Raw genomic sequence first — 48,758 nt, 5'->3', positions numbered from 1 at the left:
TCTTCGCCCAGTCCATCTTGTGATTGGTGGCGTTCAATAATACGTTTGCTTGCGCGTTCTAGTTTTGCTTTTTTGCGGCTTAACTCATCGAATGTGCCGCTCCACTCTTTACTCGCATTGGACTTTAATTTACACCCATCAATGGCAAACATATTGCGGCCTATCAAGTCTTCCTCATCACATATCATCAGCACTTGCGTGAAAAGTGGCTCAATCTGTTCATGCATTTTAGCCACAAAACCCGCTATAGATGTGTAATGTGGCTGGATATCACCCGACACACTCATAAATAAAATGTTCGTCTCACACGCTTTAGCAATTCGACGGCTACTGATCAAACCATGTGCATAGCCCAGTAAAATAATCTTTAGCATTACCGAAGGTGGATACGCCGCCGCGCCCGTTTTGTCATTGTTGTACCACGCGTCAAATCCCGATAAATCGAGTTTATTTTCGACAATATAACAAAGGGCATACTCAAAAGTGCCAGGCAGAATTTGCTCAGCGAAATTGATAGGAATGAATTTATTTTGACAGGATAAGTCAGGCTTGTAGTTAGCCATAACAGTTTACCGTGGGTGAATAATATCTATTAGATCACAGCAAACAGATGGATTCAAGGTTAAAAAGCAACCAACCAAGAATAGTTGGATACGTTCCTAAAAAGAGTAATTCTACAGCCTCAACGCCCCTCTAAAGAGTCTTTTGCATGATATAACGCTATGCTCGCAGCTTTTAAAAGCGCAGAGCCTTGCTGTGCATCATCTGGTGATATAGACACACCAATACTTAAATTAACGTTTACAACTTGGCCATTAATCGTAATATTTTGATTCACACAATCCATCAACTTAGTGCATATAATGAGTACTTGTTCGATTTGCTGAATATCTTCCACCAGTACTACAAATTCATCGCCACCAAATCGAGCAACACTATCCGATGGACGCAAGGAGCATTTTAAACGCTCAGCAACCTCTTTAATTAGCTCATCAGCAACTGCATGCCCCAAAGAGTCATTAAAGTATTTAAAACGCTTAATATTTATATGTAATAAAGCAACTTTACATTCGTGCAATTTTGCTTGCTCAAGGGCGTGTTCAACGCGGTCATTAAATAATGTACGATTTGGCAACCCTGTTAAGGCATCGTAGTTGGCCAATAAGTGCAGCTCATTTTCGGCTGATTTTTGTGCATTTATATCGGTTAAAATAATGACATAGCTATTAAGGCGCTGTTCGTTATCGGCCACTGCACTTATTTTCACAAGTACATGGCGTGGCTCACCACTTGCTAAAACTACACTGTCTTCACACGAAAAGTGCTCTCCAATGGATAGCTTTTGCATTATGCGTAAATAATCAAAACGATTGCTGCGCGATATACCTAAATTTAATGCTCGACTAGATAACGACTCAGCAGAGAAATTAAAGGCGGTTTGCAGTGATTTATTAGAAGCCCGAATATTTAAATTTTTATCGAGGATAAACACCCAATCACGTGTTTGCTCAAATGCTGCCGTAAATAGTAAAGCGTGTTCTTCAAACACCATCTCACGGGTCATATTTGTGTAGGTACCCGCTACTTTTTGTGGCGTTTTATCATCCCACTCAACGACTTTTCCAAAATCCTTATACCAGCGCCAATAGCCTTTTGCATGGCGCAGGCGGTAGGTGCAATTAAAGTAACCTTTATCGGTAGATAAAAACTCAAGCCACTCTAAGCGAAATAGCTGTTTGTCTTGCGGATGAATTTTAGATAAATATTCATCAAGGCTCACGGTTTCATTTTCGTAACCTAACTCACTCGCTAAGCGAGGTTGGTAAATACTTGGATTGCTTGATTCCCAATCCCAAACACCCGATTCGCTGCCTTCAAGCGCTAGCTTTAAACGCGCTTCGCTTTCTTTACTTTCTTTATTTGCTGCCAATAAAATACGCTGAATTTTATTACGGCGCATAACCCACATAGCAACAAAGCCAATAAACAGCATGCCATAAAGCACCATAAAATAAGGTGCACGCCAAAGTGGATACTTTACTTTTATTTTTAAAATAGCAGGCGAGGTATATTCGCCAGTCAGGGGGTCTTTAGCCCAAACTTTTAATTGATAATTACCTGGATTCAATTTTGGAAACAATACACGGTTGTTATTTCGGGTATAACTTTTTTGTCCGTTATCGAGTTGATACTCATAAATGATGCGTTCTTGATTACTAAATGCCATGGCCGAAAATGCAACTTCAAGCCCTATATCATCATGGTTTAACACAACCTCGTTGAGCGGTTGTTTTAAATCAAGCGATAAATCTCGTGACATTAAATCAACTCGCGTAATATTTACGTGATCAATAAGCGACTGATAGTTTTGGTTTTCCATTGGATGAAAATAAGTAAAACCTTTTAAGCTACCATACGCAATATGGCCATCTTTAAGCTGTGCCATGGCGTTGCTATTGAACTCAGCAGAGAGTAGCCCTTCTGATGTAGAAAATTGCTGAAAATGAAGTGTTTCTGGGTTTAATCGCCAAATGCCTTTATGGCTACTCATCCAGATCATGCCATCATCATCTAGCACCATATCGTATAGCAGAGTGCCTAATTTATTCCTCTCTAAATCGATTGTATGGACTAATTGATAAGTAGATGCGTCAAGGCCTATTAAGCCGAAATTAGAAAGTGATATCCACAATATATTGTTGTTATCAATTAAGTAAGAAAGCACACTAATGGCTACGTTTTCATGCTGTTTTGGCACTTTATAAATCATTTTAAGTGCTAAATCACTTGGGTTTACTTGGTATAAAATACCGGCATTAAAAAATAATGGTGAATCTGGTTTATTGCTCAGCGCAGGTAAAAAGCCATGGGCTAAAAAGGGTTCAAATTGATCAAACTGACCACCCAAACGCGTTATTACTTGAGAATCTATATTGTATATAAATACCCCATGATCTGAGTGCACAAAGTATAGATCGCCATTTGGCATTAATGTAACGCCATGTACCCTACCGGTAATTAACTCCTGATTAGCAGGGTTATGTACTTTAGGTTCGCTAACTTGATGCGTTACAGGGTCAAAAATAAACAAACCACGATTTGTATAAAGCCATAAATTATTTTTATAAGGCGTTATTTCATATACGGTAAACTCAGTGGTGAGTAAGTCGACTTTGTAATCTTTTAAATAAGCTTTACCAATATTTGTTTTTAAATCAACCTCGGTAATACCGTTATGCGTTGCAAGCCAAAGCTTGTCTTTATATTCGGTAATCCCCCAGATAGAGTGATGCGATAAACCATCCCCCCCGAGCAAAGTGCCATCGACATTATTAAAATGATAGCTGTCATGAGATAAATAAAACGCACCATCAGTCTTAGTCGCAACCCATGTACCACCCGATTTATCTTTAGCCATATCAATAATACTGGTATCGGCAAGTGTGTACTTACTTTGGGCTATTCGAGTATTTTTAATCATCTCCCCGGTGTTTAAATCAAATTTAAACAAGCCTTTATCGGTAGCTAAATCTATTTTTCCGTGTTCGTTTACTATGCTCCAAACATTTAGGTCACTTAGTAATACCTTACTTTCAAAAGGTAAATCGGGGCGTTCAAACATTTTTGATAAGTTACTAATATCAACTTCGTATAAACCTTGGACCGCCCCTACTAACAACTGTTTATTTTCACCTAATGCGAACGACTTAACATTATTTTGGTAAATATGCTCAGCTTCACCTTTTAAGTGCTGTAGGGGTCTAACTTGCTCTGTTGCAATATCAAATACATATGCGCCATGGCTTGTACCTATAAATATATAACCATTGTAGGCAAAGAGCTTTCTCACAAGGGTGTTTTTATATTTAGCCGGAAGCTCAAAAATAGTTGTGATTTTTCCGGTTGCTATATCAAGCTTTGCAAAGTCGCGGCCTCGGCCAATCCAAAGTGTTTTTTTATCAACGGCCACCATACTAAAAACAGACTGATTGATAATTTCTTCTTCACTGGTAGGTTTTTCTAGAAATTGCTGATATGAATCTGTTACGGGGTCGTATCTAAATAGGCCTGCAAGTAAAGAGGCTATCCAAATGTGCCCTTGAGGGTCTTGGTAAATACGATCAATGATCGCTTCTTCTAATTCACCATTAGGGCCGTTTATTGGAATAACTTGATAGCCATCATAACGATTAAGCCCAGCCTCAGTAGAAAGCCAAAGGTAACCATTAGTGTCGATAAGCATTGTATTAACGTAGCTTTGCGATAAGCCTTCGCTTGGAGATAAACGTTTTACTTGTGCGCCTACTTGGCAACTTAGGATAGTTATTAAAACTACAAAGCAACTAATGATCCCATTAACGCATTTACTCATGCTTATTCCATATTATTATTTATTATTATGGGTACTCTAGAGCGACTATATTTCGATGTTTGTAAGTATCAAAAAGTACTTGTAAAGCAAGAGTATATGTTAACACCTGGTTAAAACCAATAGCACAATATAAATCAACTACGTTTTTATATGCGAAGGTATTAATCATCTTATCTTGCGACTTTAAGAGTGTTGATAATAGCTGTTTAGCAACACCTTTACCGCGATGTTCCAGCACAACAAACATGGTAGATAAAAATAAGAACTCTGTTTTATCTTGCAGCCTACATGCTGCAACTATTTCATTATTATAGTAAGTAACCCATACCTTATCTTGTTTATTAGCCCGCCCTCTTACATTATGTTTTTTATAAAATTTATTAACGAGTGGAACTTTTAGCCCATCCAGCAACTTAACTATATACATTTTTATATCAACACTTAGCTAAGCATTAGCGCTAAATATTGCTCAAACTTTTGCTTCAAAACCATTTGTTCAGCCATTGGACGGCTATGGATTGTATTATAAACTTGCTCTCTCGTTTTTTTATTTCGCTTAATTTGATACGCCCAAAAAGACGCTTCATAATCTAACTGAATTTGGTATTTTTCTTCACGTGGCAATAGGCATAAATTAAAACTCACAATACTTCCTCATTCGCTTTTAAAATTATTTGATTAACCCCGAAACTGGGCAAGAGGTAATCTCCTTGTTATTATACGCGTCTTATTTTATTTATTTCTGTAGTAATTGGAACTGATAATGAATAGACATTTTAGTATCTTGTTATTATTGGTAAATTTATTTTTTAGTGCCTCTTGTTTTAGTCATCAATACAACCTCACTTTTAATCGTCCGCAAAGTACACCACAAGCTGATTATGCCTTAGAGTTATTAAAGTTAGCATACGCAGATATCGGTTTTAAAATACATATAATCGATTTTAGCCACCAAAATGCTTTGCTAGCTGCAAATAATGGCGTACTTGATGGGCAGTTAGGAAGAGATGCAAGCGTTGAAGAAAATTACGAAAACTTAATTAGGGTCGATTATGAGCTCTTTAAGTTTGACTTAGTATTGTATAAAAACTGTTTACCTAGCAGTTTAGAACAGCTCGATAGCGTCGCAATTGTTGATGGCTACCCTGTCCAAGAACATTATTTAGCAAGCACACAGTTTGCAGGGAATATTATTAAAGTTAAAAGCATGAATACCCAACTTAATTTGCTTGCTCAGAAAAAAGTACAGGGAGCTTTAATGATTAACTTTATAATGCAAAACAATGAGCTACCTTCACCTCAAGGTTGCTTTGAAAAAGAAGTGTTGAATACTTATCCGCTTTATCATTATTTAAATAAGCGTAATGAAAACTTGGTAGAAAAGCTTAAAATGTCATTAATTAACTTAACTAACAATGGCACTGTATACGCACTAAGAGCCAAGTATGGATTAAGCTTTTAAAAGTCGAACCCTTGCTGCTGCGCCTGTGTGCTTGGCACTGCATTTTGCTGCTTTTTTTGAAGATAACGTTTGTAGCGCTGCTGGCACAAACTAAGCACCTTCTTTTTTTGGTCGTTGGTTAAGGTATTCCACGAAAAGCGTTCATCCCGACTACGATAACACCCTTTGCAATACCCTCTGTTATTAACTAAGCAAATACTCTTGCAAGGACTTGGAATATCAAATATTTCAATTTGTTGCATGCATAAGTACCGCCCAGTTGAAGAGGAGGTATTAGTATAGCGTTATTTTTGAGCAAAAAAAAAGCAGCAATTTAATTGCTGCTTAGTTTCATTGAGCTGTGAGTATTAATGTTCACAGCTATTAGTATTTATCTCTGTTTTACGGTGAAATGGCTTAGCGTACATAGCTAGCACTAATGGTTTTAACTCTTCAGGTACACAGGCTAAACGTTGTTCAAATGTCGCTGTATCAGGAGAGTCTATTACCGCATCTTTACAACCACCAGCGATGTAATTGCCTGGGTGTAAATAAAACGAATCAACAATTTGCCTATCAATTGTTTTAGCAAGCTCTTCAGCACTATCACATTTAGATTCAATTGGTTGCCCAAATGCTAAATGCACGTGCCCTTTAGCAGTACTAAAGCCTTCAACAATGCTCGCAATATCTTCACCAGCCGATTTAACGTACTCACCATGATGTTGCTTGTGGTAAAGCTCTTTGGCTTTAGCAATTGCACACGGCTCATATTGATAAGAAATAGAAACAGGCACTATTTTTAACTCTTTAATATAATCGCCAAACTCTTTCTTTTGTTTACGCCCATTTAATTGCAGCATTTTTAAAAGCGCAGGATCAGTTTGATCAAAACCGTCTTTTGCACGCCCTTCTTTTTGCGCAATCCAAATAGAATTTCCACCGACCACAGAATCGTAAATGTATAACGATAGTTGAGTCAGTGCTTTTAACATCTCTTTTGGTGCTTTAGCAGAGCGCTTAACTATAAAGCTTTTATTTAGACGCATAAGCTCAGTAATGTAAGGTATTTGCAATAAATTATCGCCAATAGCAATACGCACTGTTTTCATTTTATGTTGGTATAAACCCCAGTTAACTAATGCAGGATCAAGCACTATGTCTCTGTGGTTTGAAATAAATAAATAGGCCTGGTTAGCATCTAACTGTTCTAACCCAGAAAAGGTAACTTTTGATGTGGTGCGCTTCACTAGTTTATCTAAGTATTGTGCCACTTCATTTTGCACATCTTCAACGGTGCTTACTTTGCCCCATTTTTTACGTAACTGACTTCTTACCATTGGACGCGCAATAAAAGGCACTGCCGATAAAAAGCGCGGTAAATTATACTTTGCTATTACATCAATAAACGCATCATCGTTAATTAAACGTGTAAGCGACGCCGCAACTTCGTCGTCGTTGTATGGGCGTATATCTGCGTATTTATCTTCTAATTCACTCATTACTACATCTACAGTGTTAAAAAACGGTACGCCAAAGCGCACCGTTTATGTCTATACCCGATTATAACTCAGCCAATCTAAAATGCGAAATAACCAAAAAAACGATTTTTATTTTTAGCAACTTGTTTTAAAGCCGAGTTTAATTACCTTCTATGACCATGAGCTTGCTTAAAAGTGCAAAAATCTGATCAGTCTAGCAAAATACCATGTTCTCAATCTGCTAGTGGGCAGACCACTAATACAAAGCCCTCTAATCATTTGGTAGTAATACCATTAACAAAGCCTTTCTTTCGTAGTACCTTAAGCTCGTATTTTAGATTTTTGATGGATCGTAGGCATCTTTTTACGATTTTAACTCTTTCAGATCCACTTATTTTAGGGCTCATAATGAACATTACTATTCTTGATAACGCAACGTTAGCTAAAACGTCTCTTACTGGTATTGAACAACTTGGTAAATTAACGACTTATGAACTTACTAGCCCAGAGCAAGTTATTGAACATTGCCAAGGTGCTGATGTATTAATCACTAATAAAGCAGTTTTAAATCGCGACACGATTAGCAAACTTACACAGCTTAAATTAATTTGTGTAAGTGCAACTGGTACTAATAATGTTGATCTAGAAGCCGCTAAAGAATTTGGTATTGCCGTAACTAATGTAGCTGGCTATTCAACACCTTCTGTTGTTCAACATACGTTTTCTTTAATTACTAACTTACTGGGTAACACACACCGCTATCAGGCGGATTGCCAGCAAGGCGCGTGGCAAAAAAGTGAAATGTTTTGCATACTCGATTACAGCTTTAACGACTTACAAGGTAAAACATTTGCCATTATAGGCGGTGGTACGCTAGGTAAAGGCGTTGCTAAAGTGGCTGAGGCATTTGGCGCAAATGTTATTGTTGCAGAGCGCAAAGGTGTTGCATGTCGTGATGGTCGTACGCCTTTTGAAGACGTCATTAAAACAGCCGATATAATCAGCGTACACTGCCCTCTAACAGATGAAACACGTGATTTAATTGCACTTAATGAGCTTAAAATGATGAAGCCAAGCGCTATAATTATTAATACAGCACGTGGTGGAATTATTAACGAATCCGACTTAGCTACAGCGCTTGAGCAAAACCTAATTGCTGGAGCCGGTGTTGATGTACTAACTAAAGAACCTGCTGAGCTTTCAAACCCACTTGCTAATTACAAAGGTAATAACCTTTTACTTACTCCACATATAGCATGGGCAAGTACTGAATCTATTGTGCGTTTAATTAATGAAGTAAGTTTAAATATTGCTGCATTTAATAAAGGCGAATCACGTAACCGCTTGGTGTAGTGATTTTATTGTAGTAATCAAATAAGCTAAAAAATGGCTGTTTTTACTAATACATTTAATATTTTATTAGATAAAAACAGCTTAACCCACTTAACAAACTGATTAATAACAACTTATAAATATGGTCTACTCTTTGCTTTAATACAGCTAATAACCAATTAAAAATCTTATTAAGGTAAATAAAAATGAAAAAATCACTTTTAGCAGCCGCTTTAATCGCTCCATTTTTAACAGGCTGTGTTATTGCCGTATCAGATGGTGAAGCTGAGACTCATTGGGCTGGTAAGAATTCATCTAGCTGGCAAGCACAACATAAAAATAATCGTGAAGCTATATCAGAGCTAAAAATGGATAGCAGTTATCAATCTGTTTTAACGCAATTAAAAACGCCTAATTTCACAGAGCTATTAAAAAAAGATGACGATGTATACCAAGTACTTTTTTATGTAACTCATAGTAAGCATTCAGATTCTAAAACAACGAAAGATGAATGTACGCCACTTGTATTTAAAAATGATAAGTTAGTGGGCATTGGTGAAACCGCTTTAGGTATGATCACGCAGTAACCTATAATACCAATCCGCAATAATACTTAATCATTTTGCGGGGCTAAACGTGTCGCTACCTGTGTTAAAAAACTCTCATTTACGACTGCATGGATGCAGAAGGTAGAGCAATGCAGGAGCAATTGCCGAGAACAACTAAATAGCGAATTTTTTGCCTAGCTATCAACACGTTTTTCCATCCTCAAAATAGATCACTTAATTAAGCGAATTGGTATAAAAAGTAGTTTGATACAAAAACGCCAATATATGAATATTGGCGTTTTTTGTATATTAAGTTTTTAGCGTGCGACTATTCTATCTCGCCCTGCATCTTTAGCGGCATATAAGCCTAAATCGGCCTCTTCTAATAACGCTTGCTCAGCATATACTTTACCACTTTGAGTGGTGGCGATACCTATACTAATAGTGATGTGGTCTGCATTTAATGAGGCTTTATGTTCTATATTCAAAGCATTTACAGCATTGCGTAATTTATTAGCAAACTCCACAGCTTCATGCCTATTCATTCCAGGTAATACAGCTGCAAATTCTTCACCACCATAACGAGCTATAAAGTCACTACCACGTTCACATTGAGCTGCGAGTGCTTGTGCAACATCCTTTAAACATTCATCGCCAGCACGATGTCCGTAGCAATCGTTGTAACGCTTAAAGTGGTCTATATCCATAAGTAACACTGATAGCGGGGTTCCACTGCGTTTACTTCGGCGCCATTCACGAGCTAAGTTTTCGTCTAGGTAGCGTCTATTTGGGATTTCAGTTAAGCCGTCGATTGAGGCTAGCATCTCTAGCAGATCATTTTTTTGCTTTATAAGTAATTGGTTACGTACTCTAACGCGCACAATAGAAGGGCTAAATGGCTTAGTGATATAATCCATAGCACCGAGTTCTAGGCCCTTAGCTTCGTCGTCATGGCTACGATTAGCTGATATAAATATAACGGGGATCGATTGAGTTATCGGATTTTCTTTAAGTTGCACAAGCACTTCATAGCCGTCAATTCCTGGCATAATCACATCAAGGATAATTAAATCAACTTGCGCAGTTTTTACAAAGGTCAGTGCTTTTTCACCACTTTCAACTAAGAATACGTCGTGTTCTACTTTAAGTGTTTTTTCAAGTACTAATCTGTTGATTGGATCATCATCTACAATAAGTACTTTAGCTCTTTTCGACATCCCTAGCCCCTACCCCTTTTATAAAAACAATTACCTGTTCTAACTGCATAATAAGCTCTTTCAGTGTTATTTCAACAGGCTTGTTAGTTGTTTTAAGTGTTCTTTCACACAATAAAGCGCAGTGAGACAATCGTCTAAAACCTAAATTACCTGCTACACCTTTTATACTATGCACTAAGCGTACCAAATCATCCTTATTGGTTGTTTCTTCTATTTGCAATAGCTGGGTTTCGCATAAATTAGCAAATTTACCAATCATTGTATTGAGGAGCTTTTCATCCATACTAAACTGCGTTAATGCGAATGATTTTTCAAAAAAGCTTGGTTTAACTAAGTTTAAATCGGCAATTGCATCAATAAGTACCTTAGCAACAACTGGTTTAGTTAAATGCTTATTCATACCGCACTTTAAAGAACGTTCAATATCAGCGGGTTCACAATGAGCCGTTAAAGCAAAAATAGGCAGTTGCTTTGCGTCAAACTGTTGACGAATTAAAGCCGTAGCTTGGCAGCCATCTATTTGCGGCATTTGCACATCCATCAATATTAAGTCAGGCTTTAAAACTTGCAATAATTCCATGCCGATAGATGCGCTTAAAGCGGTAACAACACTTACGTTTGCTTGGCGTAATACACTGCTAATTATTTCTAAATTAAGTTGATTATCATCAATGGCTAATACAAGTAGACCCGATATATCAACTTTAGTTTCAGCAATATTATATATTACGGCATTGGTACTAGCTTTAGGCTGTTGCTGAGAGTTCAAGCTAAATAGCCTTTGTCCCAATGCCGATGCTTTAACGTGATGCGCAGCTAAATGCTCACTTGTTGGTAAATTAAGGGTGTGCTGATGATTAATAATAATTACCGATGTTTCTTTAGCTGATAACGAATCATTAATTGCTTCAATATTTAAAAGTGCAGGTAAGTCGGCCGCATCGATTATTATTTGCTGAGTATTGGAGAGCTTAATTGGGTATTTAAGTACTTCATCTAAATTAATATTAGCAAGCTCTGTATAAGCATTTGTTACTTGCTTAAGCTCTTTGCTTTGATCCGATAAAATAGCCAATGTATTAGTCGGTAACATCGTATTTTTAGTGGTATCAACCAAAAAACTAACGCTGAAGTAAAACTCACAGCCATGACCTTTTTTACTCTTTAAAGCAATCTCCCCTCCCATTAATGACACCGCATGTTTAACAATCGCTAAACCTAACCCAACACCATGATGTATACGTGTTGAAGACTCATCACCTTGCGTAAAGGCGTCAAATAAACGCCTCTGATCGGCTTCATCTATGCCCATACCGGTATCAATTACTTTAAAGCAAATATGCTGTTGCTCTAGGCTATCGCTTTCAATAAGTTCCATTTTTAAAGTGATAGAACCTGTTTTTGTAAACTTAACAGCATTTGTTAATAAATTACCTAATATTTGCTGTAAGCGAATACTGTCGCATATCAAATCAGGCGCTATTAACGGGTCAATATCAATAACAAATTCAATACCTTTTCCTTCGCACAATGGAGCCGTTAAACTTTCACAAATATCCACCAGCTCAACCATACTAAAAGATGCTTGTTTTAAATCGGTTTGCGAACTTTCTATGCGTGCAAAATCAAGCATTCTATTGAGCATTAGCAACAAGCTTTGTGCTGCATGCTTAGCTTGATCCGTTTGTTGTAATTGCTTTTGCGTTAATCCTTGCTCAATAAGCATATCAAGCAGCCCTAAAACAGCATTAAGAGGAGTGCGTATTTCATGACTTAAATTGGCTATAAAGCGACTTTTAGCAAGGGTTGCTCGTTCGGCATCTAGTTTCGATTTAGTTAATGCGCTCACATCCTGAATGTGAATAACGTAATAAGCTGGGTCGCGGTTTTCATCCCATACAAGCGATACACTCAGTTGCAACCAACTTGTTAAGCGCCCTTGAGCAAGCGTTAAGTGGTATACGCGTTTTTTGTCATCTAGCAATTGCGCTAAAGTGCTTTTTATTTGCTGCCATTGAGTATCGTCAAACAATGCTTTTAACTGCTCACCAACCAGTACTGGCTGTTCAGAAAACTGCTTTCTTGCCGCTTTATTTACTTGTAATATTGTGTGCTCAAGCGAGAGTAAAACCACACAGTTAGCCGCAAATTCAATCGCACTTCTAAATTTAGATTCTGATGCTTTTAAGGCCAATAATGCTTGTTGCTGTTCGGTAATATCGCGACCAATACCCATAGTCCCCAACAGATGTTGGTGCTCGTTATAAAAAGGTGCAATAGTAAGTTGATACGTTTTTTTATCAGTTTCTATTCGCTGTTCAACACTGTTTCTATTTTGTAATACTTGTTTTTCAAGCGCATTTATTTGTTGATCGTTATCACCTAAATCATCTACATATTTACCGACTAATGCAGTTTGATCTTTACCGATGTACGCCTCAAATGCTTTATTGCATCCTAAGAATGATCCATCAATATTTTTAAAATAAATAAGATCTGGCACACTGTTTAGCATAGTGTTGAGCAAAGCCAAGTGGCGCTCTTTTGCTTCGTAACTGCGGCTTAGTTTTTCTGATTGCAACTGAACCTGGTCGTCCAGAGCTTTATTTGCACTTTGTAATGAATCAACTAACTGTTTGTTTTTAGTAAATACACGCTTCACTTTAGAAAACCAAGGCTGCCAGCTCAGCGGTACTTTATAATCGAGCTGCACTTCTTGCTGTGTACCGTTACTCTCTAGGTACGACATTAAGTGAGTCATTGGCTTAATAAAAATGCGCTGACTTAACCAAAAAAACACGCCAAACATAATACTTAAAAATAGCGTTAAAAATGCGAACTCTAATAGTATTTCATACTTAATTGGGCTTATTAATTGGGGTTTGTGCTCGTAAAATGCTGCGTGAATAGGTAACTCATCCATAGGCTGCATAAAGTAATTACTATCACTAGTTAATACTGTTTTTTTACTATGGTGCTGGGCCAAATCAGGCCAATAATTTTTTAATGCTGTTGCTTGCTCTATTAACTGTTTAGAGCTGGCGATAACTTGATGTGATTGGTTCATAAAAACGTATTCACCACTGTTCGGTGAAACCTTTTTTAACCACCCAGAAATTGCCTGAACATCATAAATCAAAATAATGTAATCGGCTGAGCCAGTGCTTCGTTGTCGGCCAATAGCAAAATACGATTTATCATTCACTTTAACAATGGGACTTGAAGTAAGTTTGTTTGGTGAAAATTTTGGCTTGAATTTTCCATTTAGAATTTCAGTAAGCATTAAACTTTGGCTTTTGTTGCGCCTGCTTACATAAGCAAAGCCATTATTATCAACATACGCTACACCCGATAACGACTGCATTAATGCAAGCGTTGTATTAAACGAAGGCCCTAATGTAATAGCCTGCTGCCACTGCATTAATGCCTTAGCAGATAACGCAAACTCCCCCTTACCTACAATTTCAGTGCCTTGCTCACTAAAGTGACGGTAATAGTAACCATCATATTGATTTATGCCCTCGAGTAAGCTTTGGTTTATTTTTGGATAGGTCGTTTGCTCGTATAAGCTAAACATGGTGGTAAGTAGATTACTCACCGACTCCATCCCGTGAGTAACCTGTGCTGAAACATTCGTAAAATCGGCTTCGCGTTTTTCAACCGCCCGCTCAAGCTTTATATTATATAAGTGCAAGCACAGTAAAAAAGCGACAATCAATGGCACTAAAAGCGCAATAAATAATGAACGATAATAATGCTTCAGAGGTAAAAAATTCAATGTACTGCCTGCCATTTGGCTCGAAAATCAATCGATAGACTATCGAGCCAATTTGTTAAGCGCAAGTTATAAATTTTCTTCTGCAAATGACGCTAAGCGACTACGTACAACACCGTTGAGGTTTATAGTTGCGCTGCCTTCAAAGTTTTTAAAGCGCTCTACTATGTACGTTAAGCCCGATGTTACTGGCGTTAAATAGTTACTATCTATTTGCGCCAAGTTACCCGTACAAATTAATTTAGTACCTTCGCCGCAGCGAGTAATAATCGTTTTAAGTTGAGATGCCGTTAAATTTTGGCTCTCATCTAAAATGACCACCGCATTTTGAATACTACGGCCGCGCATAAAGTTAACCGATTTAAACTGAACATTAGCCTTCTCCATAATGTAGTTTCGGCTTGATATCGGATTTTCGTCGCCTTTGTGCAATACCTCCAGCGTATCGGTAATGGCTGCAAGCCATGGCGCCATTTTTTCCTCTTCGGTGCCTGGTAAAAAGCCAATGGACTCTGCTATTTCTGGCGTATTACGAGTAACTATTACTTTGTCGTAAATACCTTTTTCGATAACCATTTCAAGGGCGCTGGCAAGCGCTAACAAGGTTTTACCACACCCTGCTGGGCCGGTTAAAATAACAAGTTCAATACTTGTATCAAGGAGTGCATCAAGCGCCATACCTTGATAAATATTTTTTGGCTTAACGCCCCATGCTTGTTGATGCATTAAGCGCTCAACGCTAATATCTTTTAACGTAATGTGCTCATCATCGTACGATTTAACACGTGCAGCAAAGTGATCTCCGCCATCAAGCAAATATTCATTACAAAATACATCAGGGATTAAATTTTTAGGCACATGATGAAATGTATCTCGGCCATGTTGCTCAGTATTGCACTGCCCAACATGATCCCAAAAATCGCCTTCAATTTTTTTATAACCACTAGTGAGTAAGCTTATATCGTCAATAAGTTGATCGGTACGATAATCCTCAACATATTTAAGTCCTGCGCCTTTGGCTTTTAAGCGCATGTTTATGTCTTTTGTTACCAATATAACTTTTGAATCACTGTGTTGCTTTTGTAAATACACCGCACAGTTAATAATCCGATGATCGTTTTCGTTACCAGGCAGCCCCGAAATCGAGTCGGCAAATAAATGGTCGTTTACAATTATGAGTGTACCCGCAGAGCTCGCTTTTGCCTTTTTATTACTCGGCAGCGCCACGCCTTGTAGCATTTGCTCGGGCGTTGCATTTTTAAGTACTTCATCTAGTCCACGAATAGCGACGCGCGCATCACGACTTACATCGTGTTTTCTGTCTTTTATGTGGTCAAGTTCTTCAAGCACTGTCATCGGAATTACAACGTCATGTTCTTGAAAAGACAAATAAGCGAGGGGTTCGTGAAGTAGTACGTTGGTATCTAGCACATACATTTTACTTTCAAGGTTCGAAGCTTTTTCCATAGCACTTTCCTTACGTTTTATGATTTTTATGCTATACCAAAATAACTAAGTAAAACGGGCAAAACTTAAACCTGCAATACTTAATTGCCAAGGCATAATGTAAGTTTAGTCTATTTGTCATAAAAGTCCGTTTTATTACAAACTGTAATTAGTTTTGATTTACCTAAAAAAGAGTCATAAACAAGTTGTTTTAATAGTAATAATTAACACTTACAAAATTAATTAAAAGTGAGCCAAATAGCGCCTTGCAGTGGTGTTAGCTTACAGGTAACATAGCCGCCTTTTTCATCATAGACGAGACATACATGAATTTTTCCTTAGGTCAGCGTTGGATCAGTGATACAGAGTCAGATTTAGGATTAGGCACTGTTGTTGCCATTGAAGGCCGTCAGGTCAGCATATTATTTCCTGCCAGTGGTGAGAGCCGTGTTTATTCTTCGGCAGAAGCACCTGTTACCCGTGTGGCATTTAATCCTGGCGATGTGATCAAAAGCGTTGAAGAATGGGAATTAGAAGTAGAGTCTATTGAAGTACAAGGTGAGTTACTGTGTTATCACGGCACCCGTGTTGATAACGGCGAAACTGCCAAACTTAAAGAAACGTTTTTAGATCATTTTATTAAGTTTAATAAACCACAAGATCGTTTATTTGCGGGCCAAGTCGATCGTTTTGATCGCTATACACTTCGCTACCAAACGTGGTTACATAAATTTGAACGTGAACAATCGCCTATTAAAGGCTTAATTGGGCAACGTGCTAATCTTATTCCTCACCAGCTTTATATTGCCCAAGAAGTGGGTAAACGTTTTGCACCACGCGTACTTTTATCAGATGAAGTAGGCCTTGGTAAAACAATTGAAGCGGGCATGATTTTACACCAACAAATTATTAGTGGTCGTGCGAGCCGCGTACTTATTGTTGTACCAGAAAATCTACAGCACCAATGGTTAGTAGAAATGCTACGCCGCTTTAACTTACATTTTTCTATTTTTGATGAAGAACGCTGCGACGAAGCGTTTGCAGATTCACCAAACGTGTTTGATACAGAGCAATTGGTACTTACCAGTCTTGAGTTTTTAACCAAGAAAAAACGCTGGTTTGAACAAGCAACACTTGCTGATTGGGACTTACTAGTTATAGATGAAGCCCATCACCTAAGTATCAATAACGGCAAGCCAAGCTCAGAGTACCAACGTATGGCAGAGCTTAGCCAAGATATTCCGGGCCTTATTTTGCTTACAGCAACGCCTGATCAACTTGGTCACAGCAGTCACTTTGCACGTTTACAGTTACTCGATCCGGATCGTTTTTACGACTACGACGTGTTTAAAGAAGAAGAAGCAAATTATAAAGACGTAGCGCAAGCGGCAAATCAATTACTGCAAGAGCAAGCTCTGGACGACGCAGCCAAAGCCACGCTAATTGAGCTATTAAAAGAAACCGACATTACTGATATTCTTGAAAAAGCACAGCAAGGTGATTTACCAGCGCGTAAAGAAATACTTAACATGCTACTCGATCGCCACGGCACAGGTCGTATATTATTTAGAAACAGCCGCAGCGGCATTGACGGCTACCCAAGCCGTAAATTACACGCCTACCCAATGGCATTACCAAAGCAGTATAAAACGGCTATGTCGGTTCTTGGTAACATGGGCGGCATTCAAAACCCTGAACTAAGTGCACACCGTGCTCTTTTTCCTGAAAAAATATTTCAAGAATTTGAAGGCGAAAGCGCAAGCTGGGGTTTATTCGATCCACGTGTAGATTGGTTAATCGACACCCTTAAAACACTTAAGCGCGAAAAAGTACTGCTTATATGTGCTAAAGCTGAAACAGCTATCAGCCTTGAGCAAATACTGCGTGAACGTGAAGCAATTAAAGCGTCGGTATTTCACGAAGGCATGTCGATTATTGAGCGTGACCGCGCTGCTGCATTTTTTGCAGACGAGTACGATAATGCACAAATATTACTGTGTTCAGAAATTGGCTCAGAAGGTCGTAACTTCCAGTTCTCGCATCACTTAGTGTTGTTTGATTTACCACTAAACCCAGATTTGCTCGAGCAACGTATTGGTCGATTAGACCGTATAGGCCAAACACAAGATGTGAACATTCATGTGCCATATTTTGAAAACACCGCTCAAGAAGTACTGCTACGTTGGTATAACGAAGGTCTAGATGCATTCGAATCTACATCAACAACAGGGCAAATGCTTTATAAAGAGTTCCGTGATGACCTACTTGAGTATATTTCTGCGCATAACTGCGATGAAGACGAGCTTGATCCATTACTTGAGCAAGTAGCACAACAAAATGCGGTACTGCGTAAAAAAATGGAAAGCGGACGAGATCGTTTACTAGAACTACATTCATCGGGTCAAGGTGCTGCCGATTCGCTTGTAACTGATATCGAAAAACTCGATAACCAGTTTGAATTGCCAAGCTACATGATCAACGTGTTTGACACATTTGGCGTAAGCCAAGAAGATAAAGGCGAAAACACCATTATCTTAAAGCCAACGGAACATATGTTAAATGCATCGTTCCCATCGCTTAAAGAAGACGGCATGACGGTTACCTTTGATCGCGACACGGCACTTTCGCAAGAAGACGTGCACTTTGTTAGTTGGGATCACCCAATGGTGCAAGGCACCATGGATATGATTTGTGACGACGACTTTGGTAGCGCATCGGTGGCTTTACTTAAAAACAAAAAGTTACCGCCTGGTACCTTTTTTGTTGAGCTTATTTTTGTTGCAGAAGCAATGGCACCAAAAGTATTACAAGTTGGTCGCTTTTTACCGCCTACACCAATTCGTATATTACTTGATAAAGCAGGTAATAACCTAGGTGAAAACGTGGCATTTGAAGGCTTTAATCAGCAGTTATCAGCCGTAGGCCGCCAAACAGCAAGTAAGCTTGCCGGTGCATTGCAAAGCGCTGTTCACCCAATGATCACTACCGCTAAAGATATGGCACAAGAAAAACTTGAAGTTATTCGCGCAGCGTCACTTGCTAAAATGCAAACGTCACTCAGTGAAGAGCAAGAGCGACTTGTTGCCCTTAAGCAAATTAATCCGAATATTCGCCAAGAAGAAATTACCTTCTACGATAAGCAACGTAACGACCTAACTACGTATATTGAAAAAACGCAGTTACAACTTGATGCAATTCGCTTAATAGTGGTTTCACACTAAATATTTAGTTTTTGAGCCGACTCCAGAGTAAATTTAGAGTCGGCTATTAAGCTTAATTGATATAAATAGCTGTATCTTTTTAAACTTCATTTAAAAACCACGTGTTCTTATTTTACTATGAGCCAATTCTACCCTCTCTAGCTATATATTAAGCCCTTTGTTGAACTGTTGATTTTTCCCAACATAACCGTATCTAAAAACTCAAGCTGCACTCTATACAACTATTCTGTGAGATAGTTGATAGGTTTATTTTCCCTTGCATAAAGTTGTTTTTTTGTTAACCTACTCGCCTTCCATTTTAGTCTTTTTGAGGTGTTTATGGCGTTTCTATCTCGTTCGATATTGGCGTTTTCCATGGCGCTCTCAAGCACTAGTGTCTTTGCTCAAGCCCAATGCGATGTTGAATTACGTCATGGTTTAATTATTACTGACGATGCAATTCGCATATTAGATAAAGGCCAAACTCGTGTCCAAATTAATAACAATAACCAACTGTTTATTCGTGGTTATTGGGTTGATTTAAGTGATGACGAAAGCAAAGTACTCGAACAGTTTAGTAATGGTATTCGCCACACAGTCCCCGAATTAGTAAACCTTGCTACCGATGGTGTTAACTTAGGTTTAAGCGCTATTGAACACGTAGTTGAAGGTATGTCAGACAAAGAACCTGAAGTACTTAAAACACAATTGCAGTATGTAGAGCGCGCGCTAATGGATAAGTTTAAGCGCGGAGATGACTTCTTTTTTATAGCCCCTCAATCACTTTCGCAAATAGATGACTTTTTCACTAAAGAGATCAGCCAGCAAATTCACTCTGCTGTTCATGGATCGTTAGGTGCTATTTTGGTATCACTTGGCGATGCGTTTAAATCGCGTGAAGGTAATATAGAAGATCGCATTAACGACATGGGGCAACGCATGGATATTATCTCAAGAGAAATTGATAAATCGCTACAAAAAAAGGCACATCAATTAGAGCTTAAGGCTTCTGAGTATTGCGAATGTTTAAATGCACTCGATGTAACCGAGTCTCGCTTACAGGCAATAGTACCTGGTATGGCCGATTACGATTTAGTGCAAATAAAGTCTTAGAGTACGTATTCGTTTTTAGAATAAAATAACACCGAGTATAAATATACTCGGTGTTTTGCTTTGTAATTGATTAAAACTAAGCGCTTCTACTTTTTATTCTAAATTGGTGAGCCCGGTGGGATTGGCAGCACTTTAAAGTTGTTTGGCCATTGCCCTTTAATTAAAAACTGATTTACTTGCTCAGCTAAATATTGCTTAAACGCACTCTCGCCAGTACTTGTATGGCTCAGCATTGAGTTTTGGTTAAAGTCTTCACTCAACTTAACTAAGTAGTAACGTAGCTGCGCTTGCACTTCAGGGCTTGCACTATCGCTTGCTACTAAATCAGCCATAGCTTTTGCTGTTAAAAATTGCACGCGCTGAGTGATTTTACCTGTCATTGTATTAGGTGATGACACGTTAAACACTTGGCTATATAGCTCCTCAAGTAACTCATCTAAACTATAAAAGTCATTACTACGCGCTTGTTGCTGCGCTAAGCGATTTAAACGCTGTGCATTTAATAAAAGCGACAAGCTGTGCTGCACTGCAACCTCGGGTAATGCCATTGCATCGAGCGTTAACCCTGTGCGCCCAACTATGCTTTCGCGCGATTTAGACTCGCCATATGCTTTTGGCGGAATTAGCGATAACACAGATTCAGGAAGTAATAAGTTACTTGGCTTAAGTGTTGCAAAAATAGCGTTTACCGCTTCTTGCTGTGTTTTTTTATTAACGACTTGTGCGCCTTTTACGGGTGAGTCACCGCGTGTTTCGTATTCGTAATCAACACCGGCTATAAGCTTAACCGCTGCCTCAACCTGAAAACGGTGAAACAGATAAAGCGGAACTAGTTTTTCCTCTAATTGCGATAATGAATCACCCGTTTTAATATTATTAATACCAAACTGCGAAAGCGCTTTTTTACGTACGTCGAGTACTCTTAAAAGCTCCTGCGAAGGATTAGTGCCGTTATCCCATAAATGAGCTGTTGGATGTGCGCCACCTTTAGCACGAGCGTCGCTATCTGATATAAACTCAAGGCCTTTGGCTTTGTTCTCTTTTAAAATAGCAGCAAGTTCTGCGCTTTCATCTTGGTTAGTAAAATTGCTATAGCCATATTTAATTACTTGGGTATCCCACACGCCCATGCCTGTTGCATAGCCGCGCGTTACATCAAGCTTACCTTGTTCATTAAAACTAAGTAGCGGATGTGGGTAATCCATTACTGAGGCTCTATCCCCTACCGATGCTGCAAAGTTATGAGAAATACCTAACGTGTGGCCAATTTCATGTGCGCTTAATTGGCGAATACGATCAAGCGCCATTGCTTGCAAGTTTTTAGCAACTTCATTGCCTTTTAAATAAGGAGCAGCAAGAGCTTCGGCTATTAAAATATCTTGGCGAACACGCAATGAGCCGAGTGTTACATGCCCTTTAAGTATTTCACCTGTACGTGGGTCGATCACCGAACTTCCGTATGACCAACCACGCGTTGCACGGTGTACCCATTGAATGACGTTGTAACGAATATCCATAGGGTCGGCGCTACTTGGCAGCACTTTTACTATAAATGCATTTTTATATCCTGCCGCCGTAAATGCGTCGTTCCACCACTTTCCACCTTCAAGCAAAGCGCTTTTAACGGGCTCTGGAACGCCAGGATCAAGGTAATATACAATTGGTTTAACAGGCTCACTAATAGGTAAACTTGAATCCTTTTTAGTTAAACGATGACGCGGTATATAACGCACGTACATAGAGTCACCAAGCGGCGCTGCGTAATCTTTATGTTCTATACTCCAAAAACCTGATTGCGGATTAAACTTACGCGGCGTGTAGTTGTCATCTGGTAATTGAATAAGTGAATGATGCATATGAACAGTAAGCGCATAAGGGTCAGCACTTACTTGGCGAACAAATTCACCTGGTTTTGTGCCTTTAAATGTAAGTACAGCTTCAAGCTCGGTGTTTTTTACAAATGCTTTTGAGCGATTCATATAAACGGCGCTACGTGACTCATCAAGGCTAAAGTTACCTTGCTTACGCGCCGCAAGCGTTCGGCTTACGCCGTGTACATCACTTAATAAATAAGGTGTGTAATCAATAAGTGCTGTGGCTTTATCTTCTGCGACTACTTTAAAACCAGCAAGTATACTTGATGCAAACGCTTCTTTAATACTTTGCTGTTCGGCCTTGTTACTTGTGTTGGCACGATAGTAAGTATTTACAGCGCGTAACATTACTTTGTCGCCAAAACGCTCAAACTGCACAAGGTGAGTATTACCAAGCTGACCTCTATCAAGGCCTATATCGTTAGAGCCAATACCGTAAGGCAAGCTTTGCTGCAGTAAAAATTGCTGTTCAAACTTATCAACTTTTAAATATACTTTTCCGTTTTGGGTATCGTAAAAAAACGAATAATAGCCCGGAAAATGATTCATTTGCGTAGTAAATTCATCAATTGACTTAATTGCTGCGTGCGCTTGAGTTATGATAGAGCACAGCACAGTAAAGAATATGTAACTTAGTAGTGGTATTTTTTTCATAATCTTATCTTTGTTATTTGTGTTTTAAGTACGATTAGGTGGTCCCATTATAGGGTGCTATTTAAACAATACAGTTATTTAAGACGAATTTCAGCGCTCTAAGCTAATCTCTCTCACATTATGATTGGTTTTAACACGTTATCAGGAAAATAGAATGCGTAGACTCCCTCCAGTATTACTAGAAGATGGTTGTTCAAGAGAACTTTTATCATTAATTCGAACAATTTTAGCGGCATGTAAAGAAATTTCGTTTCGCGTTGGTCAAGGCGCGCTTTCTGGCGTATTAGGCTCAACCCTTGATGAAAACATTCAAGGTGAAACTCAAAAAAAGCTCGATGTATTATCTAATCAGCTGTTAAAAGATATTTTACTGGAATCAGGTACGGTTAAAGCAATCGCTTCTGAAGAGGAAGACTACACAGTAGCAGGTAACCCAGACGCTAAATTTATAGTGGCATTCGATCCACTGGATGGCTCGTCAAATACCGATATTAACTCACTTGTGGGTACTATATTTTCTATTATGGAAGTGCCTGAAGGCTCAGACGCTGCTGATCAAAGCATTTTTATGCAGCCCGGCCACAAGCAAGTTGCAGCAGGTTACGTACTTTACGGCCCGTCAACAATGCTTGCGCTGACTACAGGTAAAGGCACGCGCATGTTTACCCTTGATAAAACACAAGGCAGCTTTTTACTTACACAAGATTTTGCCGAAATCCCTGCTGATACAAACGAATTTGCTATTAATACGTCTAACCAACGCCATTGGCAGCCAGCTATGCAAAACTATATCAATGATTTGCTAGCAGGTGATACAGGCCCTCGCGCTAAAAACTTTAATATGCGCTGGATTGCAGCAATGGTGGGCGATGTACATCGCGTGCTTAGCCGTGGCGGTTTATTTACTTACCCTACCGACACCAAAGATCCTAAAAAGCCAAATAAATTACGCCTACTTTACGAAGCAAATCCAATGGCTATGTTAGTAGAGCAAGCTGGCGGTATCGCATCAACCGGTACCGAGCGTATTATGGATATTCAGCCTGATGCAATCCACCAGCGTGTAGCCGTTATTTTAGGTTCTAAAAACGAAGTCGAAACGTGCTTGGGATATCATAAATAATCGCTTAAAACGATTGTCTTCAATTTAAAAAACCGCATTCAATTGAAATGCGGTTTTTTTGTAGGTGAGGTTTTACACCTCGCTTTTTAGACACCAAAGCCACGTTACATGAGCGCGAAGTAAATTCGCACCTACAGGGTTGCATATATTGTAGGTGAGGTATTATACCTCGCTTTTTAAACACCAAAGCCACGTTACATGAGCGCGAAGTAAATTCGCACCTACAGGATTGCATATATTGTAGGTGAGGTTTTACACCTCGCTTTTTAAACACCAAAGCCACGTTACATGAGCGCGAAATAAATTCGCACCTACAGGGTTGCATATATTGTAGGTGAGGTTTTACACCTCGCTTTTAATCTCAAAAGCCACGTTACATGAGCGCGAAATAAATTCGCACCTACAGGGTTGCATATATTGTAGGTGAGGTTTTACACCTCACTTTTTAAACACCAAAGCCATGTTACATGAGCGCGAAGTAAATTCGCACCTACAGGGTTGCACATATTGTAGGTGAGGTTTTACACCTCGCTTTTTAAACTTTTACTAACGCAACTATTTGAGCAAGCTTTTGATGATTAAGATCTCCCATTTGCTCGCTATTACTGAGCGCATAAATAAAACCTTCATGCTCAGCACAATCAATGTCATCTCGCGATTCAATTACGTTTGCCCAAAGCTCTAAATCATCTAAGTCTATTTCGTTACTTAAACAGCGCTTAAGGACATCAATTAAAACCTCGGTTGAGAGAGTATAATGAGTTTTATTGCTATCAGCAGGGCTTGAAACGATAACCGATATAGCTTCGTCCCTTTGCTCACCAAATGTAATAAATTCAGCTAATGCTTTTTGTGTATTCATAATATTTGTTATTCTTGGCTCACTGTTACTAAAAAGAATTATAATGACTCAACTTAACTGCGCTCAATGCCACAGTACTCTAACGTGTAATGTAGACGATATATCAGCGTGTTGGTGCAATGAGCTGCCGGCTATTTTACCGCTTGATATCACAGCAACAAGTTGTTTATGCCGCAAGTGCACGCTTAATAAAATAAATACTTTTTTAAAGGGTGTTTATACACAACCTATTAAAACTCAAATAGACTTTGCAAAACAATTTAGAGGTAACGAAAATTTAATTGAAGGGCTCGACTACACCATGCAAAGTGGTTACATGATATTTAGTAAGTGGTTTTTTTTAAAGCGTGGTTCGTGCTGCAAAAATGGTTGTAAAAATTGCCCTTATGGTTTTAGAAAGTAAAAGCTATTTAATACAAATACGAACAAACATTGGTTTTTACCTTCTCATTTTCTTCTCTTTCACTTCTCCTTGTGAGTAATATTTTTAAATGCAATTATTCACAAAGAGGTTTTGAGGCGCTGCGCTTTTAACGTGAGCAAGCTTTACATATGCAACATGTCTACTTTTCTCCCGTGGCGATGGGCAATGAATCACTTGCGCCCCACTCACTCCACGAGCCATCATAAACACTTAAATTACTGTAACCACACTCGGTAGCAAATAACGCTAAAACACAGGCTGTAATACCTGAGCCACAGCTAAATTGTAGCTGCTGCGCATCACCGACCACGTCATTAAATATCGCTTTAATTTCAGTAAGTGGTTTTGCTTCACCTTTATTAAGTAAATCCATAAAAGGTAACGATCGACTATTTGGGATATTCCCGCTACGCATACCTTTTCGGGGTTCACTTTCTTCGCCTGTAAAACGCTTATAAGCACGTGCATCTAGCAATGCAGTGCTAGGCTCATCGATTGCGTCAACCACTTGTTGGCTATTAATAAAATACGCAGAGTTATAGTTTGCCGTAAAATCACCTTTACCTGACGCTTTGCTATAACCTTGTTGTGTGGCGTAATCGCTCTCTAACCACTTTTTAAGGCCACCACTGAGTACTTTAACATTGTGATGCCCCATAGCTTTAAACATCCACCACGCTCTTGCTGCGCTAAATAAACCGCCATCTTCGTATACAACTATAAACGAGTCGTTATTTACACCTGCATTTTGCATCACGTGGGTAAACTGCTGCTCGCTGCATATCATACTTGGTAAGGGATTTGATCTATCGGCCAATTCGTTTTTTATGTCAAAACGTTTAGCGCTAGGCAGCATTGCTTGAGGCGAATAAGCACCCAAAACACCTGGGCGCAGCATACCTGCATCAAATATCACTAATGCAGGATTATTAAGTTGCTCGTGTAATTGCTGACAGCTAATTAGGTTTTTCACTACGATTCCTTATCACCATGATACTTAGCAAACTCGTCATTACCCGTAAAACGCGCTTCAATCGCTTTAATGTGTTTATCTTCAGTGTGTTTCCAAACGCCAGGAATACAATATACATGTTCAATAAAGCTAAAAAACTTATCCTTTAATAATGTATTTGGTTGCCAGCCCTGCACTACTTCGTTCATATTCTCTGCTAGCTGCTCTGCAGTGCTTGCATGCTTTACCAAACCCTCAATGTTGTAACAGGCTTGTCCAAGAGTTAAAACTCGTTTATTGAGCAGCAATGCTTCTAAGCCGACCGTTGAATTAATCGTTAATACGGCTTCAGCGCACTTAATCAAATCACTTGTTTGATTTCCATTAGCAAAAATTGCAATCGGATCTTTTTCATAAAGATGAGCGTAATGTTTATGCCACGACGGATGCTCTTTAAAAACCACTTTTAAACTTGGATCGTTTAAGCTTTTGACCGCTTTAATCACCTCGTCGTAAAACATGTCCATAGAGTTTATCCACGGAGAAAAGCTAGCTAATTGAGTATCGTGAGGTACTTGAAAAGGCGCAAATATATAGCGTTCTGGCACATCGGCGCATTCAAATTCACAGCGCTTTTTATGATCAGCTCTTGGAATTAAATCCGGCGCACAAAAGTTTAGCTTATTTTGTGGGTCAAAATTTAGGTAAAAAGAAGGGTCACGGCTTAACGACGCATTATAGTTAATACCATTAGGGTCTAAACTGCTTGTACCGGGTAGTAAACCATTTTCATAATAAAACTGCTTAACACCTAATGCTTTTGCAGCCATAGCAACGGTCGTATTTGGAAGTTTATTGCCGTTCCAAATAACAATGCAGTCAGGATTAGTCTCGGTTAATAAGGCTAAATACTTAGCGTATCGTAATCGTTCAAATAAAACTAACCCAGCACTGTAAACAGCAGTAATAATAGGACTATTCCAGATAGCATTACGTGCTCTTTTGCGTTTTAGCTGAGAGTTAACTACATCAGTAAAATTAACTTGAAACGCATCTTTTAAATACTTAACAGCAGAAAGCTTAGGGGCTCCCATGATATGTAATTGGCAATCCATTGACAATTTTTTGATTATTTTTCTATAGTATTTTGCGTGTACATTTTTGCGAGAGATAAATAGGTAAGCCATACAAGCTATATTTGCCAATTATTGTTTTTATGAAATAATTCTAAGTGGACAATGACATCAAAGCAAGGTTCCCTTTACTTAATAATTACTTTAAAGCCTTTATGGCTACATTTTTATAATTTCACCACGAAGTGGTGCCATTCTAGAGAGAATATCGTTTTGCAAACTATGGCTAATGTTCTGCTCATTCATTGCATTTATAAGTAAATCAACCACATGATTAAAGTCTTTCTCTGTAATATGCATACCTGTATGGATTGCTACCATAGAGTCGCCATCGTATGTACATGGGCCTTCTACTAACATACACATATGAGTAATAAACCCTTGGCGAAAGTACGCTATATTGCTGTGTTCAAAGTAATGAATTATCTGCTCGTCATTACCTATTTGATAGATAAAGCTATCAACAATTCTGCCTATCCCCGCTTTACCATCGAGCTTTTGATAAAGCGATAATTGTGTTGAGCTAGCACAACTACAAAGCAATCCTACGCATACTATAAAAATACCAACGCTTTTCATTACCAATACCCTGTTACCGATAAATACCAACCTGTTTGATCGTCAGCTCCTGCAATGCTTCCTAAATCAAGGTAAGCCGCTGTCACACTTACGTGCTTATTAGGCATCCATGCTACAAATAAGTCTTTCCAATCTTGTTCGCCTAAGTTTAAGTTATTTGATTTTTGACGATACTCAACACCTACGGCGACTTCACGACTAAAAAATAGTGCTGTGCTGCCTTCAAATAGCACTTTACCACTACCATTTTCTCCACCGTAGCCAAGCAAACCAAGTTGATTAGCTTCGCTGTATCGTGTAGTTACGTTCCAAAACCAGTTATAGCCAGCAATAGCCCCTAAATGTAATTTACTAGCAGCGAGGTAGTAGTCAGTACCGCTAGTCTCTTCTGCGCCTACAAGTGTTGCAATACTGCCATCATCCAGTGATTTATGCTGAATACCTAAGCTAAGTTGTGGCCAATCACTGTAAACAATATCACCATATAAACGTATTTTAGCACCTGTAATTGATTGCTCTATTTCAGCATCAAGTGCTGGTACATCAAAGCGCTGTTGGGCATAACTGAGCTCAACACGATTAAATAAATTAAGTTGTGCACCACATACGTCAAGTGTGTAGTCGGTTACATCTGCGCGGCTACAAAAGCCATTTACCGAAAATTCATCATCACTTGCGTACCCAGCAAGTTGTGCCCACGGTACAATACCACCGCCGCCACTGCCTTCAATTTGAGAAACTCCCGGTGTAGCTAGCAGTTTTCCATTGCTTGCAATGCTCGGTACACTAATTATTAAAAACAAACTTGCTAATAAGTATTTAATTTTTTTCATAGTATTCCTCCAGCCATTCTTCTAATAGTTCTGCTTTTAAAGGTCTACTTAAGTAATAGCCTTGTGCATGATCGCACTGCATACCTCTAAGTAAATTTAATGAGCCAAGTGTTTCAACCCCCTCAGCTACAACCGAGAAACCTAGCTGATGCCCCAACGTAATTGATGATTGCACTATAAATTGATCTTTTTGCGATTCATCAAGTTTTAGGATAAAGCACTTATCTAGCTTAAGCTCATCAATCGGTAACATTTTTAATCGACCAAGTGATGTTTGCCCTACACCATAATCATCTAATGATATTTTAACGCCAATTGCCTTTAGGTTTTCGAGCGCTTTAATACCTTTTTCTTCGTTTTCGATCATATCGCGCTCAGTAAGCTCAATAGTGATCAGCTTAGGATCTACTTTGTACTTTTTAAGCGTACGAACTAATGCAGCATGAAAGCCCGGAAATGCTATATCTTGCGCAGATACATTTATTGCAGCCTGTAAGTTTATATTTTTAGACTGCCAATTAGCTACTTGTGCTACAACCGTATTAACAACCCACCCAGTAAGCTCAACAATAAGGCCCGACTGCTCAGCTAAGTCAATAAACAGTTCAGGATTAACCCAACTACCATCTTTTCGCTGCCAACGAATAAGTGACTCAACTTTATCTATTTTTTGCGTTTTCATGTGTAATTTGGGCTGATAGGTCATAAATAACTGACCATCATCATCGCTAATAGCCTGCTTTAATTCATCAAGCATTATTAAGCGCTCTAAGTGCGCCTCGTCCTCACCATTTTGATAATAATGTATGCTCTCTTGTGTGTTTGCAGCACTTTCAACAGCAATTAGCACGCGGCGCATTAAGTCATCACTTGCAATTCCTTGCGTAGGATACTGCACAATGCCCGCACTAAAGCGTAAGTTAATTTTTAGTTTTTGAATGGTGTAGCACGCTTGTAATTGTGCCATTAAGCCAACAATACCGCTTTTGTGTTCGCGCGCTGCCGCAGTCGGAAACACAGTTAAAAACTCATCGCCGCCAATACGAGCATGAAAGCCCCCTAACTCATCCGAAAACTCACTTATTCTGCAAGCAACCGCCTTTAGGCAGTCATCACCAATACGCGGACCGAGCTTATCGTTTATATGGCGAAGCCCTTTTATGTCTATTGCAACGAGCGTGTACTCGGCTGATGAATCTAACTCATCATCAAGCACCTCAAGCATGGCTGAGCGGTTATAAAAGCCTGTTAGGGAGTCGTGTCTGGCTTGAAAGCTAATTTGTTGCTCGCGCTGATTAATATCATTACCCATGCTATCAAACGCTGCGACTAGCGTGTCTATTTCGGTACTTTGCCTTCGCCCTTTGAATTCAAATGCATAATTACCTTGTGCAAATTGCCTTGCTATTACAGCTAGTTGAGTAAGTGGCGTAGTTAAATTATTTGCAAATATGCTGCTCGTAATAACACCTACAAACATAGTTAAAATAGCTAAAATAATAAGTGTAAAAAGCAGTTTTTCGAAGTCACTATAACTTTGAGTTAAATCGGCACTCAGTAAAATAATTATGGGATGGGTCAACAACGATGGTAAATCTATTTCTCGGTTACGATACACTAAATACTCACCAAAAAACCGCGATGTGGTTACGGTACTAAAATAGCTAACAGGTTCAAATTGCTCAGGACGATTAGCTAATGAGCTAATAACAATATCGTCAGCACTGCCTATAAAACTTACATCCATACCTGTTAAGCTTTTTAGTTCATGGGCTACATTGTCATCAATTTTAAAACCCACCAAACTATAGGCCACTGTACGTGGCGCTTTTACAGGTAATAAAATAACTTGATACAGCTCGTTATTAAGCACCACAAAGCTAGACTCTTCTGGCGCACTTAAAAGCTCTTCCATCAAGGGCTTTAAGTTGTGTGCAAAAGCGTCTTCGTCAGTATTAGCGGAAATTAGCTTACCCGATAAATCAAGTAACAACATTAATTCGGCATCAATACGCTGACTGTGATTAAACAGCACGCTGCTGATTGTACCTGCATCTCTCGTTGCTACAGCTTGCTTAAAACCAAAATCGGAGGTGAGTACTTTTGCAGCGGTTAACAGTAGGCTTTCTTTTGACTTTAAATATTGCTTATAAACATTTTGCGCTACGGTAATATCTTGATTTACTTTTTCTTCTTGAAACTTACTCGTAGACCACCAAAAACTAAACAAGCTGACCATAGTGGTTAATAACACTAAGCCAACACATAAAATGGTTATGCGATTTCGTAAACTATTAGTCATTACCAACCTTAAACTTACTGCCAAAGGTATTTCTAGGTGCTGGAGTTGATGTGTTTACTATTATCTGTAACTGTTTTTGGGAATTAATTGTTATCATTTTTTTATTTTCCAATGGTGCTGTTTGTAATGGATGCCACACACTCACTTGTGCCGGCAGTGTATTAATAGGCAAATTTACATAGCCTTTTTTATCTGTTTTATATACGAATTTGCTGTTAGCTACATAAATATAGCCAACCATAGAGTCATGTATATTACACCCCAAAACAACAACCCCTTGTTGCTCAAACGTAATGGGCTCTTTTGGTTGGCCTGAATATAATCTTAGTTGAAAAGGCTTAGCTTGTGAAAAAGAATAAACATGATGGCGAATATTATCGCTGTTAGGAAAATTAACTTTTTGACCCTGTTGTACAACTAATAATTCGGGTAAAAACTGCTTATGGACTTGATCCATTATAGCAATGGGCAAATTTGATGGTGTGGCTTGTTTACCAGCAATATTAAGCTCAACCACTGCACCTGATAACTTTTGGCCGTGTTGATCTTCTATTACTAATTCAATATTCGCACTTAAAGCAAACTGACTAAAAAACAAACCTATAGCTAAAAAGTAATGACTTTTAGCAAACTTTTGCAATGCCCGTTCAAACATAACAATACCTAAACATTAATGTTAGGTTAAGTTAATTAGAGACGAGCGCTAATTGCAAGAATTATAGCCCAGTAACTAAAAATAAAGATTTAGTTACTGGCTTTATTAGCACTTAAGTGCTGTTATTTAACAATTAATCCGTAATCGTTATCTAAAATAGTAATAACTTCTTGGCGAGGATCTTCAGGGATTACGATATCTCTGCCAACAATTTTACTCGCTATGCCAACATAGGTATTTGACACTTCAAGCATTACTGATTCTGGTAAAATATAATCTTTAGCTAACTGCTCACGCTCACTCATGCGATCTTTATTTAATAATACGTCGCTCTCTGGCACATTATTAATAAGTAATTGGCGAAAACCTTCTTTAGAATTTTCAACAATTTTACCATTTTTGTATGCTGCTTCATCCCAAATACGTGACGAATCAGGCGTGCCTACTTCATCAATATATATAAGCTGTTGCGCGCCATTTAAATCCTCTACATAACCAAACTCAAATTTTGTATCTACAAAAATTTGGTTAAGCTTCGCTAGCTCATCACTAATTAATTTAAAACCTTCAACTAACAGTTTTTCGTATTTGGTTACGTCATCTGCCGATTTAAAGTTAAATACATCTAAGTTATTAGTAATGTTAGCGCGAGTAATATTTACATCATCAACTGGCGGAATATCAGCAACGCCTTCAATAATACCTTTTGTTGATGGCGTAATTAAAACGTTATCAAGCTTTTGGTTCGCTTTTAAACCTTCTGGCAAGTCAATACCACAAAAGTTACGTATGCCTTTAGCGTAATCGCGCCACATGCTACCCGTAATATATTGGCGAGCAATTGCCTCTACTTTTACTGTACTGGCTTTGCGTACAATCCACACATACGGATGCGGAATATCTACAATATGATTGCCCGCAAGACCTGCTTTATCAAATAACTTAAACCAATGGGCTGCCACTGAGTTTAAAGCTATACCTTTACCCGGTACGCCATTTAAACCATTTTCGCCTTGCCAAATGCAATCAAATGCAGAAATTCGATCTGAAATAACCATAATAGCAAGCTCAGTACCTGTCGGTACTTGGTAGCCTTTGTCTTTAATTAATCGCGCGCTGTCTTCATCAGTTAACCAATAAACTGAACGAACTTTACCGCTGTGTACTTCACCTTTGGTACGAATGGGTAAATCATCGTTTACGTCTAAAACTTTATAGCTAGTCATGCTATCTCCGGGGTTAGGGATGCTCTTTGAGCAAAGTATGGTATGGGGTTATATGGATTGTATAATAATCTAGCCAACCTCAAAGCTCAATCGGATGCTTAAAACAAATAAAGGCATATATTTATAAGCGAGTCGCAATGGGGTAAACTTAATGCGCTAACCAGCCTGAGGAGATAGCTTGAACTACTTAACTGCCACTAAAAATAAAAAATACTTGATGTATATTTCTCAAAATTATTCATATGCTATTTTGAGGCCTATTCAGGCTGCAATATTAGCTCATGGTGGTGAAGTGCGCTGGTTTTTACAAGGTTTGGCAGTCAATCCTAATTTTTTAAAAAAAGAAGAAAAACGGCTTAATACAATAGAAGATATTCACGAATGGAAACCCGATGCAACGTTTGCACCGGCTAATTTAATACCCACTTTTTTCCCTGGTATCAAAGTAGGTGTGTTTCATGGCTTTGATGCAGGTAAGCTAGATAAAAAAGGGAATAACGATCATCTTAAAGCTAGAGGTTGTTTCGACCTGTATTGTACACAAGGCCCAAATACAACAATCCCATTTAAAGCCTTACAAAGAAAACTAGGCTATTTCAAGGTAACAGAAACTGGCTGGCCTCCTCTTGACCGATTATTTGATGGCATCACCGAAACGCCTTATACAAATAAATCAGACACCCGACCAACCTTATTAATCTGCTCTACATTTTCAAAGCGACTATCGCTTGCACCAAAGCTATATGAGCAAATAAAATATTTTAGTGAAACCGGAAAATGGCGAATTTTAATGCAATTTCATCCAAAAATGCCAACTGAATTGGTAAGCAAATATAAGGCATTAAGCAATCAAAATTTAACGTTTATTGAGACCGACGACGTAGTCCCTTTATTAAAATCAGCCGATGTTATGTTATGCGATACATCATCAGTACTTTTAATGTTTTTAGTCCAACGAAAACCTGTGGTCACCTTTTGTAATAATGCTCCTGAGGAACACCTACTTAATGTAACAGACCCTAATAAAGTTGAAGAAGCCTTAGAGCAGGCTTTCACGTACCCTAAAACACTTATGAAAAACATTGAAAACTATTGCCAAGAGCTTCATCCATATACTGATGGGCAGTCGAGTGAACGCGTAGTTGCTGCAACAAATGAGTTTTTATTAAGTGAAGATAAACTAAAACCTAAGCCATTTAATATTATTAGGCAATTTAAAACGCGCAGAAACCTCAATTATTGGAAATGGTAAAATAAAGTAATGATCAACCTAAAAAACGTAACTTTTAAGTGGCATAAAAGCGATAGCTCACCCACGCTCAACATAAAAGAGTTAGTTATAGAAAAAGGTGAGCATATTTTTTTACACGGTCCTAGTGGCTCAGGTAAATCGACATTGTTAGCGATTCTTGCTGGTATTAATACAGCCACCAGCGGTGAGGTATCAATTTTAGACCAAAACCTAACTACATTAAGCAATACTACCCGTGATGTTTTTAGAGCGGATCATATTGGCTACATTTTTCAAAACTTTAACCTGCTTCCTTATTTAACTCCTATTGAAAATATAACGCTTGGGTGTGAGTTTTCAAAAAGCCGAAAACAAAAAATATTAAAGCAATCATCAAATAAACACTCTGCCTTACAAAAAGAAGCGATGCGGTTATTAAATGCTTTAGGCCTTACTGCGCAGTATCACCATAAAGATGTAGCGACATTGAGTATTGGACAGCAACAGCGCGTTGCTGCAGCTCGCGCATTTATAGGCAGCCCTGAATTAATAATTGCTGATGAGCCCACCTCTGCACTCGATACAAATAACCGTGAGAGCTTTATAAAGCTACTGTTTGAACAAGCAAAGTTATCTAATAGTACGCTGGTATTTGTGAGCCACGATGAAATACTAAAGCCTTTATTTGACCGCTCCATTGACCTTATAAGCTTGCAGGAACAAGTATGATTCTCGCTAAACTTGCTTACAAAAGCTTATTAAACCGCCGCGCAAGTGTACTGCTTACATTATTTACTATCGCAATTAGTGTAATGCTACTTTTAAGTATTGAACGTGTACGAATTGATGCTAAAAGTAGTTTTAGTAATACTATTTCGGGCACTGATTTAATTGTTGGTGCGCGTACCGGCGACATACAGTTGCTGCTTTCGTCAGTATTTAGAATCGGCCATACTAATAACGGCGTAAGCTGGAAAAGTTATGAATACATAACAAGTCAGCGAGGCGTAAAATGGAGCATACCTATAAGCCTAGGCGACAGCCATAAAGGCCAAGCGGTACTAGGCACAACACTTGATTACTTTAGCCATTATCGCTTTGCAAAAAAACAAAACTTAACCTTTAACAAAGGCCACCCTTTTGCTGCAATTAACGAAGTGGTGCTAGGTAGTGAAGTTGCAAATAAATTAGGTTATAAACTTAACGACTCTATTGTTATATCGCACGGTATGGGGAACACCAGCTTTCATCATCATGACGATAACCCATTTAAAGTCGTCGGTATTTTAAACCCTACTGGCACGCCTGTTGATAAAACGCTGCATATTCCTTTGGCTGCAATCGATTTAATTCACGGCGGTAAAGCTAGCCTTGAGCATGAGCATGAGCATGAGCATGAGCATGAGCATGACGAACATAACAACCTAGTTGGGCATCCAAAACAAATTACGGCATTTTTAATGGGATTCAAATCGCCTTTATACACGCTACAAATTAGGCGTAATATAAATCAATATAAGCCAGAAGCCTTGCTTGGGATTATGCCAACCGTAACACTTAAAGAGTTATGGGAAATGCTCGCCATAGTAGAAAAAATACTTTTGCTATTCTCAGCTGTTGTCGTTTTAATTAGCCTACTTGGCATGCTAACGACATTGCTCGCAAACCTGAGTCAGCGTCGTCGCGAACTTGCTATATTACGTTCGGTAGGCGCTCGCCCTTGGCATTTATTTACACTTATAAGTATTGAGTCACTACTGACCACTTTACTTGGTTGCCTAGCAGGTAGTGTGCTTTACTATTTAGCTATTTTTTCAGCCGGCGGTTACTTACAAAGTCATGCCGGTATAAGCGTAAATATCACAATACTCTCTTACTATGAACTGGGCTTAATCGGCGTTATTATGGCAGCCGGTTTTATTATTGGCTTAATACCCGCTACTCGCGCTTATTTTTATTCACTCAGCGATGGTATGAGTATAAAAGCATAATTTTTAGGGATTTTATGACATTTTTTAAAACAGCTTTTCAGTACATTGCTGCTATTGGCTTATTATTTATAAGCGTAGCGAGTTATGCTAATCCACCAAAAGAAATTTTTTGGGAAGACTTAATCCCTAAAAACCACGTGCAAATAGACACTCAAGCACAAGCTAATCACGAAGGTAGTGATCAAAACTGGGTGCAACCCGATTTAGATGCTCCAGTGGTAAAGGCACTTGATGGCCAATCGGTGAGTTTGCCTGGTTTTGTTGTGCCACTTGAGGGCGATAGCGAAGTAATTACCGAGTTTTTACTCGTTCCTTATTTTGGCGCCTGTATACACGTACCACCACCACCGCCAAATCAAATAGTCCATGTAACAATTAAAGGTGGAGTACCAATAGATAGCCTATACGACGCAATTGTTGTAACTGGAATAATAAGTACTGAAACATGGTCGGGCGAAATAGCGCAGGTAGGATATAAAATGAAAGCGGTCGGTGTAGCACCGTTCGAGCTTTAAAATAAAGGGCCCGCTTTTAAAGCTGGCCCTTAAATATCATTAAATTTAGAATCGATAAAATTAAAATAACTGAATACTCAAATAACTAGGGCGTGTTGATCTTTGTGGATTGAAATTTGTTCAATCTAGGGGCGATTTAATCGCGGCGCGAGGTTTGTAACCTAGCGGGCTAAGTAAAAATCGAGCAACAAAGATCAACACGCCCTAGATAACTACTTTTGGCAATTTGAGCAAAAAATAGTACTGCGCTGCCCCAATCTAATTTCTTCCAATTCGTTTTCACACGCCATACATGGCTTGCCTTTGCGCCCATATACTAATAACTCTTGAGCAAAATACCCGGGCTTACCATCACTTTGTGCAAAGTCTTTAAGCGTTGTACCACCTTGCATAATGGCCGCAGCAAGCGTGTCTTTTATAATAGGGATAAGTGCTTGATAACGTTTGAGCGATACTTTTCCCGCTTCTCGCTTTGGATGTATACCCGCTTTAAATAACGATTCATTCGCGTAAATATTACCAACACCAACCACCACTGCGTTATCCATAATAAATTGCTTTACGGGTACTTTTTTATTGCGCGATTGTTCGTACACGCGTTTAGCAAAAAAATCATCGGTAAGCGGCTCAGGGCCTAGCTTAGAGAGTAGCTTATGCACTTCACCTGGCTCTTGCCATAAGCAGCAACCAAAGCGACGAGGATCGTTTAAGCGCAGTGCTTTACCGTTGCCAAAAATAAACTCTACGTGGTCATGCTTTTTAAGCGGCTCACTTTTATCTACAACACGTAAATTACCTGACATACCCAAATGTAAAATAGTGCTCCCAAGCTCACAGTGCAAAAGTAAGTATTTAGCTCGTCGTTCAATACTAGTAACAATTAGCCCTTCAAGTTGATACACGTCATCTGGCACTGGCCAGCGCATACTGGCATTGTAAATATTTACCTTTGTAACAACTTGGTTTTGTACGTGGGGAGTGATGCCCATTCGGCTCACTTCTACCTCTGGTAATTCAGGCATTAATTAGACTCACTTTGTGAAAAATCAAAACTAGGAAATAACTGCTGTGCAGTTTTTAAATCGAGTGCGAGTATTCGTTGGCTACTCTTTTCGAGTAAGTAATATTGCCCATCGCCTTTATAAAGCAAATAAACCCAAGGTAAACTCTCGCCAGCCAACTCAAATGTAGCAACATATAAAGGCGCATTAGGATTAAAAACAACAGATTCGTTAACGCCCATTAACTGCGCGCTTTGCCATTGGTTAATTAAATCACTAAGTTGCTGCTCAGATGCTTGCCACACAAGCGGTATGTCTTTTTGTAGTGGGGTTGTACGCCAGCTTGTTCCTATTCGCTCAATTTTTTGATCAACAAATTGCAGTGTCAGTACAAAACTTTGCTGGGGGAGTACGGCTTGTAATGTTGGTTTATCCTCCCCTCCCAAAAGTTGCTTATGCCAGCCATTTAAGAAGAAGATCATAATCAACATCGAAAATATTATAACGTTGTTCCAACCTTTACGGCCCAGTCGCATATTAATACACCTAGTAAATTCAAGATTTTAAAGTGTAACTAAAACTTAATTGCGCTGTCTATATGTTAAAGGCCGCAGACTTTGTTAGAATATCGGCAAATTTAAAGGAGTTCCGTCAATGTCTATGTATGTAGTGGGCCATAAAATCCCAGATTCAGATTCTATTTGTGGTGCAATTGCACTGGCTTATTTAAAAAACCAAATCGATGAGCCTGCAATTCCAACTCGTCTTGGTGAAATTTCACCTGAAACTCAATTTATCCTTGATAAATTTGGCTTCGAAGCACCAGAGCTTAAATTAAGCTACGCGGGTGAAGATGTGTATATTGTAGATCACACAGAAAAAACACAAGCACCCGATGATATCGACCAAGCTCGCGTTGTTGGCGTGGTAGATCACCACAAATTAGGTGACTTAACATCATCTACTCCGCTTGAATGCTGGATTCGTCCTGTTGGTTGTTCAAACACCATTATTAAAATGATGTACGACTTCTACAGCGTAGAAATCCCTAAAGACATCGCGGGTATTATGATGTGTGCAATTTTAAGCGACACAGTCATATTTAAATCACCAACATGTACCACTGCCGATATTAAATGTGTTGAAGCGCTAGCTGAAATTGCAGGCGTAGAAGATTTTAAAGAACTGGGTATGGATATGTTCCGTGTTAAATCTGCGGTAGAAGACACACCAGCACGTGATTTAGTAATGCGTGACTTTAAAGATTTCAACATGAACGGTAACCTAGTAGGCATTGGCCAACTAGAAGTAATCGACCTTGCTGTTTTTGACGACATTAAAGCAGACCTTGCAGCCGATATTGCTAAGCTAAAAGTTGAGGGTAATCGCCACTCTGTATTTTTACTGCTTACCGATATAATGAAAGAAGGCTCAGAAATGCTAATTGTATCTGACGATGCAAACTTAGTTGAGCAGGCTTACGGTGTAAAACCAGAGAATGATAAAGTATGGTTAGATGGCGTACTAAGCCGTAAAAAGCAAGTAGTACCACCACTACAAGATGCATTCACAAAAATCTAATTGTGTTTTCATTTATTGATTTAAAAGCCTTGTTGGTTATGCCAACGAGGTTTTTTTTATATCAATTCACTAATCATATTTTTAAAAACAAAAAACCCAGCCTAAGCTGGGTTTTTAAATTCTAAAAGAACTAAAATTACTTAATTTTAGCTTCTTTAAAAAGAACATGTTTACGAATCTTTGGATCAAACTTTTTGATTTCCATCTTCTCAGGCATGTTACGTTTGTTTTTGTCAGTAGTGTAGAAAAAACCAGTACCGGCAGTTGAAACTAAACGGATTTTATCGCGCATGATTCAGATCCTTAAACTTTAACGCCGCGAGCACGGATTTCTGTAAGAACCGTGTCGATGCCTTTTTTATCGATAATACGCATACCTTTAGTAGTAGTGCGTAATGTTACAAAACGTTTTTCACTTTCAACCCAAAAACGGTGTGTTTGTAGGTTAGGTAGGAAACGACGTCTAGTCGCGTTTCTCGCGTGTGAACGGTGATTACCAACCGCAGGACGCTTACCTGTAACTTGACATACTTTAGACATGTCTATATATCTCCAATAACTTCGCTCGAGCTTAATTTAATCTAAGGCCGTGTATTTCCGCCCTAGAGATAAATCGAAGGGCGCTCTTTATACAGCTTTTACAGGCAAAGATCAAACACTGATCTATCCAATCAGCTCATATATGTAAATTTGATAGCGGCTAATTATAAAGATCGAATGCCCTTAGGGAAAGTAAAAACTGCATTTAAATTAAACTAATTTGCCAAAACACGTTAAACAGCTCATTTTTAACACACTTCTGTATCTAACAAAGCTAAATCAGGCCTCGCTCGGCAAACGAAACACACGTTTCTCCACCAACAATGATGTGATCGAGCACACTTATGTCGACCAATTGCAGTGCTTGCTGCAATTTATTAGTAATAAGTTTGTCTGCTTGGCTCGGTTCTGCAATACCACTTGGATGATTATGCGCAAAAATAACAGCGGCTGCATTATTTTTAAGGGCAGCCTTTACCACTTCACGCGGATAAACACTGGCAGAATTAATTGTGCCATAAAAAAGTATTTCATCTTTTACTAATCTATTTTGGCTATCTAGGTATAACACCATAAATACTTCTTGTTGCAAGCCTCGCATTTGAATTGTTAGGTAATCGTAAACTGAGTTTGGCGAATTAAACACGGCGTCTCGTTGGCAACGCTCCTGCATATAACGTTGGCTTAGCTCTAACACAGCTTGTAGCTGAACATACTTAGCGGTCCCTAACCCCTTTTGAGAGCAAAACTCCTCAATGCTGGCATTAAACAAATTATGAAGTGTTTTATTCTCGTTTAATAAATGCTGAGCCAACTCAATTACATTCATTCCCGGTAACCCTGTTCGTAAAAATATGGCAAGAAGCTCTGCGTCAGTCAGCGCCTTAGCCCCCTTTGCTATGAGCTTTTCACGAGGTCGAAGTGAGTTTGGTAGTGAAGTCAGTTGCATTATTCATCCTTGAGAGGCGAAAGTGTCTTATAAATGTAATGCAAATTTGAAATTTAGCCTGTTATTTCGAATTAAAAAACTTCGCTGTATGGGTAAAGATTTGTTATTTTAAGCCCAATATTTAATAAAAACTGATGAACATCCATGACTAACTTAACAAACAAAAAAATTGTACTAGGTATTACCGGCGGTATTGCAGCTTATAAATGTGCAGAACTCGTTAGGCGATTAAAAGACTCTGGTTGTGAAGTAAAAGTAGTTATGACTGAATCAGCTAAACACTTTATTACACCACTGACCATGCAAGCCGTTAGTGGAGAAACAGTCTCTGACTCATTACTAGACCCTTCTGCTGAAGCTTCAATGGGGCATATTGAATTTGCAAAATGGGCTGACTTAATTTTAGTTGCTCCTGCTACCTGTAATATTATTGCTAAAATGGCAGCCGGCATTGCTGACGACCTACTAACGACGTTACTGCTAGCAACGCCTGCAAAAGTCGCAGTTGCACCAGCCATGAACCAGCAAATGTATGCACACGCAGCAACACAAGCTAATTTAGCCACATTAAAGGCACGTAACGTACTTATTTGGGGCCCAGGTAAAGGTGAGCAAGCCTGTGGCGATATAGGCGCTGGACGCATGTTAGAGCCTCATGAGCTAGTTGCGCTATGTATAGCAAAAGAGCAACCGCAATTACTTGCAGGAAAAACAATTACAATAACAGCAGGCCCAACGCGTGAGCCTCTCGATCCGGTACGTTTTATATCAAATCACAGCTCTGGAAAAATGGGTTATGCACTGGCAGAAGCCGCTTTGCAACTCGGTGCTAAGGTTAATTTAATTTCGGGTCCGGTCACTATAAAAGCCCCTACTGGCGTAAACCTTATCAATATAGAAAGCGCTGAGGAGCTATTAACTGAGTCACTTACCTATGCACCACAATCAGATGCATTTATTGGCTGCGCTGCTGTTGCGGATTATCGAGCTGCAAACATTGCGACTCAAAAAATGAAAAAGCAAGGCGACGAACTCACTCTTACTTTAACTAAAAACCCTGACGTAATTGCAGCTATTGCCAACCTTAAACAAAACCGTCCTTATACTGTGGGGTTTGCCGCCGAAACTCAAAATGTAGAAAGCTATGCTAAAGGTAAACTACAAAATAAAAATCTAGATATGATTTGCGCTAATGACGTATCAAAAAGTGGCTTAGGGTTTAATTCCGATCATAATGCTTTAACACTGTACTGGCATAATGAACAACTAGAATTACCAACAACAAGTAAAATAGAAATAGCTCGCAAGGTGATCGAACAGCTGGCTAAACATCTATAAAAGGCTGGAAACAAACTGAATAAAACATTAACATACGCCAATCATTTGAACAAAAAATGACTAGGGTTCTTAACTGCGCCACTAAGAATAACTAATAAAAAGGAATGTTCATGCCTGCGACAAAAAGAAGTAATCGCAAAGAGCAAATACTGCAAGCACTCGCACAAATGTTAGAAACTAATTTAGGACAACGTATCACCACAGCAAAACTAGCTGCTGAGGTGGGTGTGTCTGAAGCCGCGCTATACCGTCATTTTCCGAGCAAAGCGCGTATGTTTGAGGGCTTAATTGAGTTTATTGAAGATACCCTTTTATCTCGTATAAATATTATTATTGAAAACGAAAAAGAAAGCCAAACGCGCATTTATAACATTCTATTATTACTTTTAACCTTTGCTGAAAAAAATCCAGGCATTACTCGTATTTTAACTGGCGATGCTCTGCAAGGTGAGCAGGAACGTTTACGCGAGCGGGTACAAAGCTTGTTTGAAAAACTAGAAACTCAGTTTAAACAAGTACTTCGTGAGCGTAAATTACGTGAAGGTAAAAACTTTCAAAGTGATGAGCTTACACTTGCAAACTTTTTACTTGCCTACGTTGAAGGCAAAATGAATCAGTTTGTACGTAGCGACTTTAAAGCAAAGCCAAGTGTTCAATTTGAAAAACAATGGCTTGAGCTACAAAAAATTTGGCTGTAATGTTTGCTAAATTAATAAATTAAATACCAAAAAACGACCTACGGGTCGTTTTGTCGTATGTAGCTGCCATTTATCTGATCCGCTCGAATTGTGAGCCAAACTCGTTACAATGAAACAATGTCATAATACGAGAATCAATAATGAAAACAAAACTCACCTTATTAAGCACGGCACTCGTTGCCAGCTTAACTAGCACCGGCATACACGCCAAAGAATCGCTACAATTTAAAGACGTTTTTAGTTTTAAATCAGCTAAAAGCACGCAACTATCTGACAATGGTCAAGTACTCACTTTTAGTGCAACGCCGTATCGTGGAAATGCAACTGGCCAAGTTTACTCACTACAAAGCAATACTCTCATCGCAGAAGTAGAGCGCGGCACTAAACCTCATATTAATAAAGCCGCTAACTGGGTCGCTTTTACACAAGTACCTACATTACTTGAAAAAGAAACAACCAAAAAAAAAGACACACTTAAAAACAATCTGGTACTCGTAAACACACAATCAGGTGCCCAACAAAGCTTTGCAGATGTAAAAGATTACACATTATCTGATGACGGTATGTGGCTTGCTTATCGTTTAAATAAAAAAGACGATGACGCAAAAGTAGAAGATAAAACCGATAACACTAAAAACGAAGAAGACAACGCTATCACGCCCGATAAAAAAGATAAGAGCTATGCGCTTGTTATCGTAAATTTATCTGATAAACGCTCCCATACAATAGAAAACGTATTTAGCTACGCTATTAACTCAGCTAACAGCCAGCTATTAGTGAGTCAAAGTTACAGCGATGGTAATAACAACCAAATAGCGTTAATTGAGCTCAGTGACTTTAATAGCAGCATATTAATTGATGAACCGGGCGTAATCGCAAATAAAATAGCGTGGCACCCCACTGACAATATTGCAGCGTTTACATTGGGTAACTATGTAAATGATGACACGCGCCGCCGAAGCTACACTTTACAGCTATATAAAAACGAGAAGCTCTCAACTATAGATTCACCTAATAAAACATGGACGTTAGGGAAAACAGCCACCCTTGAATGGTCAGAAAATGGCGAGCGTTTATATTTTGAAAACCATCCTAAATTGGCAGCTAAAGTAAAAACTAAAGAATATACCGACGAAGCCTCACTATACGATTTTGACACCATTGTTGAACACAAAGGCCTTAATGTATGGCACAACAACGATGCGCAAATAAAACCACGTGAAGAGCAGCAATGGAACGAAGTTAATAAAAATCGCCATTACAGTGCGGTGTATCACGTTAACTCGCAAAAAGTTGCGCAACTTAGTACACCAAACATGCCTGAGGTTGCACTAAACCCTCAGCGAGATGTGTCTTTACTTGGCTCATCTAACATCCCCTACCTAGAAAAAATAATGTACGGCGGTTTTTTTGCTGATTACTTTGCAGTAAATATAAATACCGGTAAACAAACTCCAATTATAAGTAACTACCCGTTTAGACCGAGCCTTGCCCCTAATGGTGAGTTTGCAGCTTATTTTAGCGATAGCCAAATACAGTTAAAAGATTTAAAAAATAATAAAGTAACACCGCTTACAAAAGCGATTCAGGCAACTTTTGCTGATGATAAACACGACTACCCATCTACTCAACCTGGTTATGGTTTTGCAGGTTGGATGACCGATAGCAGCCAAGTGCTTGCTTATAGTAAATACGATATTTGGGCATTTGACGTAAAAACTAAGCAAGCTAAACGCCTAACTAATGGTAAGCAAAGCAATACGCAGTACCGTGTTATTAAGCTTGATAAAACCCAAGTGGGCTTTAAAAAAAGCGATACATTACTTGTCTCTGCTATTAACTTACAAACTAAACAAAGCGAAGTTGCAAAGCTCGACTTAACCACTAACACACTAACTAAGGTGCTTAGCGGTGATAAACGCTTTGATATGGTTAAAAAAGCCAAAAAGGCTGACAAGTACTTATTTACCTCGCAAACTTATAGCCAATTTCCTGATTACTACCAAACAGATTTTAGCTTTAGTTCACCAAAACAAGTGACCACCCTAAACCCACAAATTAGTAATTTTGCATGGGGCGAAAAGCCAGAACTAATAAGCTATAAAGGCTTTGACGGTGAAGATTTACAAGGCGTATTAATAAAACCTGCGGGATATAAAAAAGGCGATAAAGTGCCTGTGGTAGTGTATTTTTACCGTTACATGAGCCAGCGTATGTTTGATTTTCCTAAAATGGAATTAAACCATCGCCCTAATTTTCCTATGTTTACCTCAAATGGTTATGCGGTATTTTTACCTGATATTCGTTTTGAAATAGGTCACCCGGGTAAATCGTCAACGCAAACCATGATAAACGCCACCCAAAAATTAATAGATTTAGGCATAGCCGACCCAGATAAAATAGGCTTACAAGGTCACTCTTGGGCAGGCTATCAAAGTGCGTTTATGATAACCCAAACAGATATGTTTAAAGCGGTTGTATCTGGCGCTCCAGTATCAAACATGACAAGTGCTTACAGTGGCATACGTTTAAAATCGGGCCTTGCTCGTCAATTTCAATACGAAACAGGACAAAGCCGTATTGGCAAAAACTTATTTGAAGCACCAGAACTTTATATAGAAAACTCACCGGTGTTTTTTGCAGACAAAGTTAATACGCCTATCTTAATAATGTCTGGCGACAAAGACGATGCAGTACCTTGGCATGAGAGCGTGCAGTATTACTTAGCTCTGCGCCGTGCAGGAAAAGATGCTACATTTTTACAATACGAAGGTGAACCACACCACTTGAAAAAGTTTCCTAATCAGGTCGATTTTTCAGTACGTATGATGCAGTACTTTGATCATTACTTAAAAGGCAAACCAGCTGAAAAGTGGATGACAAAAGGCGAGGCATTTATAGAGGAATAGATATAACATTTATTCAGAGCTCTACGTAAGCGATAACGTTGAGCTCTGCGTCAATTAAATCAAGGCGAGGCATATTACATTTAAGTAATCAGTCACTACCTAGTCCTTCATACCTTTGAAAAATGCTGTAATGATCTTTAAACTTTTATAAACACCACCGTATATAAGCGTTTTAATCAAAGTAAAAAACTATAATAAAAGCCTAATATAAGTAATAATCACTAAATTCAGAGGTTAAAGAGTCGTTCATTATGCTAGGTTTTTGGTACAAAGAGTTTCCACAATACCCAAAAGACCATAAGGATTTTTGGCGTACTCGCTTAATAGCTCACTCTTTACTAATAACTACATGTTACTTTTTAGCTTTAACACTCCTCAATCTTTTTTATTTTGAAAGCTATGACATTGCTTTAATTGATGCCTTAGGACTTACGATATCGTTAGGTATTTATACTTGGTTTAATAAAACAGCCAATGTAAATGCAGCAGCGTGGGCTGTCACCCTTATGGTCGTTAGCTTAATAATGATGTTTGTGGTTTCTGTAGGTGGGCATGCGCATTCTTTATTTTGGGCGACGTTAATCCCGCCTTTTAGCTTTTTTTTAGTTGGAAGAAACTGGGGAAGCCTATTTAGTGCAGTCGCCTTTACTATTTGTGCGTATCTTGTGTATTTACAACAACAGCAAACTGTAACAATTGGCTTAGGCTCTTTATTTAATCTCATAGAGGTAAGTCTTGCTCATATTTTAATTTTTAGATTTTACGAAAAAACACGGTTTTCGGCATACACTCGATTATCTATCCGTAACTTAGAAATTCAACACTTAGCAGAAACCGATAAGTTAACGGGGCTTTATAACAGGCAAAAATTTGATTTTGAATTATCACAGTTAATTGCTAAAAATGACGTTTTTAAAACCCCGCATTGCTTACTTATTTGCGATATAGACCACTTCAAAAATATAAATGATACCTACGGGCATTTAGTTGGCGATAACGTACTCACTGAATTTTCTAAAATATTAAAAATGCGTATGGGAAATGATGCACTTATTGCGCGATGGGGTGGAGAAGAATTCACTATTATTTTATCCAACACCTCTTTAAATGATAGCGCTAAAAAAGCCGATGACCTGAGAAAGTATATTGCCGAAAACACAATTACAAATGTAGCATTTACTATAAGTATTGGGTTAGCAACGATACAAAAAGACGATACAGTGCTAAAACTATTGGAACGGGCTGATACTGCGCTATATAAGGCTAAAAATAATGGACGCAATAAAGTATGTGTTAGCGATAACGATTCAACCGTTATCGCTCAATCAACCTACTTAAATGGGTTTATAGCCTAAACTTAAGCGTACTGCCCACAAGCAAATCCACAGCTCCAAGCATACTGGAAATTGTAGCCCCCTAACCAACCCGTTACGTCAGTTACTTCGCCTATAAAGTATAGGCCTTTAGCTTTTTTAGCTTCAAAGGTTTTTGAGCTCAACTCGTCGGTATCTACACCGCCCAATGTTACTTCTGCTGTTCTATAACCTTCTGTGCCATTGGGTTTAATTTGCCAAGCATGAATATAATTTACCAGCTCATCTATTTGGGCATGTGTAAGCTGATTAATATTACAATCTGGTATCGCTTTGCTTTCGTGCAGTATTTCTATAAAGCGTTTAGGTAAAATAGTCGAAAGGCTGTTTTTTAACGACTTTTGGGCTTGTGTTTCACGCCAATCAGCAAGTTGCTGCCTTAAATCAATTTCAGGTAATAGGTTTATAGTTACAGCCTGCCCTGCTCGCCAAAATGAGCTTATTTGCAATATTGCAGGGCCCGATAACCCTCGGTGAGTAAAGAGGATATTTTCTTTAAATACGGTGCCGTCTTCGCTTGAAACTTCACATGGAATACTAATTCCCGAAAGCCCTTCAAAACGCTCTTTATCATGCTGATGCAAAGTAAACGGCACAAGTGCAGCCATAGTTGGTAACACGCTTAAGCCAAACTGCCCTGCAATTTTATAACCTATTGGTGTAGCCCCTAGTTTTGGCATGGTTAAGCCACCCGATGCAATAACTAACGACTCACAGCTTAAGGTTTCTTGCTCTGTGGTAACGCTATAGCCGGTTTCGGTTTTTGATACGCTGATCACTTCACTGCGTAGCTTTATATTTACTCCGGCCCACTCACATTCGGTTAGTAAAATATCAACAATGTCTTGTGCATTGTTATCGCAAAAAAGCTGGCCTAGTGTTTTATGGTGATACGCCAAGCCATGTCTGTCCACCAGCTCAATAAAGTCATGCTGTGTATAACGACTTAAGCATGATTTAACAAAATGAGAGTTTGTGCATAAGTAGTTATCCGGGGTTGCATTTTCATTTGTAAAATTGCAACGCCCACCACCACTTATTAAAATTTTACGACCTGGTTTTTTTCCCATATCAAGTACTGTAACGCTTCGGCCACGGTATCCAGCTTGCGCTGCACACATTAATCCTGCAGCTCCCGCACCTATTACAATTACATCTACTTGGGTCATTTATTTATCTCATTAAAAAATTTGCTCGATTATAGCAAAGTTTAATAGCTAACAACGCAGCATTTGAATTATTAGTAATAACACAACAAAAACACATCAGTAATAAGTGGAGAATAATTACTCGCACAATAAAACAACCCTTTATGCTTATTTTTAATTTATATGACAAATACTAAACAACGAGTAAACCGCTAAAAACCTGGGTTATAACTAAATGAAAGAGGTACATAATAAATTGATATTTTAACCTAGTTAACAGATCGTTTACTTTTGTTCCCGCATCGTGATCTTATATCACGAAATAATAAATAAAAATCTAGGGATAATTATGACAACTAGTAAAACTTTTAAAAGATGCGCAATTGCAATTACAGTTAGTACGCTTTTTGCAGCAACATCTGGCATGGCTCAATCAGTTTCAAGTTCAATGGCTGAAACATCGGCTAAACTACAAAGCCAAGGCAGTTTCGAAACTCAGTTCATTATTAAATATAAAAATAATAACGAAATGGCGAGCTTTTCAACTGCTGACGCAAACCCGTCTAGCATGAAAAAGCGCGCACAGAGCTTTGTTAAAAACTTCACTTCTAAAAAAGGCAAAGTAAAAGCAAAATATATTCGTGCAATGGCACTTAATAACCACCACGTAATGCGTGCTGATAAAAAATTAAGTACAGCAGAAGCGCAAGAATTTATGCAAGAAATGGTTGATTCAGGCAATGTGGAATACATTGAAGTGGATCAAATGTTAAAGCCGTTTTCAACTCCTAACGACCCTCGCTTTGATGACCAATGGCACTACTACGAGCAAGCCGGTGGTTTAAACTTACCTACTGCATGGGATACAGCAACGGGTAGCGGTGTAGTTGTAGCTGTACTAGATACAGGTTACCGCCCACATGCCGATTTAAATGCTAACAT

General features: G+C 38.7%; 40 protein-coding genes and 1 pseudogene (1 of these 41 cut by a window edge). 17 read left to right on the top strand and 24 right to left on the bottom strand.

Annotated features, from left to right (window positions below; genetic code table 11):
* The 4 genes and pseudogenes from I6E85_RS04330 to I6E85_RS04315 form a co-directional block, all read right to left on the bottom strand.
* Positions 1-563 (bottom strand): transposase (locus I6E85_RS04330; RefSeq protein ID WP_197236633.1); only part of this gene is annotated, 563 nt, incomplete at its 3' end.
* Positions 564-691: 128 nt separating this feature from the next.
* Positions 692-4,372, bottom strand: a pseudogene (locus I6E85_RS04325) (diguanylate cyclase); the annotation flags it as partial.
* A 25-nt stretch (positions 4,373-4,397) separates the two neighbouring features.
* The gene (locus I6E85_RS04320) at positions 4,398-4,799 is read right to left on the bottom strand and encodes a GNAT family N-acetyltransferase (RefSeq protein ID WP_024590670.1); all 402 of its coding nucleotides are present in this window, start codon (positions 4,797-4,799) and stop codon (positions 4,398-4,400) included.
* A 14-nt stretch (positions 4,800-4,813) separates the two neighbouring features.
* A complete protein-coding gene (locus tag I6E85_RS04315) occupies positions 4,814-5,017 on the bottom strand; it encodes a DUF3283 family protein (RefSeq protein WP_002962585.1) in 204 nt (67 codons plus the stop codon).
* A gap of 118 nt (positions 5,018-5,135) precedes the next feature.
* Between I6E85_RS04315 and I6E85_RS04310 the strand changes: the two genes are divergently transcribed.
* A complete protein-coding gene (locus I6E85_RS04310) occupies positions 5,136-5,834 on the top strand; it encodes a transporter substrate-binding domain-containing protein (RefSeq protein ID WP_024590669.1) in 699 nt (232 codons plus the stop codon).
* Here I6E85_RS04310 and I6E85_RS04305 read toward each other — a convergent pair.
* Both I6E85_RS04305 and I6E85_RS04300 read right to left on the bottom strand, forming a co-directional pair.
* Positions 5,831-6,076: a DUF1289 domain-containing protein gene (locus I6E85_RS04305; protein ID WP_007586940.1), complete on the bottom strand. Its 246-nt coding sequence runs from the start codon at positions 6,074-6,076 to the stop codon at positions 5,831-5,833. The genes I6E85_RS04310 and I6E85_RS04305 overlap by 4 nt on opposite strands.
* A gap of 105 nt (positions 6,077-6,181) precedes the next feature.
* Complete coding sequence (locus I6E85_RS04300; protein WP_197236632.1) at positions 6,182-7,315, bottom strand: 1-acyl-sn-glycerol-3-phosphate acyltransferase; 1,134 nt, start codon at positions 7,313-7,315, stop codon at positions 6,182-6,184.
* Between the two features lie 387 nt (positions 7,316-7,702).
* Here I6E85_RS04300 and I6E85_RS04295 point away from each other — a divergent pair, with 387 nt between their 5' ends.
* Together I6E85_RS04295 and I6E85_RS04290 are read left to right on the top strand one after the other, a co-directional pair.
* Complete coding sequence (locus tag I6E85_RS04295) at positions 7,703-8,647, top strand: D-2-hydroxyacid dehydrogenase (protein WP_024590667.1); 945 nt, start codon at positions 7,703-7,705, stop codon at positions 8,645-8,647.
* Positions 8,648-8,832: 185 nt separating this feature from the next.
* The gene (locus tag I6E85_RS04290) at positions 8,833-9,213 is read left to right on the top strand and encodes a DUF3192 domain-containing protein (protein ID WP_024590666.1); all 381 of its coding nucleotides are present in this window, start codon (positions 8,833-8,835) and stop codon (positions 9,211-9,213) included.
* Between the two features lie 278 nt (positions 9,214-9,491).
* On the opposite strand, the gene I6E85_RS04285 is transcribed toward I6E85_RS04290, so the two are convergent.
* From I6E85_RS04285 to I6E85_RS04275, 3 genes are read right to left on the bottom strand one after another with little or no spacing between them, the layout of a single operon-like run.
* Positions 9,492-10,391 (bottom strand): diguanylate cyclase, encoded by a 900-nt coding sequence (locus I6E85_RS04285; RefSeq protein WP_024590665.1) that lies wholly within the window; start codon positions 10,389-10,391, stop codon positions 9,492-9,494.
* Positions 10,375-14,184 carry a PAS domain-containing hybrid sensor histidine kinase/response regulator gene (locus I6E85_RS04280; RefSeq protein WP_081709156.1) on the bottom strand — a complete coding sequence of 1,270 codons (3,810 nt, stop codon included), beginning with the start codon at positions 14,182-14,184 and terminating at the stop codon, positions 10,375-10,377. The genes I6E85_RS04285 and I6E85_RS04280 overlap by 17 nt, the downstream gene beginning before the upstream one ends.
* Before the next feature lie 51 nt (positions 14,185-14,235).
* Entirely contained in the window at positions 14,236-15,633 is a 1,398-nt protein-coding gene (locus I6E85_RS04275) for a PhoH family protein (RefSeq protein WP_024590663.1), read from the bottom strand.
* 305 nt (positions 15,634-15,938) lie between these two features.
* Between I6E85_RS04275 and rapA the strand changes: the two genes are divergently transcribed.
* On the top strand, positions 15,939-18,833 hold the full coding sequence (gene rapA, locus I6E85_RS04270; protein WP_024590662.1) for an RNA polymerase-associated protein RapA: 2,895 nt from the start codon (positions 15,939-15,941) through the stop codon (positions 18,831-18,833).
* A 318-nt stretch (positions 18,834-19,151) separates the two neighbouring features.
* Positions 19,152-19,925, top strand: a complete 774-nt coding sequence (locus I6E85_RS04265; protein WP_024590661.1) for a YggN family protein — start codon at positions 19,152-19,154, stop codon at positions 19,923-19,925.
* Positions 19,926-20,023: 98 nt separating this feature from the next.
* On the opposite strand, the gene I6E85_RS04260 is transcribed toward I6E85_RS04265, so the two are convergent.
* Complete coding sequence (locus tag I6E85_RS04260) at positions 20,024-22,453, bottom strand: zinc-dependent metalloprotease (protein WP_024590660.1); 2,430 nt, start codon at positions 22,451-22,453, stop codon at positions 20,024-20,026.
* Positions 22,454-22,607: 154 nt separating this feature from the next.
* Here I6E85_RS04260 and I6E85_RS04255 point away from each other — a divergent pair, with 154 nt between their 5' ends.
* Entirely contained in the window at positions 22,608-23,576 is a 969-nt protein-coding gene (locus tag I6E85_RS04255; protein ID WP_024590659.1) for a class 1 fructose-bisphosphatase, read from the top strand.
* Positions 23,577-24,111: 535 nt separating this feature from the next.
* Here I6E85_RS04255 and I6E85_RS04250 read toward each other — a convergent pair.
* Positions 24,112-24,438, bottom strand: a complete 327-nt coding sequence (locus I6E85_RS04250; RefSeq protein ID WP_024590658.1) for a hypothetical protein — start codon at positions 24,436-24,438, stop codon at positions 24,112-24,114.
* A gap of 43 nt (positions 24,439-24,481) precedes the next feature.
* Between I6E85_RS04250 and I6E85_RS04245 the strand changes: the two genes are divergently transcribed.
* Complete coding sequence (locus I6E85_RS04245) at positions 24,482-24,841, top strand: DUF5522 domain-containing protein (RefSeq protein WP_101163685.1); 360 nt, start codon at positions 24,482-24,484, stop codon at positions 24,839-24,841.
* 160 nt (positions 24,842-25,001) lie between these two features.
* Here I6E85_RS04245 and I6E85_RS04240 read toward each other — a convergent pair whose 3' ends face one another.
* The 7 genes from I6E85_RS04240 to I6E85_RS04210 all read right to left on the bottom strand — a co-directional run bounded on the left by I6E85_RS04240 (position 25,002) and on the right by I6E85_RS04210 (position 32,542).
* Positions 25,002-25,835 carry a sulfurtransferase gene (locus I6E85_RS04240; RefSeq protein WP_024590656.1) on the bottom strand — a complete coding sequence of 278 codons (834 nt, stop codon included), beginning with the start codon at positions 25,833-25,835 and terminating at the stop codon, positions 25,002-25,004.
* Complete coding sequence (locus I6E85_RS04235) at positions 25,835-26,929, bottom strand: capsular polysaccharide biosynthesis protein (protein ID WP_007581963.1); 1,095 nt, start codon at positions 26,927-26,929, stop codon at positions 25,835-25,837. The genes I6E85_RS04240 and I6E85_RS04235 overlap by 1 nt, the downstream gene beginning before the upstream one ends.
* Positions 26,930-27,106: 177 nt before the next feature.
* Complete coding sequence (locus I6E85_RS04230) at positions 27,107-27,526, bottom strand: group 1 truncated hemoglobin (protein ID WP_007581961.1); 420 nt, start codon at positions 27,524-27,526, stop codon at positions 27,107-27,109.
* On the bottom strand, positions 27,526-28,359 hold the full coding sequence (locus tag I6E85_RS04225) for a DUF3034 family protein (protein WP_024590654.1): 834 nt from the start codon (positions 28,357-28,359) through the stop codon (positions 27,526-27,528). Before I6E85_RS04225 ends, I6E85_RS04230 begins: the two co-directional genes overlap by 1 nt.
* Positions 28,346-30,661, bottom strand: coding sequence for an EAL domain-containing protein (locus I6E85_RS04220; protein ID WP_024590653.1), 2,316 nt, complete (start codon positions 30,659-30,661; stop codon positions 28,346-28,348). Before I6E85_RS04220 ends, I6E85_RS04225 begins: the two co-directional genes overlap by 14 nt.
* Positions 30,654-31,316 (bottom strand): methylamine utilization protein, encoded by a 663-nt coding sequence (locus I6E85_RS04215; protein ID WP_024590652.1) that lies wholly within the window; start codon positions 31,314-31,316, stop codon positions 30,654-30,656. The genes I6E85_RS04220 and I6E85_RS04215 overlap by 8 nt, the downstream gene beginning before the upstream one ends.
* 122 nt (positions 31,317-31,438) lie before the next feature.
* Positions 31,439-32,542 carry a phosphoribosylaminoimidazolesuccinocarboxamide synthase gene (locus I6E85_RS04210; protein WP_197236631.1) on the bottom strand — a complete coding sequence of 368 codons (1,104 nt, stop codon included), beginning with the start codon at positions 32,540-32,542 and terminating at the stop codon, positions 31,439-31,441.
* 178 nt (positions 32,543-32,720) lie between these two features.
* Between I6E85_RS04210 and I6E85_RS04205 the strand changes: the two genes are divergently transcribed.
* From I6E85_RS04205 to I6E85_RS04190, 4 genes are read left to right on the top strand one after another with little or no spacing between them, the layout of a single operon-like run.
* Positions 32,721-33,794, top strand: coding sequence for a CDP-glycerol glycerophosphotransferase family protein (locus I6E85_RS04205; protein ID WP_197236630.1), 1,074 nt, complete (start codon positions 32,721-32,723; stop codon positions 33,792-33,794).
* 9 nt (positions 33,795-33,803) lie between these two features.
* Entirely contained in the window at positions 33,804-34,502 is a 699-nt protein-coding gene (locus I6E85_RS04200; protein ID WP_197236629.1) for an ABC transporter ATP-binding protein, read from the top strand.
* Positions 34,499-35,764: an ABC transporter permease gene (locus I6E85_RS04195; RefSeq protein ID WP_165722145.1), complete on the top strand. Its 1,266-nt coding sequence runs from the start codon at positions 34,499-34,501 to the stop codon at positions 35,762-35,764. Before I6E85_RS04200 ends, I6E85_RS04195 begins: the two co-directional genes overlap by 4 nt.
* A gap of 14 nt (positions 35,765-35,778) precedes the next feature.
* A complete protein-coding gene (locus tag I6E85_RS04190) occupies positions 35,779-36,279 on the top strand; it encodes a DUF3299 domain-containing protein (protein WP_007581943.1) in 501 nt (166 codons plus the stop codon).
* 212 nt (positions 36,280-36,491) lie between these two features.
* On the opposite strand, the gene mutM is transcribed toward I6E85_RS04190, so the two are convergent.
* Both mutM and I6E85_RS04180 read right to left on the bottom strand, forming a co-directional pair.
* Positions 36,492-37,301: a bifunctional DNA-formamidopyrimidine glycosylase/DNA-(apurinic or apyrimidinic site) lyase gene (gene mutM, locus I6E85_RS04185; protein WP_197236628.1), complete on the bottom strand. Its 810-nt coding sequence runs from the start codon at positions 37,299-37,301 to the stop codon at positions 36,492-36,494.
* Positions 37,301-37,816, bottom strand: coding sequence for a hypothetical protein (locus I6E85_RS04180; RefSeq protein WP_007581940.1), 516 nt, complete (start codon positions 37,814-37,816; stop codon positions 37,301-37,303). The genes mutM and I6E85_RS04180 overlap by 1 nt, the downstream gene beginning before the upstream one ends.
* Positions 37,817-37,934: 118 nt before the next feature.
* Here I6E85_RS04180 and I6E85_RS04175 point away from each other — a divergent pair, with 118 nt between their 5' ends.
* A complete protein-coding gene (locus I6E85_RS04175) occupies positions 37,935-38,861 on the top strand; it encodes a manganese-dependent inorganic pyrophosphatase (protein WP_007581938.1) in 927 nt (308 codons plus the stop codon).
* Between the two features lie 136 nt (positions 38,862-38,997).
* On the opposite strand, the gene rpmG is transcribed toward I6E85_RS04175, so the two are convergent.
* From rpmG to radC, 3 genes are all read right to left on the bottom strand, one after another.
* A complete protein-coding gene (rpmG, locus tag I6E85_RS04170; RefSeq protein WP_004335545.1) occupies positions 38,998-39,153 on the bottom strand; it encodes a 50S ribosomal protein L33 in 156 nt (51 codons plus the stop codon).
* Between the two features lie 11 nt (positions 39,154-39,164).
* A complete protein-coding gene (gene rpmB, locus I6E85_RS04165; RefSeq protein WP_004335549.1) occupies positions 39,165-39,401 on the bottom strand; it encodes a 50S ribosomal protein L28 in 237 nt (78 codons plus the stop codon).
* A gap of 274 nt (positions 39,402-39,675) precedes the next feature.
* Complete coding sequence (gene radC / locus I6E85_RS04160) at positions 39,676-40,350, bottom strand: DNA repair protein RadC (RefSeq protein ID WP_007581936.1); 675 nt, start codon at positions 40,348-40,350, stop codon at positions 39,676-39,678.
* 144 nt (positions 40,351-40,494) lie between these two features.
* Here radC and coaBC point away from each other — a divergent pair, with 144 nt between their 5' ends.
* The 4 genes from coaBC to I6E85_RS04140 all read left to right on the top strand — a co-directional run bounded on the left by coaBC (position 40,495) and on the right by I6E85_RS04140 (position 46,650).
* Positions 40,495-41,688, top strand: a complete 1,194-nt coding sequence (gene coaBC, locus I6E85_RS04155) for a bifunctional phosphopantothenoylcysteine decarboxylase/phosphopantothenate--cysteine ligase CoaBC (RefSeq protein ID WP_007581934.1) — start codon at positions 40,495-40,497, stop codon at positions 41,686-41,688.
* A gap of 110 nt (positions 41,689-41,798) precedes the next feature.
* The gene (gene slmA, locus I6E85_RS04150; RefSeq protein WP_007581932.1) at positions 41,799-42,386 is read left to right on the top strand and encodes a nucleoid occlusion factor SlmA; all 588 of its coding nucleotides are present in this window, start codon (positions 41,799-41,801) and stop codon (positions 42,384-42,386) included.
* A gap of 140 nt (positions 42,387-42,526) precedes the next feature.
* Positions 42,527-45,295, top strand: a complete 2,769-nt coding sequence (locus I6E85_RS04145; RefSeq protein WP_197236627.1) for a prolyl oligopeptidase family serine peptidase — start codon at positions 42,527-42,529, stop codon at positions 45,293-45,295.
* 251 nt (positions 45,296-45,546) lie between these two features.
* A complete protein-coding gene (locus I6E85_RS04140; protein ID WP_024590642.1) occupies positions 45,547-46,650 on the top strand; it encodes a GGDEF domain-containing protein in 1,104 nt (367 codons plus the stop codon).
* A gap of 2 nt (positions 46,651-46,652) precedes the next feature.
* Here the strand turns inward: I6E85_RS04140 and I6E85_RS04135 are convergent, their stop codons facing one another.
* Positions 46,653-47,837 (bottom strand): NAD(P)/FAD-dependent oxidoreductase, encoded by a 1,185-nt coding sequence (locus tag I6E85_RS04135; protein ID WP_024590641.1) that lies wholly within the window; start codon positions 47,835-47,837, stop codon positions 46,653-46,655.
* Positions 47,838-48,165: 328 nt separating this feature from the next.
* On the opposite strand from I6E85_RS04135, the gene I6E85_RS04130 reads away from it, so the two are divergent.
* On the top strand, positions 48,166-48,758 hold the beginning of the coding sequence (locus I6E85_RS04130; RefSeq protein ID WP_197236626.1) for a S8 family peptidase. 1,534 nt of this gene lie beyond the right edge of the window; 593 of the gene's 2,127 nt are visible here — the first part of the coding sequence; it begins with the start codon at positions 48,166-48,168; the stop codon falls past the right edge of the window.

It is taken from the genome of Pseudoalteromonas sp. NZS71, assembly GCF_015864715.1.
GTDB classification, from domain to species: domain Bacteria; phylum Pseudomonadota; class Gammaproteobacteria; order Enterobacterales; family Alteromonadaceae; genus Pseudoalteromonas; species Pseudoalteromonas arctica.
The sequence above is the reverse complement of the archived record's forward strand: the minus strand, read 5'-3'. Positions and strand labels throughout refer to the sequence as shown.

Coding starts and splice junctions, on each gene's coding strand:
- I6E85_RS04235 (WP_007581963.1), bottom strand. CDS start 26,929: ATGGATTGCCAATTACATATCATGGGAGCCCCTAAGCTTTCTGCTGTT.
- I6E85_RS04225 (WP_024590654.1), bottom strand. CDS start 28,359: ATGAAAAAAATTAAATACTTATTAGCAAGTTTGTTTTTAATAATTAGT.
- I6E85_RS04310 (WP_024590669.1), top strand. CDS start 5,136: ATGAATAGACATTTTAGTATCTTGTTATTATTGGTAAATTTATTTTTT.
- radC (WP_007581936.1), bottom strand. CDS start 40,350: ATGCAACTGACTTCACTACCAAACTCACTTCGACCTCGTGAAAAGCTC.
- I6E85_RS04295 (WP_024590667.1), top strand. CDS start 7,703: ATGAACATTACTATTCTTGATAACGCAACGTTAGCTAAAACGTCTCTT.
- I6E85_RS04190 (WP_007581943.1), top strand. CDS start 35,779: ATGACATTTTTTAAAACAGCTTTTCAGTACATTGCTGCTATTGGCTTA.
- I6E85_RS04300 (WP_197236632.1), bottom strand. CDS start 7,315: ATGAGTGAATTAGAAGATAAATACGCAGATATACGCCCATACAACGAC.
- I6E85_RS04140 (WP_024590642.1), top strand. CDS start 45,547: ATGCTAGGTTTTTGGTACAAAGAGTTTCCACAATACCCAAAAGACCAT.
- I6E85_RS04145 (WP_197236627.1), top strand. CDS start 42,527: ATGAAAACAAAACTCACCTTATTAAGCACGGCACTCGTTGCCAGCTTA.
- I6E85_RS04285 (WP_024590665.1), bottom strand. CDS start 10,391: ATGTCGAAAAGAGCTAAAGTACTTATTGTAGATGATGATCCAATCAAC.
- slmA (WP_007581932.1), top strand. CDS start 41,799: ATGCCTGCGACAAAAAGAAGTAATCGCAAAGAGCAAATACTGCAAGCA.
- I6E85_RS04275 (WP_024590663.1), bottom strand. CDS start 15,633: ATGGAAAAAGCTTCGAACCTTGAAAGTAAAATGTATGTGCTAGATACC.
- rpmB (WP_004335549.1), bottom strand. CDS start 39,401: ATGTCTAAAGTATGTCAAGTTACAGGTAAGCGTCCTGCGGTTGGTAAT.
- I6E85_RS04180 (WP_007581940.1), bottom strand. CDS start 37,816: ATGCGACTGGGCCGTAAAGGTTGGAACAACGTTATAATATTTTCGATG.
- I6E85_RS04215 (WP_024590652.1), bottom strand. CDS start 31,316: ATGTTTGAACGGGCATTGCAAAAGTTTGCTAAAAGTCATTACTTTTTA.
- I6E85_RS04135 (WP_024590641.1), bottom strand. CDS start 47,837: ATGACCCAAGTAGATGTAATTGTAATAGGTGCGGGAGCTGCAGGATTA.
- I6E85_RS04280 (WP_081709156.1), bottom strand. CDS start 14,184: ATGGCAGGCAGTACATTGAATTTTTTACCTCTGAAGCATTATTATCGT.
- I6E85_RS04195 (WP_165722145.1), top strand. CDS start 34,499: ATGATTCTCGCTAAACTTGCTTACAAAAGCTTATTAAACCGCCGCGCA.
- I6E85_RS04210 (WP_197236631.1), bottom strand. CDS start 32,542: ATGACTAGCTATAAAGTTTTAGACGTAAACGATGATTTACCCATTCGT.
- I6E85_RS04265 (WP_024590661.1), top strand. CDS start 19,152: ATGGCGTTTCTATCTCGTTCGATATTGGCGTTTTCCATGGCGCTCTCA.
- I6E85_RS04175 (WP_007581938.1), top strand. CDS start 37,935: ATGTCTATGTATGTAGTGGGCCATAAAATCCCAGATTCAGATTCTATT.
- I6E85_RS04245 (WP_101163685.1), top strand. CDS start 24,482: ATGACTCAACTTAACTGCGCTCAATGCCACAGTACTCTAACGTGTAAT.
- I6E85_RS04320 (WP_024590670.1), bottom strand. CDS start 4,799: ATGTATATAGTTAAGTTGCTGGATGGGCTAAAAGTTCCACTCGTTAAT.
- I6E85_RS04250 (WP_024590658.1), bottom strand. CDS start 24,438: ATGAATACACAAAAAGCATTAGCTGAATTTATTACATTTGGTGAGCAA.
- I6E85_RS04305 (WP_007586940.1), bottom strand. CDS start 6,076: ATGCAACAAATTGAAATATTTGATATTCCAAGTCCTTGCAAGAGTATT.
- I6E85_RS04260 (WP_024590660.1), bottom strand. CDS start 22,453: ATGAAAAAAATACCACTACTAAGTTACATATTCTTTACTGTGCTGTGC.
- I6E85_RS04200 (WP_197236629.1), top strand. CDS start 33,804: ATGATCAACCTAAAAAACGTAACTTTTAAGTGGCATAAAAGCGATAGC.
- I6E85_RS04290 (WP_024590666.1), top strand. CDS start 8,833: ATGAAAAAATCACTTTTAGCAGCCGCTTTAATCGCTCCATTTTTAACA.
- I6E85_RS04230 (WP_007581961.1), bottom strand. CDS start 27,526: ATGAAAAGCGTTGGTATTTTTATAGTATGCGTAGGATTGCTTTGTAGT.
- rapA (WP_024590662.1), top strand. CDS start 15,939: ATGAATTTTTCCTTAGGTCAGCGTTGGATCAGTGATACAGAGTCAGAT.
- I6E85_RS04255 (WP_024590659.1), top strand. CDS start 22,608: ATGCGTAGACTCCCTCCAGTATTACTAGAAGATGGTTGTTCAAGAGAA.
- I6E85_RS04220 (WP_024590653.1), bottom strand. CDS start 30,661: ATGACTAATAGTTTACGAAATCGCATAACCATTTTATGTGTTGGCTTA.
- rpmG (WP_004335545.1), bottom strand. CDS start 39,153: ATGCGCGATAAAATCCGTTTAGTTTCAACTGCCGGTACTGGTTTTTTC.
- coaBC (WP_007581934.1), top strand. CDS start 40,495: ATGACTAACTTAACAAACAAAAAAATTGTACTAGGTATTACCGGCGGT.
- mutM (WP_197236628.1), bottom strand. CDS start 37,301: ATGCCTGAATTACCAGAGGTAGAAGTGAGCCGAATGGGCATCACTCCC.